Origin of the sequence: Nonomuraea sp. NPDC059007 (assembly GCF_042740555.1) — a bacterium.
Taxonomy (GTDB): domain Bacteria; phylum Actinomycetota; class Actinomycetes; order Streptosporangiales; family Streptosporangiaceae; genus Nonomuraea.
The window spans coordinates 46,973-93,035 of record NZ_JBHYJD010000042.1; the positions used below are offsets into that span (position 1 = coordinate 46,973).

Genomic DNA, 46,063 nt, shown 5'->3' on the forward strand with positions numbered 1-46,063 from the left:
GGGGGGGGTGCCGTTCAACCGGGTATTGCCCACCACCGTGCCTTTCGCGTTTCCCGGGGGGGTACCCGGGCGCCCCGGCCACCACCACAAGGTTTTACGCGCCGCGCCCACGGGCGCGGCGCTTTCGCAACAATTCCTTTTTATTCGGACTTTTTATCGGCGGGCCATTCTGTCATTAGCGCTGAATCGGTAGAACTACTAGTTACCAATCCATTACCTTAAGCAACATGACTGACCGCGTCCTGGTCGAGGCTCTCCGCGCTGACGACCCGGGTGCTCTGGCTGCGCTCTACGACACGTATGCCGAGGGCATCTACCAATACTGCTGGTCCCTCCTCCAAAGCTCCGACAGCGCCCAGGTGGCGCTGCGCGACACGCTCATCGCCGCGGAGGCCCACATCGGCGCGCTGGCCGAGCCGGAGCGCCTGCGCCCCTGGCTCTACGCGCTGGCCCGCGGCGAATGCGCCCGCCGCCGCCTGGCGGCGCCCCAAGACGCGCCGACGCCGACCGAGGCCCCGGAACCGGACGACCCTGAGGACGCCGACCTGCGGGTCATGGCATGGAACGCGGCGCAGGGCCTGCCGGCCGGCGACCGCGAACTGCTGGAGCTGAGCACCCGCCACGGCCTGGCCACCCTCGACCTGGCCGCCGTCCTCGGCGCCTCGCCGCGCCAGGTCGAGACCGCCGAGGAGGAGGCCCGCGAGCGCCTGCGCGACGCGATCACCGCCGAGTTCCTGGCCAGGAAGGGCCCCTACGACTGCCCGCGCCGCGCCGACATCCTCGCCGGCTTCTCCGGCGAGCTCACCGCCGAGATGCGCAGGCACCTCGTCCGGCACGTGTCCCACTGCGACCTGTGCGCCCCGCACCGCAACCGGCAGATCGCGGCCGCCAAGGTGTTCGAGCTGCTCCCGGTGGTCAGCCTGCCGGGTTCGCTGCGGGTCCGGGTGATGAGCTGCTTCATCGACCCGGAACTCCTGCCGTACCGCCGCTACGTCGCCAGGCGCTCGGCCGCCCTGGACGCCGCCGGCTTTCCCGGCCCAGGGCAGAAGAAGGCTCGCAAGTGGCCTCAGGCGCTGGCTGGCGCGCTGGCGGCCGTAGCCACGGTGATCGCGATCGGCGTCGTCTTCCACCAGTTCGGCACCGAGACCGGCGGCCTGTCCGGCCTCGCCACCGGCGCCTTCCCCGCCACCGGCGAGCCGCCCGGCATCAGACTGCCCTGGGCGCCAGACCCGCAGGACACCGCCATCCAGGTCGAACCGATCCCCGACAGCACCGCCACCCGCCCCGTCGGCGTCCTGGCCGCCACCGATCCGTCCGCGGTCACGCCGCCCGCCACCGACCCCGCCGCCGGCCCCACCACCGCACCGCCCACCCGCGCGCCCTCCTCGCCCGCACCGGCCACCACCCCGCCCGCCTCCCCACCGGCCGCTCCCGACCCGGGCGAGCCCGGTGACCCCGGCGGCGTACCGGGAGCAGGCAAGCCCACCAGAGACCCGCAGGGCCGCCCCACCCGCACGCCCTGCCCCACCACCCCCGCGCCGACGGCCACCCCGACGCACAAGCCCACCAGGACCCCCACCCCGTCGGCGACGCCCACGCGGACTCCCACCCAGACCCCCACGCCCACGCCGCCCGTGGAGACCCCCACCGCCGCCCCCGACCCGACGGCGAGCTGAGCGATGGAGGCATTCGAGCTGCGCCACGACTCGCACCTCGGCTGCCGCGTCTGCCCGCTGACCGTCCGCGACGAACTCGCCGCGATGGTGCACAGAAGCCACTGCGTCGCCTGGCCCACCTGGCTCGACCCGGGCCCCCGCATGCTGCGCGACCTGCTCGAACTGTGCCGGTTGCGGACCGCGCGGGGCCTGGCCGTCCTGTCCTGGCTCGCCGGTGGCGAGCCGCCCGCCGAGCTCGACTGGCTGTGGACCTCCCGCCGCCTCACCGGCACCCGCCAGGAGCGCATGTACGGCGCCGCCGCCACCCTGCCCGACCCCGTGCTGGGCCTCGTGCTGGCCAACTGGACCTGGGCCCTGGACACCACTCACGGCGGCCGGGTCACCGCCCCCTATCTCGCCGGAACCGCCTACCCCGGCGACGGCCACCTCGCCGCGGCCGCCACGATGACGCTTTTCCAGACCTACGACCGCCACCAGGAGTCGCGCCCGGCCATCGCCGCCGCCTGGGCCGCCGCCCGGGTCAGCGCCGACTGGTGCAAAGCCGCCGAACTTCACGCTGCGTATGGAAGCCAGACACCTGTCTTCACCTATCCCCGTGGGGCGAAACCTCCCTCTATCGGCGTCCGTCCCTGGATAGAACGCCTGTTTCGCCTGTGATGATTACGTTGCGTGTGTTTCATGTGTGCGGTGAGTGACGAACGGGCACTGAGTGCATAGAGTGACCGAGAGCGAGGGGGATCTATGCACTCCGTCAGAGCCGGACTCCTGGTCGCCTGCCTGATCGCCATCCTTTGCCCGCCCGCCTACGCGGAACCGCGGCCTTCTGCCGACGACGTGACCGAGGCGCGCGACGCCGTACGGGACAAGAACAAGGCGCTGGGGGCGGCGGCCGCGAAGCTCGCGGCCGCGCAGAGCAGGCTCGACGAGCTCGGCGCGGCCGCCGAACGGCTGGTCGAGGCCTACAACGGGGAACAGGTCAAGCTCGCGGCGGCCAAGGTCGCCGCGCAGGCGGCACGTACGCGGCTGCTGGACGCCGAGACGATGGCCGAGGCGGCCAGGGCGGACGTGGCGGCGATCGCCGCGCAGGCCTACGGCGGGTTCGACCTCGCGCGGCCGATGCTGACCATGATCGCGGACGGCGGCGACGGCTTCCTGCACCGGGCCTCGGTGCTGGAGCAGATGGGCGGCGAGCGCACGCTCGTCCTCGACCGCATGCGGGCCGCGGAACGCGTGGCCGAGATCCTGCGCGAACAGGCCGACGACGCCCAGACCGCGCAGCAGGACGCCATGGAGCGCGCCGAGGAGGCCAAGACCGCCGCCGAGGCCGCCGTCGCCGAGCAGACGCGCGAGACCAGGACGCTCCTGGCCACCAAGAAGAAGCTGCAGGACCAGGTCGACTCCGCGCGCAGCCTCGCCGACCGGCTGGCCAGGGAACGCGCCGCCGCGTACGAACGCACGAGCTTCGGCGCCGGGGCGATACCGGTGTCCGGGTCCGGCAACGGGGACATCGCCGCCAACTGGGCGCTCACGCAGCTCGGCAAGCCGTACGTGTGGGCGGCCGACGGGCCGGGCAGTTACGACTGCTCGGGGCTGACCATGCGGGCGTGGGAGCGGGCCGGGGTCCGGATCGACCACTGGACGGGAACCCAGTGGACCTCGGGACCCCACATCCCGCTACGCGAGCTGCGCCGGGGCGACCTGCTGTTCTTCGGCCGGATCACCAGTGATCCCGGCGACATCCACCACGTGGGCATGTACATCGGCCGCGGCCTCATGGTGCACGCCCCGCAGACGGGTGACGTCGTCAGGATCGCCTCCATGTGGCGCCGTGACCTCGTGGGCGCCACCCGCCCCAGATGAGGTCCGTCAGTGGTGGCCCTGGTCCTTCAGGCGCTGGAAGGAGCGCTTGATCTCGACCTCGGCCTCCAGGCGGCCCACCCAGTTGGCGCCCTCCACCGACTTGCCGGGCTCCAGGTCCTTGTAGACCTCGAAGAAGTGCTGGATCTCCAGCCGGTCGAACTCGGGCACGTGGTGGATGTCGCGGATGTGCTCCATCCTGGGGTCGGTGGCGGGGACGCACAGCACCTTGTCGTCGCCGCCCTTCTCGTCGGTCATGCGGAACATGCCGACCGCGCGGCAGGTGATGTAGCAGCCGGGGAACGTCGGCTCCTGCAGCAACACCAGCGCGTCAAGGGGATCGCCGTCCTCACCGAGGGTGTTCTCGATGAAGCCGTAGTCCGCGGGGTACTGCGTGGAGGTGAACAGGAGCCGGTCAAGCCGGATCTTCCCGGTCTCGTGGTCCACTTCGTACTTGTTCCGTTGCCCCTTGGGAATCTCAACGACAACGTCGAACTCCACCGCTGTTCCTCCGCTCAACCCCCCGGGCACCCCCGGCTGGGCGTTAATGTCTCGTAGGCGAACTACAGGAGAGAGGGACAGGCGACGTGGTACGGCGCGAGCGTTGGGTGGCGGTGACCACTCTCGTCCTGCTCCAGGCCACGACGATCGCCACCGGTGTCTACGCGGTGCGGAACGACTTCAGCCTGGCCGCCCTGACGAGGCAGGCCCCGCACCCAGCCGAACAGCCGACCGCGTCTCCTTCCGTCCCGGTGATCACCGCTGGACCAGTGCTGGCCTCGGGTGGAGACGGACCTCTCCCGACTAAGGGTACTTTGACGCAACAGCTCACCGATGCGCTGGGTGACAAAGCGCTGGGGAAACGTGTCGGCGCCGTCGTTCTGGACGCCACGACCGGCCAGCGCGTCTTCGCCTCCAACGCCGACATCGGCATCGTCCCCGCCTCCACCACCAAGATCGTCACCGCGGCGGCCGCGCTGGCCTCGCTCGGCCCGGACACCCGCCTGTCCACGCGCGTCGTCCAGGGCAGGACGCCCGGCTCGATCGTGCTCGTCGGCGGCGGCGACCCCATGCTGTCCGGCCCCGCGGCCAAGCCCAGCACCTACCCGAAACCGGCCTCCCTGGCCGTGCTCGCCGCCCGCACCGCGGCCAAGCTCAAGGAACAGGGCGTCAGGAAGGTCACGCTCGGCTACGACTCCTCCCTCTACACCGGCTCGCCCATCGGCCCCGGCTGGAAGCCCAGCTACATCCCCGACGGCAACGTCGCGCCCGTCCACGCGCTGGCCATCGACGAAGGCCGGCAGAACCCGGCCCGCTCCCAGCCCCGCGTCGCCAACCCGCCGCAGTTCGCCGCCGCCGCCTTCGCCAAGCTCCTTTCCCGGTACGGCGTCGCCGTATCGAAGAGCATCGCCCCCGCCAAGGCCGGCCAGAGCGCCGCGGAACTCGGCAAGGTCGACTCCCCGCCCGTCTACGCGCTGGTCGAGCACGCGCTCACCTTCAGCGACAACGACCTGTCCGAGGCGCTGGCCAGGCAGATCGCGCTGAAGGAAGGGCAACCGGCCTCCTTCGAGGGCGGCGGCAAGGCGGTGCTGGCCGTACTCAAGAGACTGGGGGCCTCGCGCGGCATCCAGGTGTACGACGGCAGCGGCCTGTCCACCAAGAACCGCATCAGCGCCGACGGCCTGGCCAGGCTCGTGGCGCTGGCCGGCTCGCCCAAACATCCCGAACTCCACGCGGTGGCCTCCGGCATGCCGATCGCCGGATTCACCGGCACGCTGGGCAACGGGCGGCGTTTCTCCGGCTCCGACAGCAAGGGACAGGCCGGGCTCGTCCGCGCCAAGACCGGCACGCTCAACAACGTCAACACGCTCGCCGGCCTCGCCACCACCAAGGACGGGCGGCTGGTCACCTTCGCCTTCATGGCCGACCAGGTTCCGCTGTCGGCAGAACCCGTCCTGGACCGGCTTGCCGCCATCGTCGCCCGATCCTGACGCGAGGCCGTCGCGGGTCGGCCTCCGACCACGTACGGTGGTAGGCATGCAGGTGATCGACTGGGATCTGGCCGTATCGACCGGCACGCGCCTGGTGCGCCCCGGGCCGCAGGTAAGCCGTGAGGAGGCCAGGCAGGCGGTCACAGAGCTACGCACTCTCTCCCGCGAGGCCGAGGGCCACGTGCGTGACTTCACCAAAATCCACACCGAGACGCCCCCGCAGCCGGCGACCATCGTCGACCGCCCCGGCTGGATCAGGGCCAACGTCGAGGGCTTCCGCGTCGTGCTGGAGCCGCTGACCGAGCGGATGGGCAACAGCGACAACCCGCCGCCCGCCATCGTCACGGCCGTCGGCTCACGCATCACCGGGGTCGAGGTGGGCGCCGTGCTGGCGTTCCTGGCCTCGCGCGTACTGGGCCAGTACGAACTGTTCCTTCCGCCGGACCCGACCGGCCAGGAGGCAGCGGGCCGGCTGACGCTGGTCGCGCCCAACATCGTGCACGCCGAGCGCGAGATGAACGTGCACCCGCGCGACTTCCGCCTCTGGGTCTGCCTGCACGAGGAGACGCACCGCGTGCAGTTCACGGGCGTACCGTGGCTGCGCGAATACGTGCGCTCGCAGATGACCGAGTTCCTGCTGGCGTCCGACCTCGACCTGCCGACGATCCTGGAACGGCTGCGCACCGCGGCCGACACGGTCGCCGACGTGGTACGCGGCGGAGACGGCAGCCTGATCGACGCCATCCAGTCACCGGCCCAGAAGGAGATCCTCGACCGCCTGACCGCGGTGATGACGCTGGTCGAGGGGCATGGGGACTACGTGATGGACGCGGTGGGGCCGTCCGTGGTCCCGTCGGTGGCCGACATCCGCGCCAAGTTCGCCTCGCGCAGGGAGAGCACGTCCAGACTGGACAAGACGGTGCGGCGGCTGCTGGGCATCGAGCTGAAGATGAAGCAGTATGCGGAGGGCTCGGCCTTCGTTCGCCATGTGGTGGGCAAGGTGGAGATGGACGGCTTCAACAAGGTGTGGACATCACCCGAGACGCTGCCCACCATCGCCGAAATCGCCGACCCGGACGCCTGGATCGCCCGCGTGATCGGCCAACCGGCCCTGGAGTCCTAAGGGCAAGGTGCTTCGCGCGTTTGGCCAGTCGAGCTGAAGCTCGACTCCTGGGGGTCCTCGCTGCGCTCGGGTTGCCTGCTGGGGCCCCACCCCTTGCCCGGCTAAGTGGTAGACACGCTCCTGCCCACCCTGCCGGAGGCGTGGCGGGCCGGGTAGGCGCAGGTGGCCGGGGGTCGTGGGTGGGCTGCCAGCCCGTTGGCCGGTTGGCCCGCTGCGCGGCTGGGTGGTGGCACGCTCCTGCCCAGCCTGCCGGAGGCGTGGGGGACCGGTAGGCGCAGGTGGCCGGGGTCGTGGGTGGGCTGCCAGCCCGTTGGCCGGTTGGCCCGCTGCGCGGCTGGGTGGTGGCACGCTCCTGCCCAGCCTGCCGGAGGCGTGGTGGGCCGGGTAGGCGCAGGTGGCCGGGGTCGTGGGTGGGCTCCCCAGCCCGTTGGGTGGTGGGCGCCGCTCTGGTCCGCCCTGCCCGGGGCCGTGGTGGACCAGGTATGTGTAGAACAGCCGGGCCGTACTCGCAGGAAGCCCGTGAAGTAACTGTCAGTGCCGAGATCCACAATGACGGCCATGTACCAACCGCTCCCACTCGCCCTGCCGGCCAAGCTGGTGAACCTTCACCGCATCGACCTGACCGCGCTCTACTCCAAGGGCTGGGGCGTCGAGGCGTACGACGTGGCGGCCGCGCCCAACGGTGAGGTGTATGCGCTGTACGGGGTCCACCGGCACCTGGACCGCAGGTCGGACGACGTACAGGACCCGGCCGTGGCCGACTTCGCATACCGGATCCTCACCCGCTACTCCGGCACCGGTGACGTGCTGGCCAGTGCCTATTGGCGGAGCCGTTATCTCGACGGTGCCACGGTGGCGGAGGGCGGTGACATGAGTCTCTGTGTCCTGCCGGACGGCACCCTCGCCGTCAGCGCGCTCCCGGACAGAACGACCTTGATCACATCCGACCTGAGCCGGGTGGCGGCCACCTACGCCACAAGGGAATGGCGGAACGCCTTCGACGAGTTCACGCCAGGCGAGTCCTTCGCCACGTCCATCAGCGTCACGCCCTCGGGCCGGCTGCTGTGTACGGTCGCCGAGTTCGGTGTGTGGAAGTACGGCAGCCACCTCACCAACCTCGTCGGTGTGGCGGACGGCGCCCTGACCGCCGCGTCCAAGCCGGTGATCGAGGCGCTCGTCTCGCTCGATCCCCAACCGGATCACCAGCGCGAGATCGACCTGCGCGCGCACGTCTTCTATCAGGGCGCCCCAGTGGGCCTGGCCCACCGGCCCCGGCCCGCGCTGACCGAACAGGTGCCCGACGAGGACCTGTTCGCACCCTGGCGCGACTCCCGCCTCAAGCGGGCCGTGGCGCTGGCCGACGACCTGTTCGTCGTCCCCTGGTACGGCAAGACCTACCGTGGCGGCAGCCGGGGCCGGCCGTTCGTGTTCGCCCTTGTCGATGACCGGGGGAAGATGACCGGGCGCCTCCAAGGCATGGACAACTGGGACGACTCCCCTTTCACCGGCTTCTGCTTCGGCCTGGCCGCCGACGCGTACAGGGGCTTCGCCTTCCACCTCAACCGCTACGGCCTCTACGCCTGGGACAGAACGGGAAACCTGCGCGCCAAGCTGGACACCGGCAGCGGGGCGTTCAAACCGCTGATCCACTTCACCCTCACCGCCTGCTCGCCCGCCGGTGAACTCCTGCTCGTCCACAACAAGCAGCACCTGGTCCTGCGCCTGCCCGTCCCCGACGATCTGAACGACCTGGCGGCCGCCGTCGAGCAGGCCTTGAGCGGGTACGCGCGGCAGCGCACCGTCCTGAAGAAGCGGTGGGCGCCGGTCAACTGGCACTGGACCCAGGCGGACGCCCCTCTTCAACACTTCTGAGGGGGATCGGTTGACAGTTGATCTCGCATGCACAAGATGGTTCGTCCCTCCGGCCAACTCCAGGAGAGCGTGATGAAGCGAGCCGTCGTGGGCCTACTCCTGGCTCAGTTGGTCGCCGTCCCCGCGCAGGCGGCGCCCGGGACCGACCCGGTGACGGCGCTCCGGGCGGCGTTGATCCGCGGCAAGGGGGTGAACGTCGAGCTCGCCGCGAAGGTGGATCACGGCCAGGGCCTGCGGTACACCTTGAATCTGGAGGGCACGGCCGGGTTCGGGCCGGAAGGTGAGATCGCCTCCGATACGTCCCAGCAGATGCGGTACAGCAAGGCGGCGGTCCGAGGTCTGAAGGAATTCGGCCTGGTAGAGGAGGCCGCCCTGGAAGAGGCGCCGCTGCGGGTGATCTCGTCCCGCTACGTCGACTACGTCGCGGGCCCTCGATTCGCCGATGTGCTGCCGGAGGGCACCCACTGGGTGCGTTACCGGCATACCGATCTGCCTTCCACGAACCCGCTGCTGGAGGTTCTGGAGCCCGCCACGCTCAAGGCGCTGCTGGCCCACCGCACGTCCTGGCGGGGCGGGGTGGTGAAGGGCACGATCAAGGGCGACAAGCTGGTCAAGGTCTCTGACGCCTTCGCCGCGCGCTTCCGCGGCTATTCCTTCGGCAAGCCCCTCAGCACCATCTCCTACACCCTTCGCCTGAGTACGGCCGGCCTGGTGGAGCGAGCCACGGTCAAGGCGGTCATGCACCACTGGAGGGGTTCCGTGTTCCGCGTCGAGACGGACACCCGCTACTCCGACTGGGGACGGCAGGTCACCGTCGCGCTGCCCCTGGAGAGCGAGGTGCTCGGCCAGGACCAGCTCAAGGGCAAGGTGCCCGAGCAGGTGCCCGGCGCCTGGAACTAGCCCCAAGGCGATCGGGCCGACCCGCCGGTATCTGCGGCAGAAGACCGCCCGGCGCCGGGGACAATGGGCGGTATGGGGCCGCATCCAGCCGTAGCCGACGTCCGGCGAGCCGTCAGAGAGGTCCTGGGTGATCTGCCCCAGGGCGACCTGGTGCTGGCCGCGTGCAGTGGCGGCGCCGACTCCCTGGCCCTGGCCGCGGCACTCGCCTTCGTGGCGCCCAGGATGGGCCTGCGGGCAGGACTGGTGACGGTGGATCACGGCCTGCAGCAGGGCTCGGCGGAGCGGGCGGCCGGTTTGGCCGCGCTGCCGCTGGGGCTGGAGCCCGCGGAGGTGCTGACGGCGAAGGTGGGTACCGAGGGCGGACCGGAGGCGGCGGCGAGGGACGCCCGGTACAAGGCGCTCAAGGAGGCGGCGGCGAGGCTGAGCGCGGTGGTGGTCCTGCTGGGTCACACGAGGGACGACCAGGCGGAGACCGTACTGCTGGGGCTGGCGCGGGGCAGCGGGCTGCGGTCGTTGTCGGGGATGGCGAAGGTTCAGGGGATCTATCGGCGGCCGTTCCTGGAGCTGGGGCGGAGTACGACGGTGGCCGCCTGCGCGCAACTGGGCCTGGAGCCTTGGGAGGACCCGCACAACGAGGAACACCGGTTCACGCGGGTACGGGTGCGCAGGGCGGTGCTGCCGGTGCTGGAGGGCGAGCTGGGGCCCGGAGTGGCTCAGGCGCTGGCGCGGACGGCCAAGCTGGCCCGTGACGATGCCGACGCGCTTCATGAATGGGCGGAAAAGGCGTTCGAGGATTGCGCTCTAAGCGATATCCCGGGGATGGTGACGCTGGCCGTACCGGCGCTGGAGGATCTTCCCGGCGCGGTCCGGCGGCGGGTGATCAAACGGGCGGCGATCGACGCCGGGGTGCCTTCCGGGGCCTTGTCGGCCGTCCACGTGCACGCTGTCGAGCGGCTGGTCACCGAGTGGCGGGGGCAGAAAGGCGTTGACCTGCCCGGGGGTCTGACCGCCGTGCGGCGGTATGGGACGCTGATACTCGCCATCAGACCCATCCCGTAAGGAACTCGCAGGTGGACGCTGCCGACATGGGCCACGACCTCGAGAAGGTCCTCATCCCCGAGGACGAACTCCAGGCGAAGATCAAAGAGCTTGCCGGCCGGATCGACGAAGACTACGCGGGCCAGGAACTGCTGCTCGTGGGCGTGCTGAAAGGGGCGGTCATGGTCATGGCCGACCTGGCCAGGGCCTTGCACACCTCGGTGCAGATGGACTGGATGGCGGTGTCCTCCTACGGCGCCGGCACCAAGTCGTCGGGTGTGGTCCGGGTGCTGAAGGACCTGGACAACGACATCATGGGCCGCCACGTGCTGATCGTCGAGGACATCATCGACTCCGGCCTGACCCTCCACTGGCTGCTGGAGAACCTGAAATCGCGCAACCCGGCCTCGCTGGAGATCTGTGCCGCACTGCGCAAGCCGGACGCGGTGAAGGTGCCGATTGATGTGAAGTATGTCGGTTTCGACATCCCGAACGAGTTCGTCATCGGCTACGGGCTGGACTACGCGGAGAAGTACCGCAACCTGCCGTTCATCGGCACGTTGGCTCCGCATGTCTACACGTAACTGTCTGTGCGGCATTTCCGACATTGCACGCAGGGACCGGGAACATCGCTCTACCTGACGTACGTTGGTAGGGCAAGGCCGGTCTAGCGGGCGGTGCCACCGCGCGTTGTCCGGTGTACCTTCTGACGACGGGAGGGTGACCACGTGGTCCCCTTCGGGTAGTCAGTAGTCGCGGTGTCGGATGCCGCGGCCCCGGGCCCTGCCCGGGGTTTCCAGGCCATGGTCAGGAAGGGACGGGCCCGCAAGGGGTTCCGCATCGGATGGATCTCAAGCGATTTACACGTGGGCCACTGCTGTGGATCCTGGGCATCGTCGTGCTGCTCCTGCTCGTCACCCAGCTGTGGAGCGGTGGTGGCAACTTCAAGCAGGCCGACACGTCCACGGTCCTCGAGCAGATCCGCACCGGCAACGTCAGCAACGCGAAGATTGTTGACAAGGACCAGCGGATCGAGCTGACCCTCCACAACAAGATCACCGTCAAGTCGGGCGACGCCCCGACCAACATGATCCAGTCTGACTGGGTCACCGGCTACGGCCCGACGCTCACCGAAGAGCTGAACAAGCAGGTGGGCGCCGGAAAGACCAAGAGCTTCACCACCGAGGTGCCGCAGGAGAACTTCCTCGTCGGCCTCCTGGTGAGCTTCCTGCCGATCGTCATCATCGTGCTGATCTTCCTGTTCATCATGAACCAGATGCAGGGCGGCGGCTCCCGGGTGATGAGCTTCGGCAAGTCGAAGGCCAAGCTGATCACCAAGGACACCCCCAAGACGACGTTCGCCGACGTCGCGGGCGCCGACGAGGCCATCGAGGAGCTCCAGGAGATCAAGGAGTTCCTGCAGGCCCCGGCCAAGTTCCAGGCGATCGGCGCGAAGATCCCGAAGGGCGTGCTCCTGTACGGCCCGCCCGGCACCGGCAAGACCCTGCTGGCCCGTGCGGTGGCCGGTGAGGCCGGAGTGCCCTTCTACTCGATCTCCGGTTCCGACTTCGTCGAGATGTTCGTCGGCGTCGGCGCGTCCCGCGTGCGCGACCTGTTCGAGCAGGCGAAGGCCAACGCCCCGGCGATCATCTTCATCGACGAGATCGACGCCGTCGGCCGCCACCGCGGCGCCGGTCTGGGCGGCGGTCACGACGAGCGCGAGCAGACGCTGAACCAGTTGCTCGTCGAGATGGACGGCTTCGACGTCAAGGGCGGCGTGATCCTCATCGCCGCGACGAACCGGCCCGACATCCTCGACCCGGCGCTCCTGCGCCCCGGCCGTTTCGACCGGCAGGTCACCGTCGACCGTCCCGACCTGGAGGGCCGCAAGGGCATCCTCAAGGTCCACGGCCGCGGCAAGCCGTTCGCGCCGGAGGTCGACCTGGACGTCATCGCCCGCCGTACCCCCGGATTCACCGGTGCGGACCTCGCGAACGTGATCAACGAGGCGGCGCTGCTCACCGCGCGCGGCGACCAGAAGCTGATCTCGATGGACACCCTTGAGGAGGCCATCGACCGCGTCATGGCAGGACCCGAGCGCAAGACGCGGGTCATGTCCGACAAGGAGAAGAAGATGATCGCCTACCACGAGGGCGGTCACGCGCTCGTGGCGCACGCGTTGCCCAACAGCGACCCCGTGCACAAGATCACGATCCTCTCCCGCGGCCGCGCGCTCGGCTACACGATGACGCTGCCGATGGAGGACAAGTTCCTCGCCACCCGCTCGGAGATGATGGACCAGCTCGCGATGCTGCTCGGCGGCCGCGCGGCGGAGGAGCTCGTCTTCCACGAGCCCACCACCGGCGCCTCCAACGACATCGAGAAGGCCACCGCCGTGGCCCGCCGCATGGTCACCGAGTACGGCATGAGCGAGCAGCTCGGGGCACGCAAGTTCGGCAGCGGTCAGGCCGAGGTGTTCCTGGGCCGCGAGATGGGCCACGAGCGCGACTACTCCGAGAAGATCGCCTCCACGATCGACGAGGAAGTCCGCCGGATGATCGAGACGGCGCACGACCAGGCGTGGGACATCCTGGTCGAGTACCGCGAGGTGCTCGACAACCTGGTGCTCGAACTCATGGAGAAGGAGACACTCTCCCGCCAGCAGGTGGTGGAGATCTTCTCGTCCGTGGTCGTCAAGGAGCACCGCCCGTCCTACGCGGGCTACGGCAAGCGGCTCCCGTCGGACCTGCCGCCCATCCTGACGCCGAAGGAGCAGTCGGCCAACGGCTCGCTCACCGCGGGGCACCAAGACGCCCTGCCGTCCGGGGACAGTGCGTGAACGTAGATCAACCAAGGATCGAGAAGGCCGTCCGGGAGATCCTCATCGCCATCGGTGAGGACCCCGACCGTGACGGCCTCCTCGACACCCCCTCCCGGGTCGCCCGTGCGTACGCGGAACAGTTCTCCGGCCTGCGCCAGCAGCCGGAGGACGTCCTCACCAAGGTCTTCGACGTCGACCACGACGAGATGATCCTCGTGCGCGACATCGAGGTGTACTCCACCTGCGAACACCACCTCGTCCCCTTCCACGGCGTGGCCCACGTCGGCTACATCCCCAACGAAAAAGGCCAGGTCACCGGCCTGTCCAAGCTGGCCCGCCTGGTCGACGTCTACGCCCGCCGCCCGCAGGTCCAGGAACGCATGACCTCCCAGATCGCCGACGCGCTGATGCGCGTACTGGAGCCGCGCGGCGTCATCGTGGTGATCGAGGCCGAACACCTGTGCATGACGATGCGGGGCGTGCGCAAGCCAGGCGCCAAAACCCTCACCAGCGCGGTCCGCGGCGACTTCCGCACCAGCGACAAAACCCGCGCCGAGGCGATGAGCCTGATAATCGGCCGCTAGCGGCTCTTCCAACAAGCAAAATCATGCCTTGCGCTTACGGCCAGCCCAGGTAACCCCACCCGCCGCACCCATAGCGCGCTTGCGGTGGGTGCACCACGCTTTGGGGTTACGGCAAGCCCAGGCAACCCCACCCGCCGCACCCCTTCCCGCCCTTCCAGGGAAACGCTCGTCCACCTCACGGGTGTCCCGCCGTTACGTCCGCCCGGTTGGCCGGGCACGCGACCCCACCCCGGCCACCGCACATCGGCGCCGACCCCGCCGGTGCCGCCTCCCGCCGCACCGGCGCCTCGGGAGTACCTCCCCGCTACCGCCCGGCCCCACCGCCCCACCCACATGGTGTGTTTGCCTGCGTGGTGTGTGGTTTCCTTCCACGCTATGCGGCTGGATGCGCGCGAGCGGGGGAGGGACTCCCCGAGGCGCCGCGGCGGCGGGGAGTGGTGCGGGCGGGTTCGGCGCCGATGCGCGGTGGCGAGCGCGGGGTCGCGTGCCCGGCCCAGGGGGCGGGCGTCACGGCGAGGTACCTGTGAGGTGGACGACCGTTTCCCTGGAAGGGCGGGAAGGGGTGCGGCGGGTGGGGGTACCTGGGCTTGCCGTAACCCCAAAGCGTGGTGCACCCACCGCAAGCGCGCTATGGGTGCGGCGGGTGGGGGTACCTGGGCTTGCCGTAACCCCAGAGCGTGGTGCACCCACCGCAAGCGTGATGCACCCACGCTATGGGCGGCGAGCGCGCCATCCTTTGGAGAGTGGGGGCGTTACGCTGGCGGGGCTGTGGTGGATATACACGTGATCCTGCGACGCGCCACTGAGAGTTGAGAGCGGTGGGGAAAGTGCCACCCACGACATCGAGAGCGAACCACCACCGCCTAGGCTTGGGGGCATGATGAGGGTGCCGGGACTGCCTGCCGAGGATCGGTGCCTCGTCATGGGTGTGGTCAACGTCACGCCCGACTCCTTCTCCGACGGCGGGTTGTGGTTCGACGAGGCGGCGGCGATCCGGCACGGGCTTGAGCTTGTGACCGAGGGTGCCGACATCGTCGATGTGGGTGGGGAGTCCACGCGGCCGGGTGCCGCGCGGGTGGGGCTGGATGAAGAGCTGGCCAGGGTGGTGCCGGTGATTCGGGCGCTGGCCGGTGAGGGTGTCGCGGTCAGCGTGGACACCATGCGGGCCGAGGTCGCCAAGGCGGCCGTCGAGGCGGGCGCGCGGCTGGTCAACGACGTGAGCGGCGGGCTGGCCGATCCGGACATGCCGCAGGTCGTGGCCGCCACCGGTGTGCCGTATGTGGTCATGCACTGGCGTGGCCACTCGCACGACATGGACAATCGGGCCGTTTACGAGGACGTGGTCACCGAGGTGGGTGAAGAGCTGGCCAAGCGGGTCGACTACGTGCTGGCCGAGGGCGTTTCCACGGAGCAGGTGGTGCTTGATCCCGGGCTGGGGTTCGCGAAGAACGCCGAGCACAGCTGGGCGGTTCTGGCGGGTATCGAACGGCTGGCGGAGCTGGGGTTCCCGCTGCTGGTCGGGGCGTCGCGCAAACGGTTCCTCGGGCGGCTGCTGGCCGGCGCCGACGGTACGCCGCGGCCGTTCAGCGGGAGCGACGACGCCACTCTGGCGGTGACGGCGCTGGCCGCGCGGGCGGGCGCGTGGTGCGTGCGGGTGCACGAGGTAGGGCCCAACGCGGACGCCGTGCGTGTGGCCGCCGCATGGAAGAGAGCCGAAGGATGAGCGTCGACACCGCGGCCATCGAGACGGTCAACCAGGCCTTCTATACCGCCATAGAGAACGCCGATCTCGACAAGATGACCGAGATCTGGGCCGAGGACACGATCAGCGATCAGGTGAGCTGTGTTCATCCTGGCTGGTCGCTGCTGGCCGGGCGCTCCGAGGTGCTGCGGTCCTGGGCGTTGATCATGGCGAACACCACCTACATCCAGTTCGTGCTCACGGACGTGAGCACCGTCGTGCTGGGCGACGTGGCGGTCCTGACCTGCGTGGAGAACATCCTGACCGCCGGCGAGGAAGGCGAGGCCAGCTTCGCCGCCGGGAAGGTCGTGGCGAGCAACGTCTACATCCGTACGCCGCAGGGCTGGCGGTTGTGGATGCACCACGGCTCACCGGTGCTGCAGGGCGAGGACGATGAGGAAGAGGGCGAGCTTGACCGCTGACCGCATCACGCTGAAGGGCCTGCGCGCCCGTGGCCGCCACGGGGTGCTGCCCGCGGAGCGCGAGCTGGGCCAGGAGTTCGTGGTCGACGCGACGTTGTTCCTCGACACCGCGCCGGCGGCGGCGGGCGACGACCTCAGGCTGACCGTCCACTACGGCGAGCTGGCCGAGGCGCTGGTCAAGGTCGTCGAGGGCGAGCCGGTCGAGCTGATCGAGACGCTGGCCCAGCGGCTGGCCGACGTCTGCCTGGCTTCCGAGCTGGTGACGCGGGCCGAGGTGAGCGTGCACAAGCCGGCGGCGCCGATCCCGCTGCCCTTCGACGACGTCGTGGTCACGATCGAACGGAGCCGGCCATGAAAGTGGTTCTCGCGCTGGGCAGCAATCTCGGGCAGCGTTTCCAGACGTTGCAGGGCGCGGTCGACACGCTGTTCGACGCGCCGGGGCTGGAGTTCGTGGCCGCCTCGCCGGTGTACGAGACCGATCCGGTGGGCGGGCCGGAGGGGCAGAAGCCGTACCTGAACGCGGTGATCGTCGCGGAGGCGAAGTTGCAGCCGCAGATGCTGCTGGACCGGGCGCAGAGCGTGGAGAACGCCTTCGGCCGGGTGCGGGAGGAGCGGTGGGGCGCCCGCACGCTCGACGTGGACCTGCTCGTGGTCGGCGAGGTGATCAGCGACGACCCCGAGTTGACGCTGCCGCATCCGCGGGCGCACGAGCGGGCGTTCGTGCTGGTGCCGTGGGCTCAGGTGGATCCCGACGGTGAGATTCCCGGGCGGGGGCGGGTGGCCGATCTGCTGGCCGGGCTCGACCGGGCCGGGGTGTGGCTGCGCGAGGACCTGAAGCTGCAGGGGCCGGCTTGAGGCCCACCAAACCCGGCGTGCTCGTCGGGATCGTCGTCGTGCTGGCTCTGCTCACCTGGATTCTGGTGCGGCAGGTCTACTCCGACCTGCCGGTGATTCCGTGGACGGCGATTCCGACCGTGCTGCTGCTGGCCGTCGGAGAGGCGTACAGCGCGTGGATGACGCGGGCGCGCATCGCCCGCAAGCCGGGCACCAAGCCGGTGGAGCCGCTGGCGGTGGCCCGTCTGGCCGCTCTGGCCAAGGCTTCGGCGTACGTGGGGGCGGTGTTCGCCGGGATCTTCGCCGGGTTCTCGCTGCACACCATGTCGATGCTGACCAGGCAGACGCCGCGGGTGGAGTTCTTCGTCGCGACGGGCTCGTTCCTGGCCTTCGTCGTGCTGATCGGCGCCGCCCTCTTCCTCGAACACTCCTGCCGCATCCCCAAGGACCCGGAAGCGGAACGTCAGAGCCCGAGGTAGAGGATCACCGTGTGTTCCACCTCTGCTAGCTCGTCTCGGCCGAGGTAGTAGAGGGGCGGATCCTGGATGAAACTGGTGTCCACTGTGCGGATTTGATCGACAAGAAAGCGAGTGCGTGTCCCCCCGAGCTCGATCTCGGGTCTGAAGAGCGATGCCTGCGCCTTCGTGGAGGTCGGGATGACCGTTGCCACTGTCCAGGACTCTGTCGAAGGACTGAGCACCAATCCGTAGCGGCGCCCGCGTTGTTCGTGCCCACGTTTGGCCTCCCCGAAGTCCACTCGGTAGACCGCGCCGCGGATCACCAGGCGTCCTCTTCGTCCGAGAGGTCTTCGTCGGCCAGTCGCGCCATGTCGGCTTCTGCTTGCCGCAGCCACACGTCCCGGTCGAGCAGGCGAAGTGCACGCCGGATGACGTCGCTTGTAGTCTCACCCTCGCTCATGGCTGCTTTGATGATGCGCTCGTCGTCCGGTGTCGCCCGGAAGCCGATGTTCGTCATGGCTCCAGGATACGGCAGCGTTCAACGATTGTCAGGCGCTTGTTGAACGGTCCGGCGTTTGCGGCCGAACAGGTAGATGACCGGAAGGGTGCAGATCAGGGGCCCGAGGATGGCCAGGGGGCGTTCCAGCCACCACGTGAAGTCCGGGGGGATGGTGCCGCCGAGTGTGCCGAACAACCACCACCCGAGCCCCAGCGCGATCGCCATCCCGGTCGTGTGGAACAGGAACAGCGGCAGCGCGAACCGGTTGATGGTGTCGTTGACCCGCTTCCATCCGGGCTTCTCCAGCACCCGCTCCATGGCCGGGCGCAGCACCTCGACCAGGCCGATCTGGAAGATGAGCAGGGCGACGATGACGAAGGTCGGCGGCGCCATGTTGGACCACTTCTCACCGGGTACGCCGACCATGGACCCCGGGTAGATGCCCGAGTACACCAGCCCGATCAGCATGAACAGGCCGGTCCAGAGCACGCCGATGTCGTAGCGGCGGGGGAGCGCGACCACGCGGTCGTAGAAGAAGCCGGCCTGGTGCGCCAGCCCCCACACGATGATCATGTTGAACCAGCCGGCCCACTCCAGGTGGTAGCGGAACCGGAGTACGTCGACGACCAGCGCCGCGCCGCCCAGCCAGATGAGGGCGAGCACGTCGTATCGCCGGTGCAGCCACAGCGCGACCGGCAGCAGCGCGATCAGCGTCAGGTAGACCCCGATGAACCACAGCGGGCTCAGGACCAGCAGCACGACGCGCCACGTCCAGGGCGGGGCGTCGAACACCGTGGTGGCGACGGTTCCGATGGCGATCCACGCCGCCGACAGCCCGAGCGCGGGCAGCGCGAGCGCCCGCAGCCGCCGCCAGACGAAGGCGCCGATGCCGACGCCGCGCTCGCACGCCCGGTTCCAGGACAGCAGGTGGACGTGCCCGCCGACGTAGAAGAACAGCGGCAGCACCTGCAGCAACCAGGTGAGGATCCACAGCCCGGTGGTGAAGCCGAGCGGGCTGGTCGGCGAGGGCCCGTCCGGCGTCCATTGCAGGATCGTGAACGCCCAATGCCACACCACGACGACGATCAGGCTCAGAGCACGTAGCCAGTCGACGTATTTATCGCGTTTCACTTGTCGATGTCACCCACGACGAAGAACATGGATCCCAAGATCGCCACCATGTCGGCCACCAGGTGCCCCGGCAGGATCTCGCGCAGCACCTGGATGTTGCTGAAGGAGGCGGAGCGCAGCTTCATCCGCCACGGCGTCTTGTCCCCCTTGGAGACCAGGTAGTAGCCGTTGATGCCGAGCGGGTTCTCGGTCCAGGCGTAGGTGTGGCCCTCGGGCACCTTCAGCACCTTGGGCAGGCGCTGGTTGATCGGGCCCGGCGGCAGGGAGCGCAGCTTGTCGACGCAGGCCTCGGCCAGATCGAGGGAGACCTTCACCTGGTCAAGCAGGACCTCGAAGCGGGCGTAGGAGTCGCCCGCGGTCCGCGTGACGACCTTGACCGGCAGCTCGGGGTAGGCCAGGTACGGCTGGTCGCGGCGCAGGTCGATGTCGACACCGGCGGCTCGGGCTATGGGGCCGCTCACGCCGTACTGCATGATCGTGTCGCGGTCGAGGACGCCGACGCCCTTGGTGCGCGCCAGGAAGATGTCGTTGTGCAGGATGAGGCCCTCGATGTCGGGGACCTTGCGGCGGGTCATCGCGACGGTCTCGGCCACGCGGTCCAGCCAGCCGAGCGGCAGTTCTTCCTTGAGCCCGCCGACGCGGTTGAACATGTAGTGCATGCGCCCGCCGGAGATCTCCTCCATGACGGCCTGGATGCGCTCGCGCTCCTCGAAGGCGTAGAAGAGCGGCGTGATCGCGCCCAGCTCCAGCGGGTAGGAGCCGAGGAACATCAGGTGGTTGAGCACCCGGTTGAGCTCGGCCAGCAGCGTACGCGCCCAGACCGCCCTGACCGGGACCTCCATGCCCAGCATGCGCTCGGCGGCCAGCACCACGCCGAGTTCGTTGGCGAACCCGGACAGCCAGTCGTGCCGGTTGGCCAGCATGATGATCTGCCGGTAGTCGCGGACCTCGAACAGTTTCTCCGCGCCCCGGTGCATGTAGCCGATGATGGGCTCGGCGCTGGAGATCCGCTCGCCGTCGAGCGTGAGCCGCAGCCTGAGCACGCCGTGGGTGGAGGGGTGCTGGGGGCCGATGTTGAGGACCATGTCCTCTGTGGCCAGTTCCTTCGCCCCTGCGCCGATCCCGATGATGCGCTCGGTCATTTCCCCATGCTCCCACCGGCCTCGCGCGCGATCTACTGTGCGGTCCTTTCATTCTGTACGGCGCGCCCAGGCGTAACGGGCCGTTCAAGAGACGGTATGGGGAGGAGTCGCAGGTCAGAGGGGTGGGGGACAATTACCACAACGGGGGGAGAAACCACCATGAAGCTAGCTTTCGACCTAGCTGCCCTGATCTCGCGAGTGACCATCGGCGTGATCTTCGTGGCCCACGGGTGGCAGAAATGGCAGAACGGACTGGGACCGACGTCACAGATGTTCACCCAGTCCGGCGTGCCCCAACCCGAGCTCGCGGCCGGTTTCACGACCGTGGCCGAGCTCGTGGGCGGCAGTTTCCTGATCATCGGACTGCTGACCCGCCTGGCCGCGCTGGCCCTGCTGTGCGTCAGCCTGGGCGCGATCATCTTCGTCCACGGTAAGAACGGCATCTTCGTCACCGACATGGGCTGGGAACTCGTCGGCGCGCTGGGCGCGGCCTGCCTGCTCCTGCTGGCCGCCGGGGCAGGCCGGATCAGCGTCGACAGCATCGCCCGCACGATCCTGAGCAGGCGCGCGGCCGACCAGACGCTGCCGGAGTCGACCGGGAGCGGCGCGACGACCACGACCATGCCCACGAACGTCCGCACCGTGCGGGAACCGCGCACCGAAACGGAACCGCCCGCCAACGGGACACAGCCGCCCACCGGGACGCAGCCGCCCGGCACCCGGGCAGAGCAGCCGCCCACGGGGACGCAGGCGCCCGGCAACGGGACGGAGCCGCGCGCCGACGTGCCGCGCCAGCCCACTCCGCCACCCGCCACGAGCAGCGGCGCGGCCCTGAGCGACGACGACATGAAGGCGCTCGACGCGCTGATGTCCGACGACCAGCCGAGGAAGAACCCGCCCGAGTGACGACCAGCCGAGGAAGAACCCGCCCGAGTGACGACCAGCCGAGGAAGAACCCGCCCGAGTGACGCCTAACGGGCGGCGAGGTTGACGGCAGAGAGGTCCCGCAGCGCGGTGATGAGCCGGTCGACGTGCTCGTCGGTGGTGCCGATGCCGATCGAGGCGCGCACCGCGGAGGCCGTCCCGTCCTCACAGCCGCCGTCGGCGGTACCCAGCAGATGCCGCACAAAGGGATGCGCGCAGAACTTGCCGTCGCGCACGCCGATCCCGTACTCGCCGGACAGCGCCTCGGCGACCTCGCGCGCGCTGTAGCCGTCCACGACGAAGGAGACGATGCCCACCCGCGGGTGGTCGGGACCCCACAGCGACAGCTCCCGCACGCCCTCGATCGAGGCCAGGCCGTCGCGCAGCCGCGCGATCAGCCGCTCCTCCTCGATGACCAGCGGCGCCCAGCCGGTCGCGCTCAGCGCGTCGCACGCCGCCGCCAGCGCGATCGCGCCGATCACGTTCGGGGTGCCGGCCTCGTGCCGGGGCTCGGGGTCGTCGTGCCACTCGGTGGACTCCTCGTCCGCGCCGACCGACTTCACCGCCCCGCCACCCTTGAGGTACGGCTCGCCGCTCGCCAGCCAGTCACGGCGCCCGATCAGCACACCGGCGCCGAAGGGCGCGTACAGCTTGTGGCCGGAGAAGACGACGTAGTCCAGGTCCAGGGCGGTCAGGTTGAGCTGGCGGTGCGGGACGAGCTGGGCGGCGTCGACCAGGATGCGGGCGCCGTGCCGGTGGGCGATGTGCGCGAGGGCGGCGATGGGCCACAGCTCGCCGGTGACGTTGGAGGCGGCGGTGACGACGAGCAGCTTGGGGCCGGAGATGGCGGCGAGGGCCTCGTCGGCCTGGCGGACGGCTTCGCCGGGGAAGGCGGGCGGCGCCAGCCGTACCGTCTTGTTCCAGGGGAGCAGCGAGGCGTGGTGCTCGCTGTCGAAGACCACGGTGGTGGTGCCCGCAGGCAGGACGCCGGCCAGCAGGTTCGTGGCGTCGGTGGTGTTGCGGGTGAAGATGACCGCGTCGTCGGGGCGGGCGCCGGCGAAGGCGCGGACGGTGTGGCGGGCCTGCTCGTAGCGGGCGGTGGTGAGCTGGGAGGCGTAGCCGGCGCCGCGGTGCACGCTGGAGTAGGCCGGGAGCGCGGCGGTGACGGCGGCGCTGACCGGCTCCAGACAGGGGGCGCTGGCGGCGTAGTCGAGGTTGGCGTAACCGACCAGCTTGCCGCCCTTGACCGGGACCTCCAGGTCGGCGCCGAGCACGGCCGGGACGGCACGGGCCTCGCCGTGCTGGGGCTGCTGCGACTGGGTCTGGGCGGGGACGGAGCTGAAGATGGTCAGCGTGGACACGGCAAGTCTCCTGGGGTCGTCGGGACCCCTGGAATCGCCACGGAGCCCGCGCTTGCCCGCCACACCTCGTGACGGACCAGGTCCTCACCCGGGGCACCCCGCCGCGGACGCGAGGGTTGCCGGCCAGCTAGCCGGGGCTTGTCGCTGGCACTCATGACCTACACGCAGCACTATAAGCGACACCCGGCCATAAATAGCAACCCCTTAACGCTGCGATCCGTCGTTGACCACCTCTCTGGGGTGGATCATCCCAGGCCAGCGACATATCCGAACTACTAAGGGGGATCGTGAACTTCTGCGGGGGTTAGGTCGTTGGTACCGGGAGATAGTTCCCGACAACGGAGGTGCGGAGATGTGGGACTGGGTAAGCAACCCGGAGATCTGGATCGGGTTCTTCACCCTGGTCGCCCTGGAGATCGTCCTGGGAATCGACAACATCATCTTCATCTCGATCCTCGCCGGGAAACTCCCTGAGCACCAGCGCGACCGGGCCCGGGTGCTCGGACTGGCCGCCGCGCTCATCAGCCGACTGCTCCTGCTGCTCGCCCTGTCCTGGGTGGTCAGGCTGACCGAGCCCTTGTTCGCCGTCTTCGGTCATGACATATCCGGCCGTGACCTGATTCTCATCCTCGGCGGCCTGTTCCTGCTGGCCAAGAGCGTCACCGAGATCGGCCACAGCATGGAGCTGAAGGGCGACAACGGCAAGCCGCGCAAGGCCGCCTCGTTCGCCTCGGTGATCATCCAGATCATGATCCTGGACATCGTCTTCTCGCTCGACTCGGTCATCACCGCGGTCGGCATGGTGAACGAGCTGGGCGTCATGGTCGCGGCGGTGATCGTGTCGGTGCTGGTCATGCTGTTCGCCTCCGGCCCGATCAGCCGTTTCGTGGACAAGCACCCGAGCATCAAGATGCTGGCCCTGTCCTTCCTGGTGCTGATCGGCGTGGTGCTTCTCGCGGAGGGCTTCGGCCAGCACATCTCCAAGGGCTACATCTACTTCGCGATGGCCTTCTCGGTCATCGTCGAACTGCTCAACATCAGGATGCGCAGCAGGCAGGCCAAGCGGTCCGAGCAGGAGAACGCCAAGGACGGCAGCTCGTAGGATGAAGCGGTGCGCTTTGACCCGTGGAATCCGGATTTCGTAGCCCATCCGTACGACGTCTACGCCGAGCTGAGGCGGGCTGAGCCGGTCAGCTTCTTCGAGCCGACCGGCCAGTACCTGGTCTCGCGATACGCCGACGTCAACGCGCTGCTGCGTGATCGCCGGCTCGGCCGTTCCTACCTGCACGTCGCCGAGCACGAGGAGTTCGGGCAGGAGGCGCCGCCGGACTTCCAGGAGCCGTTCTGGCGGGTGGTCAACGCGAGCATGCTCGACGTGGAGCCGCCCGTCCACACGCGGCTGCGCCGCCTGGTCTCCAAGGCGTTCACGCCGAGGATGGTCGAGTCGCTACGGCCGCGCGTACGGGCGATCGCGGGCGGGCTGGTGGACGCCTTCGTGGCCAAGGGCGGCGGCGACCTGCTCGCCGAGGTGGCCGAGCCGCTGCCGGTGACGGTGATCGCCGAGATGCTCGGCATTCCCGACGCCGACCGGCACCTGCTGCGCCCCTGGTCGGCCGACATCTGCCTCATGTACGAGCTGAACCCGTCGCCGCAGGCCCAGCACACGGCGGTCCGCGCGGCGGCCGAGTTCGCCGACTACCTGAAGGACCTGGCCCGCGAGCGCAGGCGGCAGCCCGGCGAGGATCTCGTCAGCGCGCTGGCCCAGATCGAGGAGCTGACCGAGGACGAGCTGGTCGGCACCTGCGTGCTGCTGCTCAACGCCGGCCACGAGGCCACCGTGAACGTCACCGGCAACGGCTGGTGGTCGCTGTTCAGGAACCCGGCCGAGCTGGAACGGCTGCGCGCCGACCGCTCCCTGCTCCCGACGGCGATCGAGGAGCTGATGCGCTGGGACACGCCGCTGCAGATGTTCGAGCGCTGGGTTCTGGAGGACATCGAGGTGGAGGGTGTGGCGATCCCGAAGGGTGTGGAGGTGGCGCTGCTGTTCGGCTCCGCCAACCGCGACCCCGAGGTCTTCGCCGACCCCGATCGCCTGGACGTGGGCCGCGCCGACAACCCGCACATCTCCTTCGGCGCCGGCATCCACTTCTGCCTGGGCGCGCCGCTGGCCAGGATCGAGCTCATGGAGTCCTTCGGCGCCCTGCTGGAGAAGGCGCCGAACCTGGAGCTGGTCCGCGAGCCGGTGTGGAAGCCCGGCTACGTCATCCGCGGCCTGGAGTCGCTGGAGGTCACGACCGGTTGATCGCCCGGTCGCCGCCGAACATCCCGGCCGGGTCGTGCCGCTGTTTGACCTCCGTCAGCCGCCGCAGATGCTCGGGCGTGAAGGCCCGCGCCGCCTGCTCCGGCACGCCCATGAAGTTGAGCGGCACGAACCCGGTCGCGCTGCCCGCCAGCGCGGCCGAGAACCGGTCGCCGAAAGCCGCCACGTCGGCCGCGGCCCGCTCGTCCGGCACCATGCTGACGGCCCCGACGGCGAAGTCGCCCTGCCAGTAGCCAAGCCCGGCGTCGTCCGCGTGCGGGAGCCCGGCCACATGCCTGACCAGGATGAAGGCGTACGGCTCCGCCCCGCGCGGCGCCACCTCCACCAGGTAGTCGAGCACCGCGTCGGACAGCTCCGTCACCATCTCGCCCCGCATCGTGTAGGGCAGCGGGTCGACCGGATCCCGGGTCACCGCGTCGATCTCGGTGAACGGCAGCGGCCCGGCCATGTCCACCACCAGGCCGGGCACCGCCCGCATCGGCGCGACCAGGTCCTCGGCGCCGGAGCCGGTGGCGCACAGGCACACGCGCACGTACGAGCGGCCGCGCATCGGCTCGGGCACGAAGGGCGCGTCCGGCAGGTGGAGCGTCCCGGCGGCCGAGGTGATCGAGGCCGGCAGGTCCGCGGTCCACTCGCGGTAGGCGGTCAGCACCTGCCGGGTCAGCTCGACCGGCCAGTACAGGCCGCCGCCGTAGATCCGCGGTTCGGGGACGAGCTTGATCCGCAGCGCGGTGACCGCGCCGAGGTTCGGTCCGCCGCCGCGCAGCGCCCACATGAGGTCCGGCTCGCCGGCGTCGTCGAGCCACCGCAGGTTCCCGTCGGCGGTGACGATCTGGGCGGCGGTGATGGCGTCGCAGGCCAGGCCGTACTGGCGGGACAGGAAGCCGAGCCCGCCGCCGAGGCTGTTCCCGACGACGCCGACGTGGGTGCTGGATCCGGTCAGCGGCACCAGGCCGTGGGGGTGGGCGGCGGCGATGACGTCCTTCCACGTGGCGCCGGCGCCGACCGTGGCGGTGCCGGCGGCCGGGTCGATCTCGACGCCGGTCAGCTCGGAGGTGACGATGAGCAGGTCGCCGGTCGTGGCCGGGCGCAGCGCGCCGTGGCCGGTGTTCTGCACGCGGACGCGTAGATCGTTCGCGGCGGCGTAGCGGACCGCCTCCCGGACGTGCTCGGGCGATGTGGCCAGCACGGTGAGGGAGGGTTCGTGGGTGACGGCGAGGTTCCAGGGGGTGGGAGCCGCGCGGAGCAGACCACTGGGCAGATCCATGAGGGTAATCGTCTCATGGCGCAGAGTGATCACGCATGCTGCTGGAGCCAGCCGAAGCCGCCCAGGCCGCGCGGGTCGATCAGCTCGCCCTCCTCGGAGGCGCGCGCCAGCGCGCGCAGGTATCCGCGGGGGTCGGTGTGGGCCAGGTCGAGGGGCGGGCGGGCGGCGGTGATGCCGAGGGCGCGCAGGGTGTCGCGCTGTGTGGACAACGTTGTGGATATCGCGCCGACCCGCTCACCGGCGGCGGCGCACGAGTCGAGTGCCACGTGTGCGGTGATGTCGCAGGTCCCGTCTGGTATGGGCGGGACGACCGAACCGTCGCGGTATCCGGTGAGCGTTCCGCAGGGCGGCCGGTTATCCACAGGGTGTGAATAGTCGACGGCCACCGCCAGGCCGCGGGCCAGCCGTACGATGACCGCCGCCCACGCGGCGTCACGGGCGCGGCCGATCTCCGCGCGGGCGCCGACGCACGCCAGGGGCCACCAGCGGGCGAGCCACTCCTCGTCGGCGGGGTGCGGCGGCTCGCCGAGGCGCTCCTCGCCGGTCTCGGTGTCGACCATGACCAGCCGGGGGCCCTCGGCGGTGTGCTCGGCCACGTCGAGCGGAATGTTGTCGAGCCACTCGTTGGCGATCGCCAGGCCGGTGATGCCGCCGGGGATGGTCTGCGACCAGGCGATGCGCTCGGGCAGCTGGGACGGCCTGGCGGAGAGGTCGACGGCGGTGACGTTCAGGCGTACGGCCAGCTCGGGCGGTGCGGCCGCGAGCACGCGGCTGACCAGGACCCCCTCCCCGGCGCCGACGTCGACGAAGTCGAGTCGCTCCGGGTGGCCGAGCTCGGCGTCGACCCGGAGAAGGAGCGTGAGCACCGCGTCGGCGAACGCGGCCCCGGCGCTGACCGAGGTGCGGAAGTGGCCGGAAGGGCGTTCGCGCAGGTAGAAACCCCTGTCGCCATAGAGTGCGCGCTCCATCGCGGCACGCCAGGTGAGCCACATTCCTGGACTATCTCATGACCAGGCGCCGACACGCACAGTGATGCCATGACTACTTATTGTGGCGAGATTGCGCTATCGTTACTCATGGTCACCGGCGATCGTCCCGGCCCGCCCCCCAGCGGGCTCGGTCCGGTCCCACCGGTCGGCCGAGTAAGTAGCTGAAGCGGCCACCCGGGGCCGCGTCATCGAGAGGAGCCCCCCAAATGCTCAAGAAGACCTTCGTCGCGGCCGGCGCCTTCGCCATGCTGGCCCTGGCCACCCCAGCCCAGGCCGACCTCGTCACCTCCGGTAACAACGGCGTGCTCTCCGGCAACCAGGTGTTCGCCCCGGTCCGGATTCCGATCAACATCTGTGGCAACGCCGTCGCCGTGCTCGGCCAGGCGGTCGCCGGCTGCAAGGGCGGCGCGCACACCAGGTAGACGGACGGAGGGCTCGGACCGGTTATGGCAACCCGGCCCGAGCCCTTTTCGGCCGGCCAGTCGGCGGATGGCCGGTCGATGGTGCACTCCCAAGGGGGTAGCACATCGTCATTGCGGGCGTCGGGTCCACTATGGGCTCGGCGCCCGCTGCCATGCGATGAAAATCCCCTCTCCTCATCTCTCCCGACAGGGGGTGCACGTTTTGTATGCCCTTGTCGGATTTGTCGTTAACGCAACATGCGGTAAAAGCCCGGTCACCTGTGCATGGCAAGGCTCCAGTTACGCTGGTCGGCAGCGCCAACAGGGGACAGGGACAGGACGACATGGACGCAGGTGATCGCCCGGCACGGCTGGCCGTCGGCGTGGTCGGGGCGGGCAAAGTGGGCTCGGCACTCGGTGCCGCGCTGGCCCAGGCCGGCCATCGCATCGTGGCCGCCAGCGGGGTCTCCGACAGTTCCCAGCGCTGGGCTGCCGAGCGGCTCGGCGTCGCCACCTCCAGGCCCGAGGACGTGGTCGCGGCCGGCGAGCTGATCCTGCTCACGGTGCCCGACGACGCGTTGCCCGGCCTGGTCGGCGGTCTGGCCGCCACCGGCGCCGACCTGCGCGGCAAGCTGGTCGTCCACGCCAGCGGCGCCTACGGGCTGTCCGTGCTCGACCCGGCGGCGCGGGCTGGAGCGCTCCCGCTGGCGCTCCACCCGGTGATGACGTTCACCGGCCGTGACGACGACATCAACCGGCTGACCGGCATCTCCTACGGCGTCACCGCGCCCGACCCGCTGCGCCCGATCGCCGAGGCGCTGGTCATCGAGATGGGCGGCGAGCCGGTCTGGATCGCCGACGCCGACCGCGCGCTCTACCACGCCGCGCTCGCCGGGGCGGCCAACCACATGGTGACGCTGATCGCCGAGTCCTCGGAACTGCTGGAGGGCATCGGCGTCGAGCACCCCGGCCGCATGCTCGGGCCGCTGCTCGGCGCCGCGCTCGACAACGTGCTCAGGCTGGGCATCGCCGGGCTGACGGGGCCGGTCGTACGCGGCGACGCCGGAACGGTCCGCAAGCACGTGGACGCCCTCATCCTGGCCGCGCCCGAGGCCGCCGACGCCTACATCGCCCTGGCCCGGCTCACGGCCGACCGCGCGCTCGCGGCGGGTCTGCTCAAACCCGAGGAGGCGGAGAGGTTGCTCGACGCGCTGGGCGGCAACATATGGACCTGACAGGGACCGGACGGCCCTGATCGTGGCATAGGAGGCTGTGGCGTGGAGCTGATCGTCGCGCGCAATCGCGCTGACCTGGTCAAGGCTCGGGGAGAGGGCAGGGTCGCCCTGGTTCCGACCATGGGGGCGCTGCACGAGGGACATCGGGCGCTCATCCGCGAGGCCAGGGCGCTGGCCCCCCGGGTGGTCGTCAGCATCTTCGTCAATCCCCTGCAGTTCGGCCCTTCCGAGGACTTCTCCCGTTACCCGCGCACCCTGGAGGCCGACCTCGACGTCTGCCGCGCGGAGGGCGTGCGCGTGGTCTTCACCCCGGCGGCCGAGGAGATCTACCATCCCGACCGGCAGGTGAGCGTCTCATCCGGGCACATGGGCACGATCGTCGAGGGCGCGGTCCGCCCCGGGCACTTCGACGGCGTGCTGACCGTCGTGCTCAAGCTGTTCAACCTGGTGCAGCCCGACGTGGCCGTCTTCGGCCAGAAGGACGCCCAGCAACTGGCGATGATCCGGCGCATGGTGGCCGACCTCGACCTGCCGATCGAGATCGCCGGCATCCCCACGGTGCGCGAGCCCGACGGCCTGGCGATGTCCAGCCGCAACCGCTACCTGTCGCCGGACGAGCGGCGGACCGCCCTCGCGCTGTCGCGGGCCCTGTTCGCCGGCGCGGCCGAGTCCGTGGAGTCCAGGCCGGCGCGCATCAAGGCGGCGGCGCGGGCCGTGCTCGACGGGGCCGATCTGGCCCTCGACTACCTCGTGCTGGTCGACCCGGCCACGTTCGCCGAGGTCGGCGAGACGTACACGGGTGAGGCGGTCCTCGCCGTCGCCGCGAAGGTCGGCGGCACGCGGCTCATCGACAACGCCGTCCTGCGCCTGTCCTGAAAAGGTGCCACCCCGGCGATAGGTCACTCATCGGGAGGGGTTATCGTCATATTGACGAAATTCCCTCGATGAGGAGACCCCCATGAGTGGACCGGCGATCCCCCTGCGGCTCAGCGCGCCGGAGCCCGGCTGGACCCGCGAGGCCGACGTGGTCGTGGTGGGCTCGGGAGTGGCCGGGCTGACCGTGGCGTTGCGCCATGCCGAGCTACGGCCCGAGGCCAAGGTGCTCGTCGTCACCAAGGATGTGCTTGAGGAAGGTTCGACCCGGTTCGCGCAGGGCGGGATCGCGGCGGTGCTCGATCCCGGCGACAGCCCGGAGGAACACCTGAACGACACACTGATCGCCGGGGTCGGGCTGTGCGATCGGCGGGCCGTACGCGCTCTGGTGACCGAGGGGCCGCGGGCGCTGCGGCGGCTGATCGCGCGCGGCGCCAGGTTCGACCTGACAGACGGCGGCGAGCTGCAGCTCGGCCGCGAGGGCGGGCACCGGCGCGACCGGATCGTCCACGCGGGCGGCGACGCGACCGGCGCCGAGGTGCAGCGCGCGCTCGTCGCGGCGCTGCGCGAGCGCGGGATCGAGGTCATCGAGCACGCGCTCGTGCTCGACCTGCTCAAGGACGCCGCCGGGCGGGCCGCCGGGGTGACGCTGCACGTCATGGGCGAGGGCGCGAGCGACGGCGTCGGCGCGGTACGCGCGGGCGCCGTCGTGCTGGCCACGGGCGGCATGGGGCAGGTCTACCAGTCGACCACCAACCCGCTGGTCTCCACCGGGGACGGTGTGGCGCTGGCGCTGCGCGCCGGGGCGGTGGTGCGCGACCTGGAGTTCGTCCAGTTCCACCCGACCGTGCTCTGGCTCGGCGAGGACGCCACCGGCCAGCAGCCGCTGATCTCCGAGGCGGTCAGGGGCGAGGGCGCGTTCCTCGTGGACGAGCGCGGCACGCGCTTCATGGACGAGGTGCACGAGCTCGCCGACCTCGCCCCCCGCGACGTGGTCGCCAAGGCGATCATGCGCAGGGCCGGGCAGGTCTACCTCGATGGCCGCCACTTCGGCGAGGACAAGTGGCGCACCCGCTTCCCCACGATCCGCGCGCTCTGCCTGGAGCACGGCATCGACCCGGTCAAGGAGCTGATCCCGGTCGTGCCCGCCGCGCACTACGCCAGCGGCGGCGTCCGCACCGACCTGCACGGCCGCACCTCCATCCCCGGCCTGTACGCCTGCGGCGAGGTCGCCTGCACCGGCGTGCACGGCGCCAACCGCCTGGCCTCCAACTCGCTGCTGGAGGGGCTCGTCTTCGCCGAGCGCATCGCCCAGGACATCCAGCCCGCGGTACGGCCGGCGCCCACGGACCCCGAGACCCAGGAAGGCCTGTTCGACCCGCGCGTCCGCCCCAGGATCCAGGCCCACATGAGCAGGGGAGCGGGCGTGCTGCGCAGCCGCGAGTCGCTGGTCCTGACCGCGAAGGCGCTCGGCGACGCCCGCTGGACGCCGGTGCGGGTGCCGCCGTGCACCGAGGCGTGGGAGACGACGAACCTGCTCACGGTGGCGACCGTGCTGACCGCCACCGCCGTGGCCCGCGAGGAGACCAGGGGCTCGCACTGGCGCGAGGACTTCGGCGAGCGCGACGACGAGCGCTGGCTGGGACATCTGGACGTGCGACTGACCGAGGAAGGCTTGCAGATGACTTACACGCCGCACGGGCTCGCGCTGGACACCGGCGCGCCCGAGATCCAGGACGTGATCGACCGGGCGCTGGCCGAGGACCTCCAGGAGGCCGGTGACGTGACCAGCCTGGCCACGATCCCGGCCGGGCACCGGTCGGCCGGGGACGTGGTGGCCCGCGAGGACGGCGTGGTCGCGGGGCTGGCCGTGGCGGAGGCGGTCTTCCTGCGGCTGGGGGCGAGCCGTACGACGAGGCTGGTGGAGGACGGGCAGCGGGTCGAGGCGGGAGAGGTGCTGATGACGGTCGAGGGGCCCACGCGCGCCCTGCTCACGGCCGAGCGGACCGCGCTCAACCTGCTCACGCACCTGTCGGGCATCGCGACGCGGACCGGCGCCTGGGTCGCGGCGGTGGAGGGCACAGGGGCGCGGGTGCGCGACAGCCGTAAGACGTTGCCGGGGTTGCGGGCGCTGGAGAAGTACGCGGTGCGGGCCGGAGGCGGCGTCAACCACCGCATGTCGCTGTCGGACGCGGCGCTGATCAAGGACAATCACGTGGTCGCCGCCGGGGGAGCCGGGGCGGCGTTCAGGGCGGTCAGGGAGCGGTACCCGGATCTGCCGGTCGAGGTCGAGGTCGACACGCTGGAGCAGCTGCGGGAGGTGCTGGCCGAGGGGGCTGAGGTGGTTCTGCTGGACAACTTCACCGTCGAGGAGATGGCGCTCGCCGTACAAATCACGAAAAATCAGGCGAAGTTGGAGGCCAGTGGGGGACTGACCTTGGAAATGGCCCGTGATGTGGCTGAAACTGGCGTTGACTATCTTGCGGTGGGAGCGCTTACGCATTCCGCGCCGGCCCTGGACATCGCACTGGATCTACGGGGGTAATTGATGCTGCTCACGATCGACGTCGGCAACACGCACACCGTGCTCGGTCTCTTCGAAGGCGAAGAGGTGATCGAGCACTGGCGGCTGGCCACCGACGCCCGCCGCACCGCCGACGAGATCGCCGTCGTGCTCCAGGGGCTGCTCGGCCAGTCACCGCTGCTCAAGGGAGCCGACGTCAGCGGCATCGCGATCTGCTCGACCGTCCCGTCCGTGCTGAACGAGATGCGGGAGATGTGCCGCCGCTACTACGGCGACGTGACCGCGGTGATCGTGGAGCCGGGCATCCGCACCGGCGTGCCGGTCCGCATGGACAACCCCAAGGAGGTCGGCAGCGACCGGGTGGTGAACGCCCTGGCCGCCATCGACCAGTACGGCGGGCCGTGCGTCATCGTCGACTTCGGCACCGCCACGTCCTTCGACGCGGTCTCGGCCAAGGGCGAGTACGTGGGTGCGGTCACCGCGCCCGGCATCGAGATCTCCGTCGACGCGCTCGCCGCCGCCGGCGCCCAGCTCCACAAGGTCGAACTGATCAGGCCGCGCTCGGTCATCGGCAAGAACACCGTCGAGGCGCTCCAGGCCGGCATCATCTACGGCTTCGCCGGCCAGGTCGACGGCATCGTCGAGCGGATGGTGGCGGAACTGGCCGACGACCCGGACGAGGTGACCGTGGTGGCCACCGGCGGGCACGCCGCGCTGGTGGTGGGGGAGTCGCGCTCGATCGACGTGCACGAGCCGTGGCTGACCCTGATCGGCCTGCGGCTCATCTACAACCGCAACACGACATGAGCGAGCGGCCCCCCGCTCGGGAATGGGGGGCCGCTCGCGGCTTGCGGGCGTCGTTACTCGGACTCGGCCGTGTACAGGTACTTCCACGAGCCGCACTTGGTCGGGTGGCTGCTGTGCGGGCCGATCTGGCAGACCTTGACGCGCAGGCTGAAGACGTCCTCCTCGGAGAAGGCGTACTTCTTGTAGCCGGGGTAGCCGCAGTACTTCTTCGTGTAGACCGTGGACCAGTCGTAGTCGAAGTCGCTGGCCTGGAACTTCACGTACGCGCACTTGCCACCCTGCTTGTAGGTGCGGGAGTCGAGGTCGTAGAGCCGGCCCGTCACGGAGACGGTGTTGGACTCCTGGTGCTCGTCCCACTCGACGCCGACCCAGCCGTGCGACTTGGCCTGGTAGTGCTTGGAGTAGACGGGTCCCCAGTACGAGCTGTAGTCGTAGCTCGACGTGCTGGCGGAGGCGGCGGTCGGCAGGCTGAGGGCGAGGGCGGAGGTGGCGGCAACGGCGAGGGCGCCGATCGCGATCTTCTTTATCATGGTCTCTCTCCTGGAACCCGGAGGTGCTGTGCTCCATTGGTAACGGAGAGTTCTTGCAGCGCCCCTGCAGGGAGCCGACGAGCCCTTGCAGTTCGCCATATCCCCTACCCTTTGTTCTTGTGAGCGACGAACTTCCCGAGCAGATGCGCATCCGGAGGGAGAAGCTCGACCGCCTCCGCAGCGAGGGCGTCGAGCCCTTCCCGGTCAACTTCCCCCGTACGGCGACGAACGCCGAGGTCAGGGAGAAATACCAGGGCCTGGAGCCGGACACCGCCACGGGAGACAGGGTCGCGATCGCCGGCCGGGTCATGCTCAACCGCGTCGGCGGCAAGCTGTGCTTCGCCACCCTGCGCGACGGCTCCGGCGACCTGCAGGTCATGGTCTCGCTCGACAAGGTCGGCGAGGAGTCGCTGGCCGCCTGGAAGAGCGACGTCGACCTCGGTGACCACGTCGGCGTCGAGGGCGAGGTCATCACCTCGCGCCGCGGCGAGCTGTCGATCCTGGCCGACTCCTGGCAGATCACCGCCAAGTGCCTGCGCCCGCTGCCCGAGAAGCACCTCGGCCTCACCGACCCCGAGGCCCGCGTCCGCCAGCGCTACGTCGACCTCATCGTCAACGACGAGGCCCGCAGGATGGCCCACCTGCGCAGCGCCACCGTCCGTGCCGCGCGCGACTTCTGGCACGAGGAGGGCTACCTCGAGGTCGAGACCCCGATGCTCCAGCCCATCCACGGCGGGGCGACGGCGCGGCCGTTCAAGACCCACATCAACGCCTACAACATGGAGCTCTACCTTCGCATCGCGATCGAGCTCTACCTCAAGCGGCTCGTGGTCGGCGGCATCGAGAAGGTCTTCGAGATCAACCGCAACTTCCGCAACGAGGGCGCGGACTCCACGCACAACCCCGAGTTCACCATGCTCGAGGCCTACGGCACCTACCTCGACTACCACGACATGGCCGACCTGACCCAGCGCATGTACCAGAAGTGCGTCGTGGCCGCGCTGGGCACGTCCGTGGTGGAGCACGACGGCGTCGAGGTTGACCTGGGCATCAAGGAGTGGCCGCGCATCACGCTCTACGGCTCGGTCTCCGACGCGCTGGGCGAGGAGATAACGACCGAGACCTCGCTTGAGCAGGTCCGGAAATATGCCGACAAGCGGGACATTCATTGGGACCCGAAGTGGGGCCAGGGCAAGCTCGTCCAGGAGATCTTCGAAGAGCTGGTCGAGCACACGCTCATCCAGCCCACCTTCGTCATGGACTACCCGCTGGAGACCTCGCCGCTGGCCCGCAACCACCGCGACAACCCGCTGGTCACCGAGAAGTGGGACCTCATCGGGTTCGGCACCGAGCTGGGCACCGCCTACTCCGAGCTGAACGACCCGATCGAGCAGCGCCGCCGCCTGGTCGAGCAGTCGCTGCTGGCCGCCGGCGGCGACCTTGAGGCGATGCAGCTGGACGAGGACTTCCTCCAGGCTCTGGAGTACGCCATGCCGCCCACCGGCGGCGTGGGCGTCGGCATCGACCGGATGATCATGGCCTTCACCGGCAGGAACATCCGCGAGACCATCCTGTTCCCGCTGGTCAAGCCCACCGGCTGACCCGTTACGGGGTGAGGACGAACCGCCCGCGCTGCCCTCCTGCCGACAGCCGGGCGTAGGCCTCCGCCGCCTTCTCCAGGGGGTGGGTGCCGGCCAGGCGTACCGTCAGCCGGCCCGCCTCCGCCCAGCGTGCCACCTGGGCCAGCTGGCCGGCGTCGGCGCGTACGTACACGCTGGAGACGTGGATTCCGCGCAGCGGGATCGGCGCCGCCCCTGCGGCCACCGCCACGTACGCGCCCCCGGCCCGCACCGAGTCCAGCGCGGTGAGCCCCACGATCGCGGCGTCGACCACGCCGTCCACCCCGCCGGGCACCAGGGCGCGCACGGCCGCGGCCAGGTCGGCGTCGCGGGGCACGAACCACTCCGCCCCGAAGCCGCGCACCAGCTTCTCGTCGTCGGCGCCGGCCAGTCCGGCGACCCGCAGCCCGCGCGCGGCGGCGATCTCCACCAGGTAGCCGCCCAGCGCACCGGCGGCCCCGGTCACGAGGAGAGTCTGCCCGGGAGCCAGATCGGCCAGGTCGAGGGCCTGGATGGCGGTCAGCGTGTTCAGCGGCAGCGTGGCGGCCTGCGCCGGCGTCAGCCCTTCGGGCGCGGCGGCGACCTCGGAGACGTCGAGCAGCACGTACTCGGCCTGCGCCTTGTACGGCAGCATCAGCCGGTCGGACAGCCCGAACACCGCCTGCCCGGCCGTCAACCCGCCGACCCCCGGCCCCACCTGGTCGACCACCCCGGCCACGTCCCACCCGAGCCCGTACCGCTCCATGGGGTCGGTCAGCTTGTAGCCGGGCAGCGACCCCGAGGCGGTGAACAGGTCGATCGGCTGCACGGCGGCCGCGGTCACCTTCACGCGTACCTGCCCGGGTCCGGCCTGCGGCACCGGGACCGTGACGATCTCTACTTCACCCTCGCGCCCGACCAGCGCTCGCATCGTTGTCATGCGGCCACGGTAGGAAGGCTTACTCTCTTTTGGTAAGAAGGCACCTGAAGGTGCGTAAGCAACCCGGAGGAATGCCGTGCCCACCCAGTCGGCCGCGGACAGGCGCGCGGCAGCCCGCCTGGCCTACGACGCGTACATCGCCAAGTGCCCCTCGCGCCAGCTCCTCAGCACGCTCAGCGACAAGTGGGTGAGCCTCATCCTCACCGCGCTCGCCGGCGGCTCCCAGCGCTACAGCGACCTGGCCAGGACCATCGCCGGCGTCAGCCAGAAGATGCTCACCCAGACCCTGCGCAGCCTGGAGCGCGACGGCCTGGTCTCCCGCACCCTCACCCCGTCGGTCCCCGTGCGCGTCGACTACGAGCTCACCGATCTGGGCCGCACGCTCCTGCCGATCGTGGCCGCGATCAAGGAATGGGCCGAGGCCCACATCGAGGACGTCCTGGCCGCCAGAACCCGCTACGACAACCGCACCTGAAGCCTGGCCAGCCCCCGCAGGACCACGTTCTCCTTGTACGGCGGCGCCTCCTCGACCAGCTTCAGCTCCGGCGCCGCCCGGGCCAGCGCCCGCAGCGCGATCTCGCCCTCCATGCGCGCCAGCGTGGCCCCGAGGCAGAAGTGGATCCCGAGCCCGAAGGCCAGATGCCGCTCCGGCGCCCGTCCGGGGTCGAACCGTCCCGGGTCGAAGCGGTCCGGATCGGGGAAGACGGCGGGGTCGCGGTTGGCCGCGCCGACCAGCGCCATCACCGGCGTGCCCGCGGGCACGGCCGTGCCGCCAAGCTCCGCCTCCCGCAGCGCCGTCCTGGCGGTGAGCTGCACCGGCGGGTCGTAGCGCAGCACCTCCTCGACCACCGGCTGGGGATCGTCCGCCGCCCGGTGGAGCATGCCGTGCCCGGCCAGGTTGAGTACGCCGTTGGCGATCAGGTTGACGGTCGTCTCGTGCCCGGCGACCAGCAGCAGGACACAGGTGGCCAGGAGTTCGGCCTCGGTGAGCTCCCGGACCTGGGTCAGGGCGCTGAGCAGGTCCTCGCCGGGGCGTACGCGGCGCTCGGCCAGCAGTTCACGGAAGTACGCGCGGAACTCCAGACTTGCCCGCTCGGTGGTGTCCGCCTGGCCCGCGGGCAGCATCGGGTCGAGGCTACGGGCGAGCGTCTCGCTCCAGCCGCGGAAGCGCTCGTAGTCCTCGGGCGGTACGCCGAGCATCTCGGTGATCACCAGGACCGGCAGCGGATAGGCGAACTCGGCGACCAGATCGGCCTCCCCGCCCATGGCGCCGATCAGCTCCGCGGTGATCGCCTCGACCCTGGGGCGCAGCCGTTCGAGCATGCGGGGCGTGAACGCCCGGCTGACCAGAGCCCGCAGCCGCGTGTGGTCGGGCGGGTCGAGACGCAGGAACGACACCTGTGGCCGGTCGGGGTCATCGGTGTCCGCCGGGACGTGCCCGTGGCCGAAGCGGGGGTCGCGCAGCATGGCCGAGACGTGCTCGTGTGATGTGGCTACCACCAAACCGCCGCGGGTATGAAATAAATCGCCACGCTCGCGAAGCTCCCGGTACTTTCCGTACGGGTCACGCCGGAACCCGGGATCGAACGGATCGAATCCCAGCACGTCGGCGGGGGTCAGTGTCGGTGACCGAGGGGCGTTGTAAGGATCAGTGAGATCGCTCATCGTGCCCCGAAGTGTGACGACATATGGCGAGTAGTTCACATAGATTTGATCATGTCAATACAGCTGGTCAAGCTGGGCAATTGTCGAGCTTGACGACCTTTCCTGAATGCGTTTACCGTCTGCGGGACGAGCGCGTTGCGCGGTCCGATACGTCTGCGAGTTCTGCTGTTGGGGGGAGGGCTCCCGATGGATGTGCTCACCGAGGGCGTTGAGCTGAGCCACGCCGATTTAGCCTTGCTCGCCGAGCTGGCCAAGGGAGTCACGGTCGATCGGGTAGGGCGCCGGCTGGAGATCAGCGGACGCACGGTACGCCGCCGTTTGCGAGGGATATGCGACAGGATCGGTGTGGCCACCGCCATCGAGGCGGTGGCCTGGGCGGCACGCCGCCAGCTGATCTAGCAGGACCGAGACTCGACCCCGCCGGTTCGCCCGGCGGGGTCGGTTTTGGCTGGCGTGGGGTCCTGGTTCCGTCTCTTTGGCGGGGTCAGTTCGCGATGCGGACCGCGCCCGCCCACGGGCGGCGGGAGATCGACGCCAGGCGCACGACGTCGCCGGTCTGCGGCGCGTGCACCATCATGCCGCCGCCGACGTAGATGCCGACGTGGTGCAGGTCGCTGTAGAAGAACACCAGGTCACCGGGGCGCAGCTCCTCGCGGGAGATGCGGGTGCCGGCCGTCCACTGGTCGCCGGTGTAGTGCGGCAGCGAGATGCCGACCCGCTGGTAGGCCGCCATGACCAGGCCCGAGCAGTCGTAGGAGCTGGGACCCTCGGCGCCCCACACGTACGGCTTGAGCTGCTGCGTCAGCGCCCACCTGGCCGCCTCGGCCGCCTTGCCGGAGCCGGCGATCGGCAGGCTGACCCGCACCGCGCGGGTGCCCGGCCGCCCGGCCTCGCCGATGGCCCGCTGGAACAGGTCGCTCTCGACCTTCTTGACCAGCTTGCTGATCTTGTCGCGTCGGGCGTCCAGGTCCTCGACGATCTCGGTGACCTTGTCGATGCGGGTCTTCGCCTCGGACTGCGCCTTCTCGGCCAGTTCCCTGGCGCGGGTGACCTGGTTGACCTCCTCGCCCTGCTGCTGCTCCAGCGCGAAGCTGGTCGCGGCGCGGTCGAGGAAGAGCTCGGGGTCGTCGGAGGCGGCGAAGGCGAGGGCGCGGCTGAAGCCGCCCATCATGTACTCGCTCTGGGCGAGCATGCCCGCCCGCTGGCGCTTGGTGGCGAGATCGGCCTCGCTGGAGGCCAGCGTCTTCTTGGCGGCGTCGACGGCCTTCTGGGCGTCCCTGAGTTTCACACGCTGGCCGTTGAACTGCTCGCTGAGCGTCTCGATCTCCGTGTGGAGCTTCTCGGCCTGCTCCGACAGTTGCTTGAGCGACGGCTTCGGATCGGCGGCGGCGGAACCGAGAGGCGTGACGGTGAACGTCACCGCGGCTACGGCTGCCGTCAGGACGACCAGCCGCTTCTTGATGCCTGGTTCGGGAGGGCGGGCATGCTTGCCCGCGGGCTTCCCCTCACGGTTACGCGTGCGCTTCACCAACCAGCTCCTCTCATGGCCGCCTACCGGGTTAGCTGACGGGTTCGGGCCGGAGCAGCCCTACCGAGCCGTGGCTCGGATTCACCCCGGGATGGCCTGCGGCCACTGGCGGGTCCCCGGCTCCCCAGGGGAGGGGATTAGGCGTGCCGCCGCGCGTAAGAACGCGGGTGACATCGACGCTGGACACTAGTGCACTCCAGGTTCGTGCTCAACCAGAACTGCCAAGTCTGTTGAGGTTTCACAACCGAAGTGTCACGGGGGGATCACGTGCTCCGCCGTACAGGAGCGACTTTATGCGCACTTTGCGGGTGCATGGGACGTACGTGAGGTTCGGTGTCACCGGGGGAGTCATTGCTCGTCACCGGCTATTCGCCTGGTGGTTGAGGGGGCGATGGCTGTTGTCGGGCATGCTCGTCCACTGGGTGAGATGGTTGAGGAAGTAGGCGGGCAAATAGGGGGCAGCCGTAATTGCGTCTGTACTCTGAAGTGCCATGGAACAGGTCGCCGAACGGGCGGTACCCGACATCGAGGTCGTCGTGAGGCGGGCTCGCACGCCGGATGTCCGGACGATCAGGCGCCTGGTCGACACTTATGCCGGAGCCGGGCCGCGCCTGCTGGAAAAGGCCACGGTCACTCTTTACGAGGACGTCCAGGAGTTCTGGGTGGCTGAGCGTGGCGGGCAGGTCGTCGGATGCGGTGCCCTGCACGTGTTGTGGGAGGACCTCGCCGAGATTCGCACCGTGGCCGTCGATCCCGACGCCCGCGGTCTCGGAGTTGGGGGCCAAATCGTTACCGCTTTGATCGGAACGGCCCGCGAACTCGGGCTGCGGCGGGTGTTCTGCCTGACATTCGCGGTAGATTTCTTCGCCGCGCATGGGTTCCGCCCGATCCAGGGCACGCCGGTATCTCCCGAGGTCTACGCCGAGCTGCTCGCCTCCTATGACGAGGGCGTAGCCGAGTTCCTCGACTTGGAGCACGTCAAGCCCAACACCCTGGGCAACACCAGGATGCTGCTCCACCTGCCGTCGTTTGACTCGGACCTCGACCAAAGGGAAAGGTGATTGTAGATACCTATGTCGATACGTTGGGCAGCGAAGGCATGTGTCCTGACATGTGCCACATGCACACTCGAAGCGAGGTGACACGGTGAGCACCGGACAGCCGCCGTATCCACAGGACGACCCCGGCGACAACTCCGGGACTCCCGAATACGGACAGCACAACGCGGGCCACGCACAGGGCGAGCCCGACCCGGACGTGACCGTTGTGGGTTACCGCCAAGACGGCGACCCCTACGGCCAGCAGGGATACGGACAGCAGTCCGGCTCCCAGCCGGGTTACGGTCAGCAGCCCCAGTACGGCCAGCAGCAGGGATACGGTCAGCAGCAGCCTCAGTACGGCCAGCAGCCCGGCTCGCAGCCGGGTTACGGCCAGCAGCCTGGCTACGGCCAGCAGGCCCAGCAGCAGCCCGAGTACGGCCAGCAGCCGGGTTACGGTCAGCAGCAGCCCGGCTACGGCCAGCAGCCCGGTTACGGCCAGCAGGCCCAGTCGCAACCCGGCTACGGCCAGCAGCAGCCCGAGTACGGCCAGCAGCCCGGCTCGCAGCCGGGTTACGGCCAGCAGCCCGGCTCCCAGCCGGGTTACGGCCAGCCTGGCTACGGTCAGCAGCAGCCTCAGTACGGCCAGCAGCCCGGCTCGCAGCCGGGTTACGGCCAGCAGCCTGGCTACGGCCAGCAGGCCCCGTCCGGGCAGCAGTACGCCCAGCCGGGCTACGGCCAGCAGCCGGGTTACGGCCAGCAGCAGCCCGGATACGGTCAGCAGCAGCAGCCGCAGGGCTACGGCCAGCAGGGCTTCCAGCCCGGCTACGGCAAGCCCTACGGTCAGCCGGTGGGCGTCCAGCCGCCCGGCGCGCCCGCGCCGCTGGCCGAGTGGTGGCAGCGGCTGGTCGCCCGAATCATCGACGGTGTGCTCTTCGGCATCGTCTACTGGGTGATCACGCTGATCATGGCCGGCCTGTTCCTGGCGACCTACAGCTCGCTCGACGGTTCCAGCTCGGGCTTCTTCGGCTCAGTGGTCATCGGGCTCATCTCGGGTGTGCTGGTCGGGGCGATCTACATCGCCTACGAGCTGATCATGACCAAGATGAACGGGCAGACGCTCGGCAAGATCGTCATGGGCATCAAGATCGTCCCGGCCGGCGGCACCATGCCGCACGGCGGGCTGTCCACCGACATCGCGATGAAGCGGGCCGGCGTGACGTGGGGCGGATACCTGATCTCGGGCATCCCGTTCCTCGGCTGGCTCGGCTACATCTTCGTCGCGCTGAACGGCGCCTCGCAGCTGTGGGACAAGCCGCTGCAGCAGACGTTCGCCGACAAGGTCGCGCGTACCGTGGTGGTCAAGATCAAGTAGTGGTCGGGTCATGGATTCAGGGGTCACCGCCCGGTGGCCCCTGTTTCATGTGGCGCCGTGCCGTACCAGAATGAGGGGACAGCCGATCTAAAGGCCGTCGAGAGGTTGAGGCTATGGCCGCGCCCGCCCAACGCGCAGTGACCGCCGAATGGTGGGAGCGTCTGGTCGCGCGCCTCATTGAGGCCTTGGTCTTCGGCGTGTTCTATTACATTCTGTTCATCGGGCTGTGGACACTCTTCCGGTCTGTAGGGCTGCTTGAGGTCTTCGAGGGTCGCTGGCCCGAGGTCATCGCCTGGTTCGGCGCCGGCCTTGTCTATACGGTCTACGACTGGGTGTCGCATTCCGCGGGCGGCCGTACCTTCGGGCAGGCGATCATGCGGATTCGCGTCGTTCCTGCGGACGGCGCCGTTGTGACCTCCCATGGGCTGCTGAAACGTTCGCTGCTGTATCCGGGACCGACCATGTTGATGGGCATTCCGGTGCTCGATCTGGGGGCCGCGGTGGTCGCCTTCGGCGTGGGGATGCTCATCCTCATCGACCGTCCCCAGCTGCGCGGTCCCCATGACCGGCTGGCGGGAACGCGGGTGGTCAAAGACCTGCGCGAGCAGGGGCGGGCGGGATAGCCCAAAAATTTCCCTTGATCCGGTAAGGAGCCTGGAGAGACTGGCATTAGGCTGTCAGTCGCCCAGGTCACCCCTTGTCGGCGACCTGTCTCACCGGTGGCATCCGCGTGGCGCTATGGTCGGGCGTCGGCGGTTGTCCGCCACACGGCCCCCACGCGCGGCGCCGCGCCCGAGGCGTTCAGCCGGCTCCTGGGAAATCTGCCGCCGTGGAAACCCCGATCGGCGCGCGGGCCGAGGACGAATGGAAGGCCTTACGGAAGCATTGGCGGCCGCCGTGACACCGGCTGGAGTCACCGGTTCTCTCGACTTTGGCGTGCGCTGAAGGCGTCCCGCGACCCTCACCGGCCGGCGGCCAAACCGCCAGGATCGGGTCGAGAACCACAACTGATCCGCGAGTCAGCCGAATCCGTGTCTCGCTGAATTGTCTTAGCGCCTTTCCGGGTATATGTTTGGGCAGGCGAATGAAACAATGCTCCGGGAAAGGATTGCGTAGATGGCCAAGCAGATCCAGGAGATTCTCATCGATGACCTCGATGGGGGCGAGGCCAATGAGACGGTCAGCTTCGCTATTGACGGCGCTTCGTATGAGATTGACCTCAGTGACGTTAACGCCAAGAAGCTGAGGGATGCGCTCTCGCCTTTCGTGCAGCACGCTCGGCGCGGCGGTGCCGTCTCCACGCGTCGTCGGGGTCGTGGCGGGCAGCGCGCGATGACCCGCGAGAAGAGCTCCGAGATCAGGCAGTGGGCCAAGGCTCACGGCCTGCCCGTCAGCGAGCGCGGCCGAATCGCCTCCACCGTGGTGGAGAAGTACGAAGCCGCGCACTAACCGCTGTCGCGATCGACCATGCGCTTATGACAGTTGCCTAGAACCCCGGCGACTGCCATAAGCGCATGATCGTTTTTTAGGGCGGTCTTTGTCCTGGTTTGCGCGTCTCGCATCGTGGACCTGGGGGCCCATTGTGCCGCATTTGGTACCCGGGATTCCTGACGATTTCGCTCCGCCGTACCGTGCGAGTACTCACTCCCCGCAGCCGGATTTGCCGATGCACTCGCGGTTTACGCGTCCTTGATTCCTGAATGCCGATCAGTGCGGAGTCGCTGGCTGATCGCATGCCAACCGCTTGCCGGGAGGCCATAGGATGTCAAGTACGGCTTACGGATGTGTCCGGCGCCTCGTCGTGGCGGTCCGTACGCGTGGCGGGCGGTAATTTCCCGACGCTCCGCCGAGGGCGTCCTAAACCTCGTTCGCTTGCGGCGTATCGGGAACACACCACCCCCGAACGGTAGTTGGATGGAGGGTGAACGCCCTGCTCTCGGGGAACGTCTCTGCTATAGAGCGTGTCAGCGGCAGTGGGCACGGTTCGCCGAGCCAGGGCTAGCATGCGGGATGACGGGACCGGACTAAACCGGCCTGACTGACCGCTCTGTGAGGAGCGACGAGATGTTCGAGAGGTTCACCGACCGAGCGAGGCGGGTTGTCGTCTTGGCCCAAGAAGAGGCCAGGATGCTCAACCACAACTACATCGGCACTGAGCACATTCTTCTTGGTTTGATCCACGAAGGTGAGGGCGTTGCCGCCAAGGCTCTGGAGAGTCTCGGCATCAGCCTTGAGGGTGTGCGCCAGCAGGTCGAGGAGATCATCGGCCAGGGCCAGTCGGCTCCGTCGGGGCACATTCCTTTCACCCCGCGGGCCAAGAAGGTCCTCGAGCTGTCGCTCCGTGAGGCTTTGCAGCTGGGCCACAACTACATCGGAACCGAGCACATCCTGCTCGGTCTCATCCGCGAGGGTGAGGGTGTGGCAGCCCAGGTGCTGGTCAAGCTTGGAGCCGATCTCAACCGTGTCAGGCAGCAGGTGATCCAGCTGCTGCACGGCTATCAGGGCAAGGAACCGGCGGCTGCGGGCGGACCGCAGGAGTCGGCTCCGTCGACGTCCCTGGTGCTCGACCAGTTTGGCCGTAACCTGACCCAGGCCGCCCGTGAGGGCAAGCTGGATCCGGTCATCGGCCGTGAGAAGGAGATCGAGCGGGTCATGCAGGTCCTCTCCCGGAGGACCAAGAACAACCCCGTTCTCATCGGCGAGCCCGGCGTCGGCAAGACCGCCGTCGTCGAGGGGCTCTCCCAGAAGATCGTCAAGGGCGAGGTGCCCGAGACGCTGAAGGACAAGCAGCTCTACACGCTTGACCTCGGCGCTCTGGTCGCCGGCTCCCGCTACCGCGGTGACTTCGAAGAGCGCCTGAAGAAGGTGCTCAAGGAGATCCGCACGCGCGGCGACATCATCCTGTTCATCGACGAGCTGCACACGCTCGTGGGTGCGGGCGCCGCCGAGGGCGCGATCGACGCCGCCAGCATCCTCAAGCCGATGCTGGCCCGCGGTGAGCTGCAGACCATCGGCGCCACCACGCTCGACGAGTACCGCAAGTACCTCGAGAAGGACGCCGCGCTGGAGCGCCGCTTCCAGCCGATCCAGGTGGCCGAGCCGTCGCTCAGCCACACGATCGAGATCCTCAAGGGTCTGCGCGACCGCTACGAGGCGCACCACCGCGTGTCGATCACCGACGACGCGCTGGTCGCCGCGGCCCGCCTGGCCGACCGCTACATCAGCGACCGCTACCTGCCCGACAAGGCGATCGACCTCATCGACGAGGCCGGTTCCCGGATGCGCATCCGCCGGATGACCGCTCCGCCGGACCTGCGCGAGTACGACGAGAAGATCGCCAACGTCCGCCGCGACAAGGAGTCCGCGATCGACGCGCAGGACTTCGAGAAGGCGGCTGCCCTCCGCGACCAGGAGAAGCAGCTCCAGCTCAAGCGCGAGCGGCGGGAGAAGGAGTGGAAGGCCGGCGACATGGACGTCGTCGCCGAGGTCACAGAAGAGCTCATCGCGGAGGTCCTCGCCACGGCGACGGGCATCCCGATCTTCAAGCTGACCGAGGAGGAGTCGCAGCGCCTGCTCCGCATGGAGGACGAGCTCCACAAGCGGATCATCGGCCAGGACGACGCCATCAAGGGTCTGTCCCGCTCCATCCGGCGCACCCGCGCCGGCCTGAAGGACCCCCGCCGCCCCGGTGGCTCGTTCATCTTCGCCGGCCCGTCCGGCGTCGGTAAGACCGAGCTGTCCAAGGCGCTGGCGGAGTTCCTGTTCGGCGACGAAGACGCGCTGATCATGCTGGACATGTCGGAGTTCATGGAGAAGCACACCGTCTCCAGGCTGTTCGGCTCCCCGCCCGGCTACGTCGGGTACGAGGAGGGCGGCCAGCTGACGGAGAAGGTGCGGCGCAAGCCGTTCTCCGTGGTCCTGTTCGACGAGATCGAGAAGGCCCACCCCGACATCTTCAACTCGCTGCTGCAGATCCTGGAAGACGGTCGCCTGACCGACGCCCAGGGCCGCGTGGTCGACTTCAAGAACACGGTCATCATCATGACCACCAACCTCGGCACCCGGGACATCTCCAAGGGCATCGGGGTCGGGTTCGCGAAGGCGAACGACGCGGAGTCCAACTACGACCGGATGAAGTCCAAGGTCCAGGAGGAGCTCAAGCAGCACTTCCGGCCCGAGTTCCTCAACCGTGTCGACGACATCGTGGTCTTCCACCAGCTCACGCCGAAGGAGATCATCAAGATCGTCGATCTGATGCTCGCCCAGGTGTCCGAGCGGCTGAAGGACCGGGACATGTCGCTGGACGTCTCCCAGGACGCCAAGCAGCTCCTGGCCGACCGCGGCTACGACCCCGTCATGGGGGCCCGGCCGCTGCGCCGTACCATCCAGCGTGAGCTGGAGGACTCGCTGTCGGAGAAGATCCTCTACGGCGAGCTGCGCGCGGGCCAGGTCATCAAGGTGACGATCGAGGGCGAAGGCGACAACGCCAAGTTCGTCTTCACCGGCGAGACGGCGCCCACCGAGGTGCCCGACTCGGCGGCGGCGATCGCAGCGCCCATCCAGAACTGACCGGCGTCAGAACGAGCCCCCCGCCGTTACC

At 69.3% G+C, this 46,063-nt stretch carries 44 protein-coding genes and 2 riboswitches; of the genes, 32 read left to right on the forward strand and 12 right to left on the reverse strand.

Annotated elements, in window-relative coordinates; translation table 11 throughout:
* Positions 1-227: 227 nt before the first annotated feature.
* The 3 genes from ACFWY5_RS44175 (at position 228) to ACFWY5_RS44185 (ending at position 3,536) form a co-directional block, all read left to right on the forward strand.
* Complete coding sequence (locus tag ACFWY5_RS44175; protein ID WP_379638422.1) at positions 228-1,676, forward strand: RNA polymerase sigma factor; 1,449 nt, start codon at positions 228-230, stop codon at positions 1,674-1,676.
* Positions 1,677-1,679: 3 nt separating this feature from the next.
* Positions 1,680-2,333: a hypothetical protein gene (locus ACFWY5_RS44180; protein WP_379638423.1), complete on the forward strand. Its 654-nt coding sequence runs from the start codon at positions 1,680-1,682 to the stop codon at positions 2,331-2,333.
* Positions 2,334-2,417: 84 nt separating this feature from the next.
* Positions 2,418-3,536: a C40 family peptidase gene (locus ACFWY5_RS44185; RefSeq protein ID WP_379638424.1), complete on the forward strand. Its 1,119-nt coding sequence runs from the start codon at positions 2,418-2,420 to the stop codon at positions 3,534-3,536.
* 6 nt (positions 3,537-3,542) lie between these two features.
* Here the strand turns inward: ACFWY5_RS44185 and ACFWY5_RS44190 are convergent, their stop codons facing one another.
* Complete coding sequence (locus ACFWY5_RS44190) at positions 3,543-4,034, reverse strand: inorganic diphosphatase (RefSeq protein WP_184971400.1); 492 nt, start codon at positions 4,032-4,034, stop codon at positions 3,543-3,545.
* Positions 4,035-4,147: 113 nt separating this feature from the next.
* On the opposite strand from ACFWY5_RS44190, the gene dacB reads away from it, so the two are divergent.
* The 13 genes from dacB (at position 4,148) to ACFWY5_RS44255 (ending at position 17,338) form a co-directional block, all read left to right on the forward strand.
* Complete coding sequence (gene dacB, locus ACFWY5_RS44195) at positions 4,148-5,524, forward strand: D-alanyl-D-alanine carboxypeptidase/D-alanyl-D-alanine-endopeptidase (RefSeq protein ID WP_379638425.1); 1,377 nt, start codon at positions 4,148-4,150, stop codon at positions 5,522-5,524.
* 46 nt (positions 5,525-5,570) lie between these two features.
* Positions 5,571-6,647: a zinc-dependent metalloprotease gene (locus ACFWY5_RS44200; protein ID WP_379611969.1), complete on the forward strand. Its 1,077-nt coding sequence runs from the start codon at positions 5,571-5,573 to the stop codon at positions 6,645-6,647.
* Between the two features lie 558 nt (positions 6,648-7,205).
* Positions 7,206-8,519 carry a hypothetical protein gene (locus ACFWY5_RS44205; RefSeq protein ID WP_379638426.1) on the forward strand — a complete coding sequence of 438 codons (1,314 nt, stop codon included), beginning with the start codon at positions 7,206-7,208 and terminating at the stop codon, positions 8,517-8,519.
* Between the two features lie 72 nt (positions 8,520-8,591).
* Positions 8,592-9,419, forward strand: a complete 828-nt coding sequence (locus ACFWY5_RS44210) for a hypothetical protein (protein ID WP_379638427.1) — start codon at positions 8,592-8,594, stop codon at positions 9,417-9,419.
* Positions 9,420-9,491: 72 nt separating this feature from the next.
* Positions 9,492-10,478 (forward strand): tRNA lysidine(34) synthetase TilS, encoded by a 987-nt coding sequence (gene tilS, locus ACFWY5_RS44215; RefSeq protein ID WP_379638428.1) that lies wholly within the window; start codon positions 9,492-9,494, stop codon positions 10,476-10,478.
* 11 nt (positions 10,479-10,489) lie between these two features.
* Positions 10,490-11,041 carry a hypoxanthine phosphoribosyltransferase gene (gene hpt, locus ACFWY5_RS44220; RefSeq protein WP_312896704.1) on the forward strand — a complete coding sequence of 184 codons (552 nt, stop codon included), beginning with the start codon at positions 10,490-10,492 and terminating at the stop codon, positions 11,039-11,041.
* Between the two features lie 260 nt (positions 11,042-11,301).
* Complete coding sequence (gene ftsH, locus ACFWY5_RS44225; RefSeq protein ID WP_379611965.1) at positions 11,302-13,296, forward strand: ATP-dependent zinc metalloprotease FtsH; 1,995 nt, start codon at positions 11,302-11,304, stop codon at positions 13,294-13,296.
* On the forward strand, positions 13,293-13,862 hold the full coding sequence (gene folE, locus ACFWY5_RS44230; protein ID WP_379611964.1) for a GTP cyclohydrolase I FolE: 570 nt from the start codon (positions 13,293-13,295) through the stop codon (positions 13,860-13,862). The genes ftsH and folE overlap by 4 nt, the downstream gene beginning before the upstream one ends.
* 922 nt (positions 13,863-14,784) lie before the next feature.
* Positions 14,785-15,585: a dihydropteroate synthase gene (folP, locus tag ACFWY5_RS44235; protein ID WP_379612000.1), complete on the forward strand. Its 801-nt coding sequence runs from the start codon at positions 14,785-14,787 to the stop codon at positions 15,583-15,585.
* Positions 15,582-16,025, forward strand: a complete 444-nt coding sequence (locus ACFWY5_RS44240) for a nuclear transport factor 2 family protein (RefSeq protein ID WP_184971388.1) — start codon at positions 15,582-15,584, stop codon at positions 16,023-16,025. Before folP ends, ACFWY5_RS44240 begins: the two co-directional genes overlap by 4 nt.
* Entirely contained in the window at positions 15,997-16,380 is a 384-nt protein-coding gene (folB, locus tag ACFWY5_RS44245; protein ID WP_379638429.1) for a dihydroneopterin aldolase, read from the forward strand. Before ACFWY5_RS44240 ends, folB begins: the two co-directional genes overlap by 29 nt.
* The gene (gene folK / locus ACFWY5_RS44250) at positions 16,377-16,880 is read left to right on the forward strand and encodes a 2-amino-4-hydroxy-6-hydroxymethyldihydropteridine diphosphokinase (RefSeq protein WP_379611961.1); all 504 of its coding nucleotides are present in this window, start codon (positions 16,377-16,379) and stop codon (positions 16,878-16,880) included. The genes folB and folK overlap by 4 nt, the downstream gene beginning before the upstream one ends.
* Positions 16,877-17,338 carry a DUF3180 domain-containing protein gene (locus ACFWY5_RS44255; RefSeq protein WP_379611960.1) on the forward strand — a complete coding sequence of 154 codons (462 nt, stop codon included), beginning with the start codon at positions 16,877-16,879 and terminating at the stop codon, positions 17,336-17,338. The genes folK and ACFWY5_RS44255 overlap by 4 nt, the downstream gene beginning before the upstream one ends.
* Here ACFWY5_RS44255 and ACFWY5_RS44260 read toward each other — a convergent pair.
* The 4 genes from ACFWY5_RS44260 to ACFWY5_RS44275 are packed head-to-tail and all read right to left on the reverse strand — an operon-like array spanning position 17,323 to position 20,089.
* On the reverse strand, positions 17,323-17,640 hold the full coding sequence (locus ACFWY5_RS44260) for a type II toxin-antitoxin system PemK/MazF family toxin (RefSeq protein ID WP_379638430.1): 318 nt from the start codon (positions 17,638-17,640) through the stop codon (positions 17,323-17,325). The two genes, ACFWY5_RS44255 and ACFWY5_RS44260, sit on opposite strands and share 16 nt — an antisense overlap.
* On the reverse strand, positions 17,637-17,834 hold the full coding sequence (locus tag ACFWY5_RS44265) for a hypothetical protein (protein ID WP_379638431.1): 198 nt from the start codon (positions 17,832-17,834) through the stop codon (positions 17,637-17,639). The genes ACFWY5_RS44260 and ACFWY5_RS44265 overlap by 4 nt, the downstream gene beginning before the upstream one ends.
* A gap of 21 nt (positions 17,835-17,855) precedes the next feature.
* The gene (locus ACFWY5_RS44270; protein ID WP_379638432.1) at positions 17,856-18,947 is read right to left on the reverse strand and encodes an acyltransferase; all 1,092 of its coding nucleotides are present in this window, start codon (positions 18,945-18,947) and stop codon (positions 17,856-17,858) included.
* A complete protein-coding gene (locus tag ACFWY5_RS44275) occupies positions 18,944-20,089 on the reverse strand; it encodes an NADH-quinone oxidoreductase subunit D (RefSeq protein WP_379611957.1) in 1,146 nt (381 codons plus the stop codon). Before ACFWY5_RS44275 ends, ACFWY5_RS44270 begins: the two co-directional genes overlap by 4 nt.
* Positions 20,090-20,248: 159 nt before the next feature.
* Between ACFWY5_RS44275 and ACFWY5_RS44280 the strand changes: the two genes are divergently transcribed.
* Positions 20,249-20,995 (forward strand): DoxX family membrane protein, encoded by a 747-nt coding sequence (locus ACFWY5_RS44280; protein WP_379638433.1) that lies wholly within the window; start codon positions 20,249-20,251, stop codon positions 20,993-20,995.
* A 65-nt stretch (positions 20,996-21,060) separates the two neighbouring features.
* Here ACFWY5_RS44280 and ACFWY5_RS44285 read toward each other — a convergent pair whose 3' ends face one another.
* Positions 21,061-22,374: an aminotransferase class V-fold PLP-dependent enzyme gene (locus ACFWY5_RS44285; RefSeq protein WP_379638434.1), complete on the reverse strand. Its 1,314-nt coding sequence runs from the start codon at positions 22,372-22,374 to the stop codon at positions 21,061-21,063.
* Between the two features lie 43 nt (positions 22,375-22,417).
* Positions 22,418-22,533, reverse strand: a riboswitch (SAM riboswitch).
* A gap of 193 nt (positions 22,534-22,726) precedes the next feature.
* On the opposite strand from ACFWY5_RS44285, the gene ACFWY5_RS44290 reads away from it, so the two are divergent.
* Positions 22,727-23,476 (forward strand): TerC family protein, encoded by a 750-nt coding sequence (locus tag ACFWY5_RS44290; protein WP_379611953.1) that lies wholly within the window; start codon positions 22,727-22,729, stop codon positions 23,474-23,476.
* 9 nt (positions 23,477-23,485) lie between these two features.
* The gene (locus tag ACFWY5_RS44295) at positions 23,486-24,676 is read left to right on the forward strand and encodes a cytochrome P450 (RefSeq protein ID WP_379638435.1); all 1,191 of its coding nucleotides are present in this window, start codon (positions 23,486-23,488) and stop codon (positions 24,674-24,676) included.
* Here ACFWY5_RS44295 and ACFWY5_RS44300 read toward each other — a convergent pair.
* Together ACFWY5_RS44300 and ACFWY5_RS44305 are read right to left on the reverse strand one after the other, a co-directional pair.
* Positions 24,663-25,961 (reverse strand): FAD-binding oxidoreductase, encoded by a 1,299-nt coding sequence (locus ACFWY5_RS44300; protein ID WP_379638437.1) that lies wholly within the window; start codon positions 25,959-25,961, stop codon positions 24,663-24,665. The genes ACFWY5_RS44295 and ACFWY5_RS44300 overlap by 14 nt on opposite strands.
* Positions 25,962-25,990: 29 nt before the next feature.
* On the reverse strand, positions 25,991-26,929 hold the full coding sequence (locus ACFWY5_RS44305) for an SAM-dependent methyltransferase (protein WP_379638438.1): 939 nt from the start codon (positions 26,927-26,929) through the stop codon (positions 25,991-25,993).
* Between the two features lie 227 nt (positions 26,930-27,156).
* Here ACFWY5_RS44305 and ACFWY5_RS44310 point away from each other — a divergent pair, with 227 nt between their 5' ends.
* From ACFWY5_RS44310 to ACFWY5_RS44330, 5 genes are all read left to right on the forward strand, one after another.
* A complete protein-coding gene (locus ACFWY5_RS44310; RefSeq protein WP_379611949.1) occupies positions 27,157-27,372 on the forward strand; it encodes a chaplin in 216 nt (71 codons plus the stop codon).
* A 323-nt stretch (positions 27,373-27,695) separates the two neighbouring features.
* Complete coding sequence (locus ACFWY5_RS44315; RefSeq protein WP_379611947.1) at positions 27,696-28,586, forward strand: Rossmann-like and DUF2520 domain-containing protein; 891 nt, start codon at positions 27,696-27,698, stop codon at positions 28,584-28,586.
* Between the two features lie 42 nt (positions 28,587-28,628).
* Positions 28,629-29,462 (forward strand): pantoate--beta-alanine ligase, encoded by an 834-nt coding sequence (gene panC / locus ACFWY5_RS44320; protein ID WP_379611946.1) that lies wholly within the window; start codon positions 28,629-28,631, stop codon positions 29,460-29,462.
* A gap of 82 nt (positions 29,463-29,544) precedes the next feature.
* Positions 29,545-32,004 (forward strand): L-aspartate oxidase, encoded by a 2,460-nt coding sequence (locus tag ACFWY5_RS44325; RefSeq protein ID WP_379638439.1) that lies wholly within the window; start codon positions 29,545-29,547, stop codon positions 32,002-32,004.
* A gap of 3 nt (positions 32,005-32,007) precedes the next feature.
* Positions 32,008-32,790: a type III pantothenate kinase gene (locus ACFWY5_RS44330; protein ID WP_379611943.1), complete on the forward strand. Its 783-nt coding sequence runs from the start codon at positions 32,008-32,010 to the stop codon at positions 32,788-32,790.
* Positions 32,791-32,843: 53 nt separating this feature from the next.
* Here the strand turns inward: ACFWY5_RS44330 and ACFWY5_RS44335 are convergent, their stop codons facing one another.
* Positions 32,844-33,320, reverse strand: a complete 477-nt coding sequence (locus ACFWY5_RS44335; protein WP_379638440.1) for a hypothetical protein — start codon at positions 33,318-33,320, stop codon at positions 32,844-32,846.
* Between the two features lie 119 nt (positions 33,321-33,439).
* Between ACFWY5_RS44335 and lysX the strand changes: the two genes are divergently transcribed.
* Positions 33,440-34,921 (forward strand): bifunctional lysylphosphatidylglycerol synthetase/lysine--tRNA ligase LysX, encoded by a 1,482-nt coding sequence (gene lysX, locus ACFWY5_RS44340; protein WP_379611940.1) that lies wholly within the window; start codon positions 33,440-33,442, stop codon positions 34,919-34,921.
* A gap of 4 nt (positions 34,922-34,925) precedes the next feature.
* Here lysX and ACFWY5_RS44345 read toward each other — a convergent pair whose 3' ends face one another.
* Positions 34,926-35,858 carry an NADP-dependent oxidoreductase gene (locus ACFWY5_RS44345; RefSeq protein ID WP_379638441.1) on the reverse strand — a complete coding sequence of 311 codons (933 nt, stop codon included), beginning with the start codon at positions 35,856-35,858 and terminating at the stop codon, positions 34,926-34,928.
* A gap of 76 nt (positions 35,859-35,934) precedes the next feature.
* Here ACFWY5_RS44345 and ACFWY5_RS44350 point away from each other — a divergent pair, with 76 nt between their 5' ends.
* On the forward strand, positions 35,935-36,333 hold the full coding sequence (locus ACFWY5_RS44350) for a winged helix-turn-helix transcriptional regulator (protein WP_379611937.1): 399 nt from the start codon (positions 35,935-35,937) through the stop codon (positions 36,331-36,333).
* Here ACFWY5_RS44350 and ACFWY5_RS44355 read toward each other — a convergent pair.
* On the reverse strand, positions 36,315-37,358 hold the full coding sequence (locus ACFWY5_RS44355) for a cytochrome P450 (protein ID WP_379638442.1): 1,044 nt from the start codon (positions 37,356-37,358) through the stop codon (positions 36,315-36,317). The two genes, ACFWY5_RS44350 and ACFWY5_RS44355, sit on opposite strands and share 19 nt — an antisense overlap.
* A 351-nt stretch (positions 37,359-37,709) precedes the next feature.
* Here ACFWY5_RS44355 and ACFWY5_RS44360 point away from each other — a divergent pair, with 351 nt between their 5' ends.
* Complete coding sequence (locus ACFWY5_RS44360) at positions 37,710-37,922, forward strand: LuxR C-terminal-related transcriptional regulator (RefSeq protein ID WP_157251897.1); 213 nt, start codon at positions 37,710-37,712, stop codon at positions 37,920-37,922.
* 85 nt (positions 37,923-38,007) lie between these two features.
* Here the strand turns inward: ACFWY5_RS44360 and ACFWY5_RS44365 are convergent, their stop codons facing one another.
* Entirely contained in the window at positions 38,008-39,051 is a 1,044-nt protein-coding gene (locus ACFWY5_RS44365) for an NlpC/P60 family protein (protein ID WP_379638443.1), read from the reverse strand.
* A 5-nt stretch (positions 39,052-39,056) separates the two neighbouring features.
* Positions 39,057-39,205, reverse strand: a riboswitch (cyclic di-AMP (ydaO/yuaA leader).
* Between the two features lie 337 nt (positions 39,206-39,542).
* Here ACFWY5_RS44365 and ACFWY5_RS44370 point away from each other — a divergent pair.
* From ACFWY5_RS44370 to ACFWY5_RS44390, 5 genes are all read left to right on the forward strand, one after another.
* Positions 39,543-40,112, forward strand: coding sequence for an amino-acid N-acetyltransferase (locus ACFWY5_RS44370; RefSeq protein ID WP_379611934.1), 570 nt, complete (start codon positions 39,543-39,545; stop codon positions 40,110-40,112).
* Positions 40,113-40,197: 85 nt separating this feature from the next.
* Positions 40,198-41,463 carry an RDD family protein gene (locus ACFWY5_RS44375; RefSeq protein ID WP_379638444.1) on the forward strand — a complete coding sequence of 422 codons (1,266 nt, stop codon included), beginning with the start codon at positions 40,198-40,200 and terminating at the stop codon, positions 41,461-41,463.
* Positions 41,464-41,576: 113 nt separating this feature from the next.
* The gene (locus ACFWY5_RS44380) at positions 41,577-42,086 is read left to right on the forward strand and encodes an RDD family protein (protein WP_379638445.1); all 510 of its coding nucleotides are present in this window, start codon (positions 41,577-41,579) and stop codon (positions 42,084-42,086) included.
* Between the two features lie 493 nt (positions 42,087-42,579).
* Positions 42,580-42,912, forward strand: a complete 333-nt coding sequence (locus ACFWY5_RS44385; RefSeq protein ID WP_184971356.1) for an Lsr2 family protein — start codon at positions 42,580-42,582, stop codon at positions 42,910-42,912.
* 615 nt (positions 42,913-43,527) lie between these two features.
* Positions 43,528-46,032: an ATP-dependent Clp protease ATP-binding subunit gene (locus tag ACFWY5_RS44390; RefSeq protein WP_379638446.1), complete on the forward strand. Its 2,505-nt coding sequence runs from the start codon at positions 43,528-43,530 to the stop codon at positions 46,030-46,032.
* Positions 46,033-46,063: the final 31 nt, after the last annotated feature.

Bases quoted from the DNA above. Each gene is read 5' to 3' on its own strand.
- ACFWY5_RS44265 (WP_379638431.1), bottom strand. From the start codon at position 17,834: ATGACGAACATCGGCTTCCGGGCGACACCGGACGACGAGCGCATCATC.
- ACFWY5_RS44385 (WP_184971356.1), top strand. From the start codon at position 42,580: ATGGCCAAGCAGATCCAGGAGATTCTCATCGATGACCTCGATGGGGGC.
- ACFWY5_RS44335 (WP_379638440.1), bottom strand. From the start codon at position 33,320: ATGATAAAGAAGATCGCGATCGGCGCCCTCGCCGTTGCCGCCACCTCC.
- ACFWY5_RS44360 (WP_157251897.1), top strand. From the start codon at position 37,710: ATGGATGTGCTCACCGAGGGCGTTGAGCTGAGCCACGCCGATTTAGCC.
- ACFWY5_RS44275 (WP_379611957.1), bottom strand. From the start codon at position 20,089: ATGACCGAGCGCATCATCGGGATCGGCGCAGGGGCGAAGGAACTGGCC.
- ACFWY5_RS44175 (WP_379638422.1), top strand. From the start codon at position 228: ATGACTGACCGCGTCCTGGTCGAGGCTCTCCGCGCTGACGACCCGGGT.
- folB (WP_379638429.1), top strand. From the start codon at position 15,997: ATGAGGAAGAGGGCGAGCTTGACCGCTGACCGCATCACGCTGAAGGGC.
- ACFWY5_RS44185 (WP_379638424.1), top strand. From the start codon at position 2,418: ATGCACTCCGTCAGAGCCGGACTCCTGGTCGCCTGCCTGATCGCCATC.
- ftsH (WP_379611965.1), top strand. From the start codon at position 11,302: ATGGATCTCAAGCGATTTACACGTGGGCCACTGCTGTGGATCCTGGGC.
- ACFWY5_RS44280 (WP_379638433.1), top strand. From the start codon at position 20,249: ATGAAGCTAGCTTTCGACCTAGCTGCCCTGATCTCGCGAGTGACCATC.
- ACFWY5_RS44380 (WP_379638445.1), top strand. From the start codon at position 41,577: ATGGCCGCGCCCGCCCAACGCGCAGTGACCGCCGAATGGTGGGAGCGT.
- ACFWY5_RS44305 (WP_379638438.1), bottom strand. From the start codon at position 26,929: ATGGAGCGCGCACTCTATGGCGACAGGGGTTTCTACCTGCGCGAACGC.
- ACFWY5_RS44390 (WP_379638446.1), top strand. From the start codon at position 43,528: ATGTTCGAGAGGTTCACCGACCGAGCGAGGCGGGTTGTCGTCTTGGCC.
- ACFWY5_RS44330 (WP_379611943.1), top strand. From the start codon at position 32,008: ATGCTGCTCACGATCGACGTCGGCAACACGCACACCGTGCTCGGTCTC.
- ACFWY5_RS44210 (WP_379638427.1), top strand. From the start codon at position 8,592: ATGAAGCGAGCCGTCGTGGGCCTACTCCTGGCTCAGTTGGTCGCCGTC.
- folK (WP_379611961.1), top strand. From the start codon at position 16,377: ATGAAAGTGGTTCTCGCGCTGGGCAGCAATCTCGGGCAGCGTTTCCAG.
- ACFWY5_RS44205 (WP_379638426.1), top strand. From the start codon at position 7,206: ATGTACCAACCGCTCCCACTCGCCCTGCCGGCCAAGCTGGTGAACCTT.
- ACFWY5_RS44315 (WP_379611947.1), top strand. From the start codon at position 27,696: ATGGACGCAGGTGATCGCCCGGCACGGCTGGCCGTCGGCGTGGTCGGG.
- ACFWY5_RS44290 (WP_379611953.1), top strand. From the start codon at position 22,727: ATGTGGGACTGGGTAAGCAACCCGGAGATCTGGATCGGGTTCTTCACC.
- ACFWY5_RS44200 (WP_379611969.1), top strand. From the start codon at position 5,571: ATGCAGGTGATCGACTGGGATCTGGCCGTATCGACCGGCACGCGCCTG.
- tilS (WP_379638428.1), top strand. From the start codon at position 9,492: ATGGGGCCGCATCCAGCCGTAGCCGACGTCCGGCGAGCCGTCAGAGAG.
- ACFWY5_RS44370 (WP_379611934.1), top strand. From the start codon at position 39,543: ATGGAACAGGTCGCCGAACGGGCGGTACCCGACATCGAGGTCGTCGTG.
- ACFWY5_RS44180 (WP_379638423.1), top strand. From the start codon at position 1,680: ATGGAGGCATTCGAGCTGCGCCACGACTCGCACCTCGGCTGCCGCGTC.
- ACFWY5_RS44240 (WP_184971388.1), top strand. From the start codon at position 15,582: ATGAGCGTCGACACCGCGGCCATCGAGACGGTCAACCAGGCCTTCTAT.
- folP (WP_379612000.1), top strand. From the start codon at position 14,785: ATGGGTGTGGTCAACGTCACGCCCGACTCCTTCTCCGACGGCGGGTTG.
- ACFWY5_RS44310 (WP_379611949.1), top strand. From the start codon at position 27,157: ATGCTCAAGAAGACCTTCGTCGCGGCCGGCGCCTTCGCCATGCTGGCC.
- ACFWY5_RS44325 (WP_379638439.1), top strand. From the start codon at position 29,545: ATGAGTGGACCGGCGATCCCCCTGCGGCTCAGCGCGCCGGAGCCCGGC.
- ACFWY5_RS44345 (WP_379638441.1), bottom strand. From the start codon at position 35,858: ATGACAACGATGCGAGCGCTGGTCGGGCGCGAGGGTGAAGTAGAGATC.
- ACFWY5_RS44300 (WP_379638437.1), bottom strand. From the start codon at position 25,961: ATGGATCTGCCCAGTGGTCTGCTCCGCGCGGCTCCCACCCCCTGGAAC.